The organism is Mesorhizobium sp. U510 (assembly GCF_059180695.1).
In genome coordinates this window covers 3,636,669-3,691,741 of sequence record NZ_CP180532.1, presented here as the reverse complement: position 1 = coordinate 3,691,741, position 55,073 = coordinate 3,636,669, and the positions used below count along the sequence as shown (strand labels likewise).

The 55,073-nt window shown below is 63.1% G+C and carries 59 protein-coding genes (2 of these 59 cut by a window edge); 37 read left to right on the top strand and 22 right to left on the bottom strand.

Translation table 11 applies throughout. The features are described 5' to 3' along the window. A protein-coding gene (locus tag ACLGL5_RS19265; RefSeq protein WP_069091804.1) for an LTA synthase family protein crosses the window boundary here: on the top strand, positions 1-155 show its 3' end. Its footprint begins 1,774 nt before the window's first position; 155 of the gene's 1,929 nt are visible here — the last part of the coding sequence; the start codon falls outside the window, past its left edge; its stop codon occupies positions 153-155. Positions 156-200: 45 nt separating this feature from the next. Here the strand turns inward: ACLGL5_RS19265 and ACLGL5_RS19260 are convergent, their stop codons facing one another. Further along, entirely contained in the window at positions 201-1,847 is a 1,647-nt protein-coding gene (locus tag ACLGL5_RS19260) for a pilus assembly protein (RefSeq protein WP_069091803.1), read from the bottom strand. Between the two features lie 464 nt (positions 1,848-2,311). On the opposite strand from ACLGL5_RS19260, the gene rpsF reads away from it, so the two are divergent. The 17 genes from rpsF to ACLGL5_RS19175 all read left to right on the top strand — a co-directional run bounded on the left by rpsF (position 2,312) and on the right by ACLGL5_RS19175 (position 17,132). Continuing rightward, complete coding sequence (gene rpsF, locus ACLGL5_RS19255; RefSeq protein WP_010915168.1) at positions 2,312-2,812, top strand: 30S ribosomal protein S6; 501 nt, start codon at positions 2,312-2,314, stop codon at positions 2,810-2,812. Continuing rightward, a complete protein-coding gene (rpsR, locus tag ACLGL5_RS19250; protein ID WP_069091802.1) occupies positions 2,812-3,060 on the top strand; it encodes a 30S ribosomal protein S18 in 249 nt (82 codons plus the stop codon). Before rpsF ends, rpsR begins: the two co-directional genes overlap by 1 nt. 217 nt (positions 3,061-3,277) lie before the next feature. Next, positions 3,278-3,862 (top strand): 50S ribosomal protein L9, encoded by a 585-nt coding sequence (gene rplI, locus ACLGL5_RS19245; protein ID WP_010915167.1) that lies wholly within the window; start codon positions 3,278-3,280, stop codon positions 3,860-3,862. A gap of 175 nt (positions 3,863-4,037) precedes the next feature. Beyond that, positions 4,038-5,330 (top strand): cyclopropane fatty acid synthase, encoded by a 1,293-nt coding sequence (locus tag ACLGL5_RS19240; RefSeq protein WP_038645716.1) that lies wholly within the window; start codon positions 4,038-4,040, stop codon positions 5,328-5,330. A gap of 80 nt (positions 5,331-5,410) precedes the next feature. Further along, positions 5,411-5,734, top strand: coding sequence for a YnfA family protein (locus tag ACLGL5_RS19235; RefSeq protein ID WP_038645713.1), 324 nt, complete (start codon positions 5,411-5,413; stop codon positions 5,732-5,734). A gap of 1 nt (position 5,735) precedes the next feature. Further along, positions 5,736-6,707, top strand: a complete 972-nt coding sequence (locus ACLGL5_RS19230) for a small ribosomal subunit Rsm22 family protein (RefSeq protein WP_069091801.1) — start codon at positions 5,736-5,738, stop codon at positions 6,705-6,707. Positions 6,708-6,849: 142 nt separating this feature from the next. Then, positions 6,850-7,563: a DUF1428 domain-containing protein gene (locus tag ACLGL5_RS19225; RefSeq protein ID WP_069091800.1), complete on the top strand. Its 714-nt coding sequence runs from the start codon at positions 6,850-6,852 to the stop codon at positions 7,561-7,563. 28 nt (positions 7,564-7,591) lie between these two features. Next, a complete protein-coding gene (locus ACLGL5_RS19220) occupies positions 7,592-7,957 on the top strand; it encodes a YciI family protein (protein ID WP_069093371.1) in 366 nt (121 codons plus the stop codon). Then, positions 7,954-9,183, top strand: coding sequence for an RNA polymerase sigma factor (locus tag ACLGL5_RS19215; protein ID WP_069091799.1), 1,230 nt, complete (start codon positions 7,954-7,956; stop codon positions 9,181-9,183). The genes ACLGL5_RS19220 and ACLGL5_RS19215 overlap by 4 nt, the downstream gene beginning before the upstream one ends. 218 nt (positions 9,184-9,401) lie before the next feature. Beyond that, positions 9,402-10,892: a replicative DNA helicase gene (locus tag ACLGL5_RS19210; RefSeq protein WP_019857258.1), complete on the top strand. Its 1,491-nt coding sequence runs from the start codon at positions 9,402-9,404 to the stop codon at positions 10,890-10,892. A 20-nt stretch (positions 10,893-10,912) separates the two neighbouring features. After that, positions 10,913-11,518 (top strand): hypothetical protein, encoded by a 606-nt coding sequence (locus ACLGL5_RS19205; RefSeq protein ID WP_141700920.1) that lies wholly within the window; start codon positions 10,913-10,915, stop codon positions 11,516-11,518. Further along, on the top strand, positions 11,518-12,921 hold the full coding sequence (radA, locus tag ACLGL5_RS19200; RefSeq protein WP_019857257.1) for a DNA repair protein RadA: 1,404 nt from the start codon (positions 11,518-11,520) through the stop codon (positions 12,919-12,921). Before ACLGL5_RS19205 ends, radA begins: the two co-directional genes overlap by 1 nt. A 47-nt stretch (positions 12,922-12,968) precedes the next feature. Further along, a complete protein-coding gene (locus ACLGL5_RS19195) occupies positions 12,969-13,637 on the top strand; it encodes a CvpA family protein (RefSeq protein ID WP_019857256.1) in 669 nt (222 codons plus the stop codon). A 103-nt stretch (positions 13,638-13,740) separates the two neighbouring features. Then, complete coding sequence (gene purF / locus ACLGL5_RS19190) at positions 13,741-15,210, top strand: amidophosphoribosyltransferase (RefSeq protein ID WP_019857255.1); 1,470 nt, start codon at positions 13,741-13,743, stop codon at positions 15,208-15,210. 24 nt (positions 15,211-15,234) lie between these two features. Next, the gene (locus ACLGL5_RS19185; RefSeq protein ID WP_069091797.1) at positions 15,235-15,975 is read left to right on the top strand and encodes an SDR family NAD(P)-dependent oxidoreductase; all 741 of its coding nucleotides are present in this window, start codon (positions 15,235-15,237) and stop codon (positions 15,973-15,975) included. A gap of 124 nt (positions 15,976-16,099) precedes the next feature. Further along, on the top strand, positions 16,100-16,741 hold the full coding sequence (locus ACLGL5_RS19180) for a hypothetical protein (RefSeq protein WP_069091796.1): 642 nt from the start codon (positions 16,100-16,102) through the stop codon (positions 16,739-16,741). Between the two features lie 172 nt (positions 16,742-16,913). Next, the gene (locus ACLGL5_RS19175) at positions 16,914-17,132 is read left to right on the top strand and encodes a hypothetical protein (protein ID WP_015318519.1); all 219 of its coding nucleotides are present in this window, start codon (positions 16,914-16,916) and stop codon (positions 17,130-17,132) included. Positions 17,133-17,182: 50 nt separating this feature from the next. Here ACLGL5_RS19175 and ACLGL5_RS19170 read toward each other — a convergent pair whose 3' ends face one another. Continuing rightward, positions 17,183-17,689 (bottom strand): OsmC family protein, encoded by a 507-nt coding sequence (locus ACLGL5_RS19170; protein WP_027046675.1) that lies wholly within the window; start codon positions 17,687-17,689, stop codon positions 17,183-17,185. A gap of 147 nt (positions 17,690-17,836) precedes the next feature. On the opposite strand from ACLGL5_RS19170, the gene ACLGL5_RS19165 reads away from it, so the two are divergent. From ACLGL5_RS19165 to ACLGL5_RS19155, 3 genes are all read left to right on the top strand, one after another. After that, entirely contained in the window at positions 17,837-19,708 is a 1,872-nt protein-coding gene (locus ACLGL5_RS19165; RefSeq protein WP_494372743.1) for a WG repeat-containing protein, read from the top strand. 210 nt (positions 19,709-19,918) lie between these two features. Then, positions 19,919-20,806 (top strand): DMT family transporter, encoded by an 888-nt coding sequence (locus ACLGL5_RS19160; RefSeq protein ID WP_069091795.1) that lies wholly within the window; start codon positions 19,919-19,921, stop codon positions 20,804-20,806. Between the two features lie 60 nt (positions 20,807-20,866). After that, complete coding sequence (locus ACLGL5_RS19155) at positions 20,867-21,775, top strand: DMT family transporter (protein WP_069091794.1); 909 nt, start codon at positions 20,867-20,869, stop codon at positions 21,773-21,775. Positions 21,776-21,992: 217 nt separating this feature from the next. Here ACLGL5_RS19155 and ACLGL5_RS19150 read toward each other — a convergent pair whose 3' ends face one another. Beyond that, entirely contained in the window at positions 21,993-22,856 is an 864-nt protein-coding gene (locus ACLGL5_RS19150) for a LysR substrate-binding domain-containing protein (protein ID WP_069091793.1), read from the bottom strand. Between the two features lie 114 nt (positions 22,857-22,970). Between ACLGL5_RS19150 and ACLGL5_RS19145 the strand changes: the two genes are divergently transcribed. Then, on the top strand, positions 22,971-23,378 hold the full coding sequence (locus tag ACLGL5_RS19145; protein WP_019857248.1) for a tautomerase family protein: 408 nt from the start codon (positions 22,971-22,973) through the stop codon (positions 23,376-23,378). A gap of 138 nt (positions 23,379-23,516) precedes the next feature. After that, the gene (locus ACLGL5_RS19140) at positions 23,517-25,739 is read left to right on the top strand and encodes an AMP-binding protein (RefSeq protein WP_069091792.1); all 2,223 of its coding nucleotides are present in this window, start codon (positions 23,517-23,519) and stop codon (positions 25,737-25,739) included. A 27-nt stretch (positions 25,740-25,766) separates the two neighbouring features. On the opposite strand, the gene ACLGL5_RS19135 is transcribed toward ACLGL5_RS19140, so the two are convergent. Both ACLGL5_RS19135 and ACLGL5_RS19130 read right to left on the bottom strand, forming a co-directional pair. After that, entirely contained in the window at positions 25,767-26,585 is an 819-nt protein-coding gene (locus ACLGL5_RS19135) for a CDP-alcohol phosphatidyltransferase family protein (RefSeq protein WP_019857246.1), read from the bottom strand. A gap of 3 nt (positions 26,586-26,588) precedes the next feature. Further along, positions 26,589-27,287: a phosphatidylserine decarboxylase gene (locus ACLGL5_RS19130; RefSeq protein WP_038645692.1), complete on the bottom strand. Its 699-nt coding sequence runs from the start codon at positions 27,285-27,287 to the stop codon at positions 26,589-26,591. 329 nt (positions 27,288-27,616) lie between these two features. Between ACLGL5_RS19130 and ACLGL5_RS19125 the strand changes: the two genes are divergently transcribed. Next, the gene (locus ACLGL5_RS19125) at positions 27,617-28,483 is read left to right on the top strand and encodes an SMP-30/gluconolactonase/LRE family protein (protein ID WP_069091791.1); all 867 of its coding nucleotides are present in this window, start codon (positions 27,617-27,619) and stop codon (positions 28,481-28,483) included. On the opposite strand, the gene ACLGL5_RS19120 is transcribed toward ACLGL5_RS19125, so the two are convergent. The 4 genes from ACLGL5_RS19120 to ACLGL5_RS19105 form a co-directional block, all read right to left on the bottom strand. Beyond that, entirely contained in the window at positions 28,480-28,827 is a 348-nt protein-coding gene (locus ACLGL5_RS19120; RefSeq protein ID WP_019857242.1) for an antibiotic biosynthesis monooxygenase family protein, read from the bottom strand. The two genes, ACLGL5_RS19125 and ACLGL5_RS19120, sit on opposite strands and share 4 nt — an antisense overlap. A gap of 87 nt (positions 28,828-28,914) precedes the next feature. Beyond that, the gene (locus tag ACLGL5_RS19115) at positions 28,915-30,798 is read right to left on the bottom strand and encodes an ABCB family ABC transporter ATP-binding protein/permease (RefSeq protein ID WP_019857240.1); all 1,884 of its coding nucleotides are present in this window, start codon (positions 30,796-30,798) and stop codon (positions 28,915-28,917) included. A 25-nt stretch (positions 30,799-30,823) separates the two neighbouring features. Further along, positions 30,824-31,171, bottom strand: coding sequence for an ArsR/SmtB family transcription factor (locus ACLGL5_RS19110; protein ID WP_069091790.1), 348 nt, complete (start codon positions 31,169-31,171; stop codon positions 30,824-30,826). Positions 31,172-31,238: 67 nt separating this feature from the next. Next, on the bottom strand, positions 31,239-32,171 hold the full coding sequence (locus ACLGL5_RS19105; RefSeq protein WP_069091789.1) for a LysR family transcriptional regulator: 933 nt from the start codon (positions 32,169-32,171) through the stop codon (positions 31,239-31,241). A gap of 93 nt (positions 32,172-32,264) precedes the next feature. Here ACLGL5_RS19105 and ACLGL5_RS19100 point away from each other — a divergent pair, with 93 nt between their 5' ends. Further along, complete coding sequence (locus ACLGL5_RS19100; RefSeq protein WP_038645681.1) at positions 32,265-33,062, top strand: NAD(P)H-dependent oxidoreductase; 798 nt, start codon at positions 32,265-32,267, stop codon at positions 33,060-33,062. Positions 33,063-33,075: 13 nt separating this feature from the next. Here ACLGL5_RS19100 and ACLGL5_RS19095 read toward each other — a convergent pair whose 3' ends face one another. Further along, positions 33,076-34,551: a LysM peptidoglycan-binding domain-containing protein gene (locus ACLGL5_RS19095; protein ID WP_069091788.1), complete on the bottom strand. Its 1,476-nt coding sequence runs from the start codon at positions 34,549-34,551 to the stop codon at positions 33,076-33,078. A 142-nt stretch (positions 34,552-34,693) separates the two neighbouring features. Here ACLGL5_RS19095 and ACLGL5_RS19090 point away from each other — a divergent pair, with 142 nt between their 5' ends. Next, on the top strand, positions 34,694-35,305 hold the full coding sequence (locus tag ACLGL5_RS19090; protein WP_069091787.1) for an LOG family protein: 612 nt from the start codon (positions 34,694-34,696) through the stop codon (positions 35,303-35,305). Between the two features lie 42 nt (positions 35,306-35,347). On the opposite strand, the gene ACLGL5_RS19085 is transcribed toward ACLGL5_RS19090, so the two are convergent. Beyond that, positions 35,348-36,238 carry a LysR substrate-binding domain-containing protein gene (locus ACLGL5_RS19085; RefSeq protein ID WP_069091786.1) on the bottom strand — a complete coding sequence of 297 codons (891 nt, stop codon included), beginning with the start codon at positions 36,236-36,238 and terminating at the stop codon, positions 35,348-35,350. A gap of 108 nt (positions 36,239-36,346) precedes the next feature. Between ACLGL5_RS19085 and ACLGL5_RS19080 the strand changes: the two genes are divergently transcribed. Then, complete coding sequence (locus ACLGL5_RS19080) at positions 36,347-36,637, top strand: muconolactone Delta-isomerase family protein (RefSeq protein ID WP_069091785.1); 291 nt, start codon at positions 36,347-36,349, stop codon at positions 36,635-36,637. A gap of 174 nt (positions 36,638-36,811) precedes the next feature. Continuing rightward, on the top strand, positions 36,812-37,807 hold the full coding sequence (locus ACLGL5_RS19075) for a transporter (protein ID WP_494372742.1): 996 nt from the start codon (positions 36,812-36,814) through the stop codon (positions 37,805-37,807). On the opposite strand, the gene rarD is transcribed toward ACLGL5_RS19075, so the two are convergent. From rarD to cysS, 8 genes are all read right to left on the bottom strand, one after another. Next, the gene (gene rarD / locus ACLGL5_RS19070) at positions 37,785-38,717 is read right to left on the bottom strand and encodes an EamA family transporter RarD (protein WP_069091783.1); all 933 of its coding nucleotides are present in this window, start codon (positions 38,715-38,717) and stop codon (positions 37,785-37,787) included. The two genes, ACLGL5_RS19075 and rarD, sit on opposite strands and share 23 nt — an antisense overlap. 83 nt (positions 38,718-38,800) lie before the next feature. Beyond that, entirely contained in the window at positions 38,801-40,423 is a 1,623-nt protein-coding gene (gene cimA, locus ACLGL5_RS19065; RefSeq protein WP_171903275.1) for a citramalate synthase, read from the bottom strand. Further along, entirely contained in the window at positions 40,420-41,370 is a 951-nt protein-coding gene (gene pip / locus ACLGL5_RS19060) for a prolyl aminopeptidase (RefSeq protein WP_019857228.1), read from the bottom strand. The genes cimA and pip overlap by 4 nt, the downstream gene beginning before the upstream one ends. Next, entirely contained in the window at positions 41,367-41,843 is a 477-nt protein-coding gene (locus ACLGL5_RS19055) for a GFA family protein (protein ID WP_027046669.1), read from the bottom strand. Before ACLGL5_RS19055 ends, pip begins: the two co-directional genes overlap by 4 nt. Next, positions 41,840-42,331, bottom strand: coding sequence for a GFA family protein (locus ACLGL5_RS19050; protein WP_019857226.1), 492 nt, complete (start codon positions 42,329-42,331; stop codon positions 41,840-41,842). The genes ACLGL5_RS19055 and ACLGL5_RS19050 overlap by 4 nt, the downstream gene beginning before the upstream one ends. Positions 42,332-42,334: 3 nt before the next feature. Beyond that, on the bottom strand, positions 42,335-42,721 hold the full coding sequence (locus ACLGL5_RS19045) for a VOC family protein (protein WP_038645668.1): 387 nt from the start codon (positions 42,719-42,721) through the stop codon (positions 42,335-42,337). Then, on the bottom strand, positions 42,718-43,125 hold the full coding sequence (locus tag ACLGL5_RS19040) for an endonuclease domain-containing protein (RefSeq protein ID WP_038645666.1): 408 nt from the start codon (positions 43,123-43,125) through the stop codon (positions 42,718-42,720). Before ACLGL5_RS19040 ends, ACLGL5_RS19045 begins: the two co-directional genes overlap by 4 nt. Positions 43,126-43,405: 280 nt before the next feature. Beyond that, positions 43,406-44,839 carry a cysteine--tRNA ligase gene (cysS, locus tag ACLGL5_RS19035; RefSeq protein WP_069091781.1) on the bottom strand — a complete coding sequence of 478 codons (1,434 nt, stop codon included), beginning with the start codon at positions 44,837-44,839 and terminating at the stop codon, positions 43,406-43,408. Positions 44,840-45,256: 417 nt separating this feature from the next. On the opposite strand from cysS, the gene ACLGL5_RS19030 reads away from it, so the two are divergent. Then, positions 45,257-45,412 carry a hypothetical protein gene (locus ACLGL5_RS19030; RefSeq protein ID WP_019857222.1) on the top strand — a complete coding sequence of 52 codons (156 nt, stop codon included), beginning with the start codon at positions 45,257-45,259 and terminating at the stop codon, positions 45,410-45,412. A 71-nt stretch (positions 45,413-45,483) separates the two neighbouring features. On the opposite strand, the gene ACLGL5_RS19025 is transcribed toward ACLGL5_RS19030, so the two are convergent. Continuing rightward, complete coding sequence (locus tag ACLGL5_RS19025) at positions 45,484-46,245, bottom strand: SOS response-associated peptidase (protein WP_069091780.1); 762 nt, start codon at positions 46,243-46,245, stop codon at positions 45,484-45,486. Between the two features lie 126 nt (positions 46,246-46,371). Here ACLGL5_RS19025 and ACLGL5_RS19020 point away from each other — a divergent pair, with 126 nt between their 5' ends. From ACLGL5_RS19020 to ACLGL5_RS19005, 4 genes are all read left to right on the top strand, one after another. Next, complete coding sequence (locus ACLGL5_RS19020; protein ID WP_019857220.1) at positions 46,372-46,797, top strand: NUDIX hydrolase; 426 nt, start codon at positions 46,372-46,374, stop codon at positions 46,795-46,797. Between the two features lie 72 nt (positions 46,798-46,869). Beyond that, the gene (locus ACLGL5_RS19015) at positions 46,870-47,247 is read left to right on the top strand and encodes a TIGR02301 family protein (protein WP_019857219.1); all 378 of its coding nucleotides are present in this window, start codon (positions 46,870-46,872) and stop codon (positions 47,245-47,247) included. A 350-nt stretch (positions 47,248-47,597) separates the two neighbouring features. Next, positions 47,598-47,855, top strand: coding sequence for a hypothetical protein (locus tag ACLGL5_RS19010; RefSeq protein WP_008874920.1), 258 nt, complete (start codon positions 47,598-47,600; stop codon positions 47,853-47,855). Between the two features lie 71 nt (positions 47,856-47,926). Next, a complete protein-coding gene (locus tag ACLGL5_RS19005; RefSeq protein WP_069091779.1) occupies positions 47,927-48,718 on the top strand; it encodes a hypothetical protein in 792 nt (263 codons plus the stop codon). 34 nt (positions 48,719-48,752) lie between these two features. Here ACLGL5_RS19005 and ACLGL5_RS19000 read toward each other — a convergent pair whose 3' ends face one another. Next, positions 48,753-50,084, bottom strand: coding sequence for a dihydroorotase (locus ACLGL5_RS19000; RefSeq protein WP_027046667.1), 1,332 nt, complete (start codon positions 50,082-50,084; stop codon positions 48,753-48,755). A gap of 75 nt (positions 50,085-50,159) precedes the next feature. Here ACLGL5_RS19000 and ygfZ point away from each other — a divergent pair, with 75 nt between their 5' ends. The 3 genes from ygfZ (at position 50,160) to ACLGL5_RS18985 (ending at position 53,862) form a co-directional block, all read left to right on the top strand. Then, on the top strand, positions 50,160-51,020 hold the full coding sequence (ygfZ, locus tag ACLGL5_RS18995; protein ID WP_069091778.1) for a CAF17-like 4Fe-4S cluster assembly/insertion protein YgfZ: 861 nt from the start codon (positions 50,160-50,162) through the stop codon (positions 51,018-51,020). Beyond that, the gene (locus ACLGL5_RS18990; RefSeq protein ID WP_069091777.1) at positions 51,020-51,655 is read left to right on the top strand and encodes a YfbR-like 5'-deoxynucleotidase; all 636 of its coding nucleotides are present in this window, start codon (positions 51,020-51,022) and stop codon (positions 51,653-51,655) included. Before ygfZ ends, ACLGL5_RS18990 begins: the two co-directional genes overlap by 1 nt. A 65-nt stretch (positions 51,656-51,720) precedes the next feature. Beyond that, complete coding sequence (locus ACLGL5_RS18985; RefSeq protein WP_069093369.1) at positions 51,721-53,862, top strand: putative bifunctional diguanylate cyclase/phosphodiesterase; 2,142 nt, start codon at positions 51,721-51,723, stop codon at positions 53,860-53,862. A 16-nt stretch (positions 53,863-53,878) separates the two neighbouring features. Here ACLGL5_RS18985 and ACLGL5_RS18980 read toward each other — a convergent pair whose 3' ends face one another. Beyond that, positions 53,879-54,769, bottom strand: a complete 891-nt coding sequence (locus ACLGL5_RS18980; protein ID WP_069091776.1) for a fatty acid desaturase family protein — start codon at positions 54,767-54,769, stop codon at positions 53,879-53,881. Between the two features lie 113 nt (positions 54,770-54,882). Between ACLGL5_RS18980 and ACLGL5_RS18975 the strand changes: the two genes are divergently transcribed. After that, positions 54,883-55,073 carry the 5' end (the start) of a LysR substrate-binding domain-containing protein gene (locus ACLGL5_RS18975; protein ID WP_069093368.1) on the top strand. Its footprint extends 727 nt past the window's final position, so the window shows 191 of its 918 coding nt (coding positions 1-191); the start codon lies at positions 54,883-54,885; its stop codon lies off the right edge, out of view.

The window sequence follows — 55,073 nt, the reverse complement described above, 5'->3', positions numbered from 1 at the left end:
GCGAGGCCACGCCCGACTGGTCGCGCCAGAAGGAGATCGACCCGGCGATCCGCGATTTCCGGCTCATCCAGTACGACATGATGTTCGGCAAGCGCCACGCGGCGCCCGACTTCTTCCCCGAGACGGTCGACAAGGGTGTCGCCCACACGAGTTGATCAGCCGACCCATCGGGTTCAGCCTGGACCTGGCGGAGCGAACACTCAATTCGTCAGTTGCAGCCTTGAGAACTTGTTGGCGATCTGCTGGAAAACGTCCGGCAGCTTGGCCGGGTCGTTGACGGCATAGTAGCCGCTCGGGTCCGAGGCACACGCACTGTAAAGCGCGCGGTTGGCGGCAGTGTCGGATTGCAGCACCATGGTGTAGATTTGCACGCCCTCGTTCTTCAATTGCGTGCAGACGCTTTTGGTCCAGCCGTCGACATTGCGCGCCGCGGCGGCCTGGTCGTCCGATCCGAAACGGCCACCCGCCAGATAACCATAGGATGTGTAATCGGACTTCGTCGGCTGTTCGCTGGCGCCATAGACGACGTTCTCGCCGTCGGTGAGCAACAGCACGATCTTGCTGATGCCGCTTGTCTTCCACGGCGCTGCATCGGTGTAGGGCGCGGCGGGCGACAGCACCCGCATGCCCCACGACAGGCCTTCGGAGACATTGGTTCCCGAACCGTTCCACTCGGTCATCTCGCTTGCTGCCTTGCGCAGCTTGTCGAAATCGTCGGTCAGGGGGACGATGGGTGTCGGGCAAGCGCGGTTCGGGCCGACGGTGATGGCGGAACCCGTCTCGGTGATGAGCTCCTTGGTCGGCGCAACGTATTTGGCCACCTTTTCCTTGGCACCCTTGTCGCCCGGTGGCACAGGGTCGGCCAGACTGCTGAGATCGATACCGAGACGGTTGCCTTTCAGTTTGGCGACCTTGGTGTTGTCGCTGACGTCGTCGAGATAGGAATTGTTGTAGTATTTGGCCGCATTGCCATAGGAGCTAGATGGCTTTTGGGCACCTTCCGGATCGTCCGGCGCAAAATACGGAACGAACAGCGTGTCGGGCTTGTCCGGGTCGGGTGGGGTATCGGAAATGTTATAAGCGCCCGGGCGCGCCTCGACACAGCCCTTCCATCCGGTGCCGTTCCATCCGGCCGCGGTCCATCCGGTGTCCTTGAGTTGCTTGAAAAGCGCCATATGATTGGGACGCTTGCCGTCGATGACGGGGAAATTGACGCCGTTGGTGGAAGACTTGCCGTCCATGTCGATCCAGGACGGGTCGAATTCATCGCCATTGACGTTGACGGCCGTGACGAACGGAACCAGGGAGGCGCGAATCTGGCGCGTCGGCGATTTTGTCGCCTCGAGTGTGTCCAGCAGGGACTTCGTTGCCGTCCTCAACGCCGTCATGCGGGCACCGGCCATCGAGCCGGTATTGTCCAGCACCAGCACGACTTCGAGCTGATTGTTCGATTCGACCGCCGAGGCATCGACGGCGATGTGTCTGTTCCGGCCGAACAGGAAACCGAAGTTCAAATTGACGTCGGCCGACGCAACCGCCTTGGTCTTGATGAAGTTGACGCCCCTGTCGACGGTCAGCGTCGCCTGCGCGTTGGCGAGTTCGCCATGCCCGGCGATGTTGGCCTGAAAATAGCGATCGAAGGCATCGGTGCGGCTAATGTCGAGGTCGCCGAGATGCGAGGAGGCAAGATTTGCGGCGTCGAGCGCGTTCTGCAGGTTGCTCTTGGCCCGCATGACGGTGGACACGTCGACCGCGAAGGCCACGGCCGACAGGATGGCCGGCAGCCCGAGCCCCATCAGCAGCGCGAAATTGCCGCTCTTCGAGCGCCCGAACCTGTTGAGAAGCATCCTTACCCCCGAAAATGCTTACCGCTTGATCTGCGCGGATCGCCCGGGTTTTTGCGCCTTCCATGATGAATCGACCGTTGACGGCGAGGGCGCAACCTGCACAACCTGACATTGTGGTTAAGGGCCGGTTGCCGGAAATCACCAGGCCATTCCGGCGCTGCCGCCTGATTTTCCGGCGCCCTGCGACATCGGGATCGCCGCCTGCCCTTGCCTTATCAGTGGATTGCTGTATAGACGCCGCCAATCTGCCGGTCCCAGCTGGGGGCTGAACGGAGGGCCGGAGGTTTTATCAAAGCCTTCGTGTGAAGCCAGAAGGGCTTCCGCCTCCCGTGTCTCCGCTCTCGACCGTCTCGTCATGCTCCTTTCTTCCCTGCCCCTTTAACCGGGACAAGCGGGTCAGAGAAGTTGCAGAGGCTTTTGCCGCCGGGAACCGGGAGAGAAACGAAGAAAGGCACGAAGACATAATGGCTCTTTACGAACATGTGTTTCTTGCCCGGCAGGACCTCTCGCAGCAGCAGGTCGATGCGCTTGTCGAACAGTACAAGGGCGTCATCTCCGCGAATGGCGGGTCCGTCGGCCGGGTCGAGAACTGGGGATTGAAGTCCCTCACCTACCGGGTCAACAAGAACCGGAAGGCCTACTACACGCTCATGGACCTCAATTGCCCGCCGGCAGCGCTCAACGAAATGGAGCGCCAGATGGGTCTGTCCGAGGACGTCCTGCGTTTCCTGACCATCAAGGTCGAGGCGCATGAGGAAGGTCCGTCGGCCATGATGCAGAAGCGCGAAGAGCGCTCCGAGCGCGGCAGCTTCGGCGACCGCGACCGTGGCGATCGTGGCCCGCGTTCGTTCGGCGACCGTGATCGCGGCGACCGTGGCGATCGTCCGCCGCGTTCGTTCGGCGACGCCGGTGGCGATCGTGGTCCGCGCCGTCCGCGCGAAGGCTTTGAAGGGGGTGCAGAATAATGATCGACATCAACCAGATCCCGACCCGGCGCCCGTTCCATCGTCGCCGCAAGACCTGCCCGTTCTCCGGCGCCAACGCGCCCAAGATCGACTACAAGGACGTGCGTCTGCTGCAGCGCTACATTTCCGAGCGCGGCAAGATCGTGCCGTCGCGCATCACCGCCGTCAGCCAGAAGAAGCAGCGTGAACTCGCCAAGGCGATCAAGCGCGCCCGTTTCCTCGGCCTGCTGCCCTACGTGGTCCGCTAATTCTCCCGAACGGGCGGTTCGCCGCCCGTTCCTCTCACCGGCCATGACGGGCATGACCGGTTCAGCCATCAAATCCCGAGTTGAGGTCAAGGCCTCTAACTGCCGCGACAGGCAGGACAGCGACACCGGCGCTCAAGGCGCTCAAGCTTCCTGACCTGTTCCCAGAGAATTCGGCGCCTGCCTTCATGGACGGACGCCAACCAAAAGGAACAAAACCATGGAAGTCATTCTTCTCGAACGCGTTTCCCGCCTCGGCCAGATGGGCGATACCGTCAAGGTCAAGGACGGCTTTGCCCGTAATTTCCTGCTGCCGCAAGGCAAGGCGCTGCGCGCCAACGAAGCCAACAAGAAGAAGTTCGAGGGCCAGCGCGCCCAGCTCGAGGCCCGCAATCTCGAGCGCAAGTCGGAAGCCAGCCAGGTCGCCGAAAAGCTCGACGGCAAGAGCTTCATCGCCGTGCGCTCCGCCGGTGAAACCGGCCAGCTCTACGGTTCGGTGTCGACGCGCGACATCGCCGAGCTGCTGACGGCGGAAGGTTTTTCGGTCAACCGCAACCAGATCCTGCTCAACCAGCCGATCAAGACCATCGGTCTCACCAATGTGGCGATCGCGCTGCATCCGGAAGTCGAAGTCACCGTCACGCTCAACATCGCCCGCACGGCCGACGAAGCCGAGCGCCAGGCCAAGGGCGAGACGCTGACCACCGCCGAAGCCATCTATGGCGACGACATCAACGACAATGCGCGGCCGGAAAACTTCTTCGATCCGAATGCCGAATTCGACGGCGGCGAAGACAACGCCTGATCGCGTACGGCAAGCGAGGGAGCAGCGCTCCGATCACTTTGTCTTAATCCAGCCGTTCTGGACCAATGCCCGGGCCTCTCGCCCGGGCATTTTTGTGCCAAAAGGAACTTTCCGAACCCCCATATATTGTTGCAGAATTAAGGCAGCCAGTCTGACCGTGAGGGGACATTTGGTTATGAACATTCTGCTGAAGCGCGTTCTCGACCGCCTGGTGCGCACGGGCAATCTCAAGGTAACCGGGCCAAAAGGCTTGACAGTCATCTTCGGCGACGGCACCGGCGAGCCGGTGCACATGCACATCAAGACCCGGCATGCCGAACGCGCCATCACCTTCGATCCGATGCTGGCGGTGCCTGAATCCTACATGGACGGCGAGCTCGACATTCTCGAAGGCGGCGTGCTCGGACTGATGCGCATCGCCTTCCAGAACATGGGCAGCGGCGGCATCGACGCGACCTGGTCGAAGGCCATCGAAGGCCTGCGCCACGCCTTCCGCCGCCTGCAGCAGATCAACACTGCCTCGCGCTCGCGCCGCAACGTGCAGCGTCACTACGATCTGTCGGGCGATCTCTACCGGCTCTTCCTCGACGAGGACATGCAGTATTCCTGCGCCTATTTCGAACAGCCAGATATGACGCTGGACGAAGCGCAGGCCGCCAAGAAGCGCCATATCGCCGCCAAGCTCAGGCTGAAGGCCGGCCAGACCGTGCTCGACATCGGCTCCGGCTGGGGCGGGCTCGGCCTCTATCTGGCCAAGGCGTTCGACGTCGACGTCCAGGGCGTGACGCTGTCGACCGAACAGCATGGCGTGGCCACCGATCGGGCGCATGCGCAAGGCCTGGAAAGCCACGTCCATTTCGAGCTGAAGGATTATCGCGAACTCAACGAACGCTTCGACCGCATCGTTTCGGTCGGCATGTTCGAACATGTCGGCGTCAACCACTTCCGCACCTTCTTCGACAAGGCGTCGACGCTGCTGAAGCCCGATGGCGTCATGCTGCTGCACACGATCGGCCGCTCCGGCGTGCCGTGGGCAACCAGCGCCTTCATCCGCAAGTATATTTTCCCGGGCGGCTACATACCCGCCATGTCGGAAGTGCTGCCGGCGATCGAGAAGTCCGGCCTCGTGGTTACCGACGTGGAGATTCTGCGGCTGCACTATGCCGACACGCTGAAGCACTGGGGCCAGCGCTTCGCCGCCAACCGCGACAAAGCCAAGGCCATCTACGACGAACGCTTCTGCCGCATGTGGGAATTCTATCTGGCCGCTTCGGAAGCCGCCTTCCGCTGGCAGGACCTGGTCATCTTCCAGTTCCAGATCGCCAAGAAGAACGACACGCTGCCGATGACCCGCGACTACATGGCCAAATGCGAAAAGGCCTTGGAGATGCGTGACTTGGGCCGCCGCGAGGCGGCTCCCGTCGAGAAGCCAGTCAAGCCCGCCCGCCGCCGCAAGGTGGCGGAGTAGACACGCCGTTCGCCATTGGCGCTTGCCATTCCCGGCCCATGCCCTGAAAAAGGCGTCGTGATCGTCGCGAGGCCTTTTTCATGACTTATCTCCTCTATGCCGCTGCGGCGCTCGCCGAGATCGCCGGCTGTTTTTCGGTATGGGCCTGGTGGCGGCTGGAAAGATCGCCCTTGTGGCTGGCTCCAGGCTTCGTCTCGCTGCTTTTGTTCGCCTGGCTTCTGGCGCTAGTCGACACCAATGCGGCGGGCCGCGCCTATGCCGCTTATGGCGGCATCTACATCGCCGCCTCGCTGGCTTGGCTGTGGCTGGTGGAAGGCGTGCGGCCCGACCGCTGGGATCTTGCTGGCGCCGCACTGTGCATAGCCGGCGCGTCGCTCATCGTGCTCGCTCCGCGAGGAGCATAGCGTGGAACTGCCGGCCCCTCTTCGACAAGCCGTCGATCGCATCCTGGAAAAAATCCCGCTGCCTGAGCTGAAGCAAGCGGCGAAAACCCTGTCGGACCGCTACCGCGCTGAACTGCGCGACGGCCGCCTGCACATGGCGCAGGACATGGCGGTCAAAGCCTATCTGGCGACGCGGCTGCCGGCGACCTATGCCGCGGTCCGCGCCAGTCTCGACGCACTGAACGCGACCCGGCCGGACTTCGAGCCGAAAGCCCTGCTCGATGTCGGCGCCGGTCCTGGTACGGTGCTTTGGGCCACCAACGATCTCTGGCCCGATCTCGAACAGGCTGTGCTGTTGGAAGCGAGTGCCGCGGTGCGCAAGGTCGGCGAGATGCTTGCCGCCGATGCCATCACAACCCGAACCATCTGGCGTGCCGGCGACGTCACGATAGACCTTGCCGATCTTCGGCCGGCGGACCTCGTCACTTGCGCCTATGTGCTGGACGAGATCGTGCCGGCATCGTTGCCCAAAATGGTCGACCGGCTGTGGCAGCTGACGACAGACACGCTGCTGATCGTCGAACCGGGCACGCCGGCGGGCTGGCAGCGCATCCTGGCGGTGCGTGCGCAGTTGATCGCCGCCGGGGCGCATCTGCTGGCGCCTTGTCCGCACGAGGCGCCCTGCCCGCTTACCCCACCCGACTGGTGCCACTTTTCCCGTCGCGTCGCCCGCTCGCGCCTGCACCGGCTGGCCAAGGACGCCGATGTTCCGTGGGAAGATGAGAAATTCATCTTTGTCGCCGCGTCGCGCCTGCCGGCCGCCTCGCACGCCGCGCGGGTCATCGCACCGCCGAAATCCGGTTCCGGCAAGGTTCTGCTCAAGCTTTGCCAGGAAGACGGCACGGCCACGGAGCAACTGTTCACCAAGCGTGACGGCGCCGACTTCAAGCTGGCCCGGCGGCTCGACTGGGGCGACAGACTGGTGTCCGAATAGAGCGCCACGGCACTCAGACAGCGCCGCCCAAGAAAAATTTCGCAGCCATGTCGAATCCGGGCTGGGCCGTTCGACCATTGGCGTTCTCGGAGCTTCCGGGAAGCCAAAGCGTCAAGCAGCATCAGCCAACAGGAGAAAGACAGTGAACTATATCGCAGGATTTGTCGCCGCCGTGCCCGCCGCCAGCAAGGAAGCCTATCGCAGGCATGTCACCGAGGCGGCATCGGTGCTGAAGGAATTCGGCATGACCCGGATGGTTGAAGCCTGGGGTGACGACGTGCGCGGCGGCAAGACCACCGACTTCAGGCGCGCCGTGAAGGCAACGCCGGACGAGGTCGTCATCTTTTCGTGGCACGAATATCCCGACAAGGCAGCGGCGGACGCCGCCTACCACACGATGATGAGCGATCCGCGTCTGGCGAAGATCGTCGCAACGATGCCCTTCGACGGCCAGCGCATGATGATAGGCGGCTTCGCATCGATCATCGACGAGGGCGCTTCCGGCAAGCCCGGGTATATTGATGGCTCTCTGGTGCCAGTTCCCATCGCCAACAAGGCCGCCTACCTTGCCGTGGCGTCAAAGCATGCCGCCGTGATCAGGGAATTCGGCGCCACCCGCATCGTCGAAGCCTGGGGCGACGACATCTCCGACGGCGAGGTCACCGACTACAGGACAGCGGTGAAGGCGACGGACGGGGAAGCCATCGTCTATTCCTGGGTGGAATGGCCGTCGAAGCAGGTTCGTGACGAAGGCTGGAAGAAGGTGATTGCCGATCCGCGCATGTATGCCGACATCATGCCCTACGACAACCATCGAAGGGTCCATGGCGGCTTCGCGCCGATCCTCGAGGCCTGACATCGCAAATCAAGACCAGGAAACCATCATGCGCTATGCCTGTCTCATCTACTATCACCCCCAGACACTGTTCGGCGGAAGTCCGCAGGCCAATGCGGCGCTTGCCGAGTGCGCCCGATATGACGAGGTGCTCAAGGCCAGCGGCCATTTCGTCGCCGCCGAAGCCCTGGTGCTGCCTGAAGAGGCGATGACCCTTCAGGTCCGCGACGGCAAGATGTCGGCGGTCGACGGCCCGTTCATGGAGACCAAGGAGGTGCTGGGCGGGATCATCGTCATCGAGGCCCGCGACCTCAACGAGGCCGTGCGGGTGGCAAGCGGACATCCATTGGCCACGATCGGCCACATCGAAGTCCGGCCGGTCGTCGACTTCAGCCAACCCCGGCCGGTGCTGTGAGCGTCGCCGGCACGCATGCTTGCCTGGAGACGGTGTATCGCACCGAGGCGCGGCGCGTGCTGGCGACCTTGATCCGCCTGCTCGGCGGGTTCGACGCGGCGGAAGAGGCCCTGCATGAGGCCTTTGCCGCCGCCGCCGAGCAATGGCCGCGCCAAGGCCTGCCGGCCAATCCCTATTCCTGGCTGGTCTCAGCCGGCCGCTTTAGAACCATCGATTGCTGGCGCCGGGAAGCGCGGCTGGCCGGCACTTTGCCGGAACTGTTGGCCTTGAGCGAACAGACAGCGGAACCGATCACGCCTGAAGACATAGCGGACGATGAACTGCGGCTCATCTTCGTCTGCTGCCATGCGGCGCTGGCGCCGGACGCACGCATTGCCTTGACCCTGCGCGAGGTGGGCGGCTTGACCACCGAAGAGATCGCCCGTGCCTATCTGACGCCGGCGCCGACCATCGCCCAGCGTATCGTTCGGGCCAAGGCAAAGATCCGCGACGAGGCCATCCCCTACGAAGTCCCCGACCGAAACCAGTTGCCGGCGCGCCTCGAAAGTGCGTTGCAGGTGATCTACCTGATCTTCAACGAGGGTTACGCGGCAACCCAGGGACCAAGCCTGACGCGGGCCGATCTGTGCGCCGAGGCGATCCGCCTCGGCCGGCTGGTGGTGGATTTGCTCGACCAGCCCGAAACACATGGGCTGCTGGCGTTGATGTTGCTGCATGAGGCAAGGCGTGCGACGCGGGTCGATGCGAATGGCGACCTCGTCCTGCTCGAAGATCAGGACCGGTCGCTATGGGACCGCGGGCTGATCGGCGAAGCCAACGGCCTCATTGGGCGGGCGCTCGCTTCGCGACAGGTTGGACCCTACATCCTCCAGGCGGCCATTGCCTCCATCCACGCGGAAGCGGCGAGTACGGCGGACACCGACTGGACCCAGATCGTTGCACTTTATGATGTGCTGGGGCGCGTCGCCCCCTCCCCGGTGGTGACGCTGAACCGTGCCGCGGCCATTGGCATGCGCGACGGGCCACAAGCCGGTCTGGGGGCAATCGAAGACGTGATGGCACAAGGCAGCCTCGACGGCTACCATCTCGCGCATGCGGCGCGGGCCGATATGCAGCGGCGGCTTGGCCTGACCGAGGCAGCAAGAGCCTCTTATCTGCGGGCACTCGAACTCGCCCGCCAACCGGCTGAACAGCGATTTATCATGTCGCGACTTGGGCAGCTTTAGTCTGCGATTGTGGTTGGACAAGCATTGGAATTTTCTTGTTTTGTTCTTTCTGCGCCGGTATCGTTGACGCTCGATTCGTCAATCGAATTTCGTACCCTGCGCGCACACATTTTTTTCGACGCTGTGAATCGTGTGCACAAGCAGGATAAGTCAAAGTTTGTTTAGGCCTCATCAATCGCCTCTGCTAGCGACTGATCGGGTTTGAAATCGGGGATATCATGGCAGAGGCAGCGCGGAAATTCGGCGTGGCGGAGCAACCGCTCTATCGCGAGGCACCGAACAATATCGAGGCCGAGCAGGCGCTGCTCGGCGCTATCCTCGTCAACAACGATGCCTTCTACCGCGTCTCCGACTTCCTGAAGCCAGGCCATTTCTACGAACCCCTGCATCGCAGGATTTTTGAGATCGCGGCCGAGCTCATCCGCATGGGCAAGGTGGCGACGCCGATCACCCTGAAGACTTTCCTGCCGGCCGACGAGAAGGTCGGCGACATGACGGTGGCACAATATATCGTGCGCCTGGCGGTCGAAGCCGTCACCGTCGTCAACGCCACAGACTACGGCCGCGCCATCTATGATTTGGCGACGCGCCGCGCGCTGATCACGGTCGGCGAGGACATGGTCAACATCGCCTATGACGCGCCGGTCGACATGTCGCCCTCCGAGCAGATCGAGGACGCCGAGCGCCGCCTGTTCGAACTGGCCGAAACCGGCCGCTACGATGGCGGCTTCGAGAGCTTCACCGACGCGGTCAAAACCGCCGTGGACATGGCCAATGCCGCCTATATGCGCGACGGCCATCTGTCGGGTCTTGCCACCGGCATGCGCGATCTCGACCGCCGCATGGGCGGCCTGCAATCGTCCGATTTGATCGTGCTTGCCGGCCGCCCGGGCATGGGCAAGACGTCGCTCGCCACCAACATCGCCTTCAACATCGCCGAGGCCTATGTGCCGGCGCAGCAGGCGGACGGCTCGTTCAAGGCGGCCAATGGCGGCGTGGTCGGCTTCTTTTCGCTCGAAATGTCGTCGGAGCAGCTGGCGACCCGTATCATTTCCGAGCAGACGGAAATCTCGTCGTCGAAAATCCGCCGCGGCGAAATCAGCGAAATGGACTTCGAAAAGCTGGTCGCCTGTTCCCAGACCATGCAGAAGATCCCGCTTTTCATCGACCAGACCGGTGGTATTTCGATTGCGCAGCTGTCGGCCCGCGCGCGTCGCCTGAAGCGGCAGCGAGGCCTCGACCTGATCGTCATCGACTATATCCAGCTGATGCAGGGTTCATCCGCCAGGGCCTCGCAGAACCGCGTGCAGGAAATCACCGAGATCACCACCGGCCTGAAGGCGCTGGCCAAGGAACTCGCCGTGCCGATCATCGCCCTGTCGCAGCTGTCGCGTCAGGTCGAAAGCCGTGAGGACAAACGTCCACAGCTCTCCGACTTGCGTGAATCCGGCTCGATCGAGCAGGACGCCGACGTCGTGATGTTCGTCTATCGCGAGGAGTATTACCTCAAGAACCGCGAGCCGAAGCTTGGCACCGAGGAATACGTCAAGTGGGAAAACGAGATGAACGAGATGCGCGGCAAGGCCGAGGTGATCGTCGCCAAGCAGCGCCACGGCCCGACAGGCTCGGTAACGCTCGCCTTCCACGGCGAATTCACCCGCTTCTCCGATCTGGCGGAAGAGCATCATATTGCGGAGAGGTTTGAATAGCTTGGTCGCGGAGCAACCGATTGGACTTTAGCGATATTTATCAGAGAATGAAGTTTGAAGCGTACGAAATCTCCGAGGACGAACGCACTCAACTGGCTAATTATTTGAAATCTGCCCAGTCAATTTCTAGCCCGAAATCGCACGCCGGTTTGCTGGTGTTTTGCTATTCGAGCGAACCGACGTCCGAGAACATCGAATTGGTGCGGAAATTCCTTGCCAAAAATGTCGACGACTACACAAGAAGCGCGGCAGTGACTGGTCTCTATCGAATATGGAAGCTTGGAAGGGCCGCCGACATCGATGATCTTCTGAGCTTTTTGGCTCTTTCGCTGCAAGAATCCCGGCACGATACGTCCGTGTCTGCGATCGGATGTTCATTCCTTCTGATGCAACGGCTCAAGGAACGCCGCCTTTCGACCGCACTTATGAAATTACTTGAGACGCTCCACGAGGAAGTCAGACGAGAGAACAACTTCGCCGTCAATTTATTCACCTATGCGTGTTGGTCGGCATATGACAATTGGGCCCAAAGCAACGGTCAGCGCCGCATCCATTTCGATATGATCGAAGAGGCGTTGCCGATCTATTGGGATCGCCAGAAATATCTTTTGGAATCGATAAACTGATGGCCAAATCGCGCGTCCAGTTCATCTGCCAGAATTGCGGATCGGTGCATCAGCGCTGGGCCGGCAAATGCGATGCCTGCGGCGAATGGAACACGCTGGTCGAGGAAGGAACCTCCGGCGGCATCGGCTCGGGGCCTGCCAATACGCGCAACGCCCGCAAGGGCCGCGCCGTGGTGCTGACCACGCTTTCCGGCGACATCGAGGACGCGCCGCGCATCATCTCGGGCATCGGCGAACTCGACCGTGCCACCGGCGGCGGCTTCGTGCGCGGCTCCGCACTTCTGGTCGGCGGCGATCCCGGCATCGGCAAGTCGACGCTGCTCACCCAGGCTGCTGCCGCGCTGGCGTCGCGAGGCCATCGCATCGTCTATGTCTCGGGCGAAGAAGCCGTCGCGCAGATCAGGCTGAGGGCGCAGCGGCTCGGCGTCGCCGACACACCGGTCGAGCTGGCGGCGGAGACCAATGTCGAGGACATTCTTGCCACGATCGCCGACGGCAAGCGGCCGGATCTGGTCATTCTCGATTCCATCCAGACGCTGTGGACCGACCTTGCCGATTCGGCGCCGGGTACGGTCACCCAGGTGCGCGCCTCCGCCCAGGCGATGATCCGCTATGCGAAATCCACGGGTGCCGCGATCGTGCTGGTCGGCCATGTCACCAAGGAAGGCCAGATCGCCGGCCCGCGCGTGGTCGAGCACATGGTCGACGGCGTGCTCTATTTCGAGGGCGAAGGCGGCCACCATTACCGCATCCTGCGCACGGTGAAGAACCGCTTCGGACCGACCGACGAAATCGGCGTCTTCGAAATGTCGGACAAGGGTTTGCGCGAAGTCTCCAACCCGTCGGAGCTGTTTCTCGGCGAGCGGCATGCCAAGTCTCCGGGTGCCGCCGTTTTCGCCGGTATGGAAGGCACGAGGCCGGTTCTGGTCGAGATCCAGGCGCTGGTAGCGCAATCCTCGCTCGGCACGCCGCGCCGGGCAGTGGTCGGCTGGGACGGCGCTCGACTGTCGATGGTGCTGGCGGTGCTGGAGGCGCATTGCGGCGTTCGCTTCGGCCAGCACGACGTCTATCTCAACGTCGCCGGCGGCTATCGCATCAGCGAGCCGGCGGCCGATCTCGCGGTCGCAGCCGCACTGGTTTCCTCGCTCACCGGTCTTGCCCTTCCCGCCGATTGCGTCTATTTCGGCGAAATCAGCCTGTCGGGTGCTGTGAGGCCGGTCGCGCATGCGCAGCAGCGCCTCAAGGAAGCCGAAAAGCTGGGTTTTGGTAGCGCGGTTCTGCCCTTGGGCAGCGAGGAACTTGCCGGAGGGATCGGGGCCGGTGCTTTCCAGCCCACCGAGCTTGCCGACCTCGTGGCACGCATAGCCGGCTCACGTCGAAGCCGCGTGGACGACGAAGAATGACGCGGCTCGCCGAGCCGTGAAAAAGAGATCGGAGTGGGGCGAAAGACATGCCGATTACGCTGCTTGACGGAATCCTGGTCGGCTTCACCCTGGTCTCGGCGATGCTCGCCATGGTTCGCGGCTTTTCGCGCGAGGTCCTGTCGGTCGTCTCATGGGCGGCAGCGGCGGCGGCGGCTTTCTTCTTCTACAAGCCCGTCCTGCCCTATCTGAAGCCCTACATCGAGAATGAGAAGATCGCCATGGCGGCCTCCGCCGGCGTCGTCTTCGTCGTCGCGCTGATTGTCGTCTCCGTCATCACCATGAAGCTCGCCGACTGGATCATCGATTCGCGGATAGGCGCACTCGACCGCACGCTCGGTTTCCTCTATGGCGCCGCGCGCGGCATCCTGGTCGTCGCGGTGGCGCTTTTGTTCTTCAACTGGCTGGCCGGCGCCAAGGCCCCGGCCTGGGTGACCGACGCCAAATCACGGCCATTGCTGGAATCGATCGGCGCCAAGATCGAGAACCTGCTGCCCGCCGACACCGAAAACGCAATCCTCAAGAAGCTCAGCCCGAAAGCGGGTGGCGAGACTCCAGCCGCCCCGGATGCGCCAGCGGCGGATGTGCCGGCAACAGGTGACGATGCAAATGCGCCGGCCCCGGACGACAATGACGCTGGCCCCGCGGACAACACAGCCAAGCCAGCACCGGCCGCACCAGCAGCACCGGCAAACTGACCCCCGAAAGGGCGCCCGAGCAGACGATGGTGTGAACGACTTTACGGCGCGCGTTGCTTTCGACGCGAACCCGCATTATATGGCGATTTTAGCGGAGCTTAAGATGGCAGACGCAGACGACGTGCTTTCCGCCGAGGCCGACGACCATTTCCACGACGAATGCGGTGTCTTCGGCATTTTCGGCCGGCAGGACGCAGCGGCAATCGTCACACTCGGCCTGCATGCGCTGCAGCATCGGGGCCAGGAAGCGGCAGGCATCGTTTCCTATGACGGCAGCCAGTTCCATGTCGAACGCCATGTCGGCCTGATCGGCGACACTTTCACCAAGCAGCGCGTCATTGACAGCCTGCAAGGCAACCGCGCCATCGGCCATACGCGCTACGCCACGACAGGCGGCGCCGGCATGCGCAACATCCAGCCCTTCTTCGCCGAGTTGGCCGATGGCGGCTTCGCCGTCGCCCACAATGGTAATTTGACCAACGCCATGACGGTGCAGCGCGCGCTGCAGAAGCAGGGCGCGATCTTCTCCTCGACCTCCGACACCGAGACGCTTCTGCATCTGGTTGCGACCAGCAAGGAACGCGACCTCAACTCGCGCTTCATCGACGCCGTGCGGCAGGTTGAAGGCGCCTTCTCGCTGGTGGCGATGACGGCCAAGAAGATGATCGGCTGCCGCGATCCGCTCGGCATCCGCCCGCTGGTGCTGGGCGACCTCGACGGTGCCTGGATCCTCGCTTCCGAGACCTGCGCGCTCGATATTATCGGTGCGCGCTTCGTGCGCGACCTGAAGCCCGGTGAGATGGTCGTCGTCACCTCCAAGGGCATTGAAAGCCTGTTCCCGTTCGAGCCGCAGAAAACGCGCTTCTGCATCTTCGAATATGTTTATTTCGCCCGGCCGGATTCTTCGGTCGAGGGCCGCAACGTCTACGAGGTGCGCAAGCGCATCGGCGCAGAGCTGGCACAGGAAAACCCCGTCGAGGCCGACATCGTCGTGCCGGTGCCGGATTCGGGCACGCCCGCTGCGATCGGCTTCAGCCAGGCGGCCGGCATTCCCTTCGAGCTCGGCATCATCCGCAACCACTATGTCGGCCGTACCTTCATCCAGCCCGGCGATTCGATCCGCCACATGGGCGTCAAGCTGAAGCACAACGCCAACCGCCGTATGATCGAGGGCAAGCGTGTCGTGCTGGTCGACGATTCGATCGTGCGCGGCACCACCAGCCAGAAGATCGTGCAGATGGTGCGCGATGCCGGCGCCCGGGAAGTGCATATGCGCATTGCTTCGCCGCCGACCAGCGCCTCCTGCTTCTACGGCGTCGACACGCCGGAGAAATCGAAGCTCCTGGCTTCGCGCATGTCGGTGGAAGAGATGGCCGAATTCATCCGTGTCGATTCGCTGGGCTTCCTCTCCATCAACGGCCTCTACCGCGCGGTCGGCGAGGCCAGCCGCAACGATGAGCAACCGCAGTTCTGCGACGCCTGCTTCACCGGCCAGTATCCGACCCGCCTGCTCGACTTCGAAGGCCACGACAATGTGCGCACGCTGTCGCTGCTGGCGAACAGTGGGGCGTAGGCCAGACCTTACGGAAATTCTCGCATGACCCTCGACCTTACCGGCCGCGTCGCGGTCGTCACCGGCGCCTCGCGCGGCATCGGCTATTTCATCGCCAAGGAATTAGCCGCCGCCGGGGCTCATGTCATCGCGGTCGCGCGCACGGTCGGCGGGCTGGAGGAACTCGACGACCAGATCAAGGCGGCCGGCGGCCAGGCGACGCTGGTGCCGCTCGATCTCGCCGACATGGCCGGCATCGACCGGCTGGGCGGCGCCATCCATGAACGCTGGGGCAAGCTCGACATCCTCGTTGCCAATGCCGGTGTGCTCGGCGTCATCTCGCCGATCGGCCATGTCGAGGCCAAGACCTTCGAAAAGGTGATGACCATCAACGTCACCTCGACCTGGCGGCTGATCCGCTCGGTCGACCCGCTGCTCAGGCTTTCGGATGCCGGCCGGGCCATCATCCTGTCGTCCAACGCGGCGCATTCGGCACGCGCTTTCTGGGCACCTTACGCGGCTTCGAAGGCGGCGGTCGAGACCATGATGCGCTCCTGGGCGAATGAGACGCAAAGCCTGCCGCTGCGCGTCAATGCCGCCGACCCAGGCGCCACCCGCACCGCGATGCGGGCCCAGGCCGTGCCAGGCGAGGATCCGGAGACGCTGCCGCACCCTTCCGAGATCGCCAAGCGTATCGTGCCGTTGGCCAGCCCGGAGCTGAAAGAGACCGGGCTGATCTTCCAGGCCAAGCACAATCGCTTCGTCGCCTACAGGCAGCCCGAATAAATTCACACCTAGGTTTTGACGGCTCCCGGAACCGCTGCCCGCATTTGGGTGGCCTATGTCAGGGATTAAAAGAGCCTCCGGCTACGTTCTTCGAACGTAGGACATTCGAAACCGGAGGATCGATATGCGCAGACTTCTTTTCGTTGCCGCCACCGCCTTTGCAGCCGCTCTCGGCGCGACATCAGGTGTGGCCGTCTCACAAGATGCCAAGATGAGTTTCTTCGTCACCAGTGTCGGCTCCGGCAAGGGCGCCGATCTCGGCGGCCTGAAGGGAGCCGACGCGCATTGCGCTTCGCTGGCCGAAGCAGCCGGCGTCACCGGCAAGAGCTGGCATGCCTATCTCTCAACAAGCGCCGAGGATGCCCGCGACCGCATCGGCAAAGGCCCTTGGTTCAACGCCAAGGGTGAGAAAATCGCCGACGATGTCGCCTCGCTGCACGGCGACGCCAACGGCATCACCAAGCAGACGGCGCTGAATGAAAAGGGCGAAGTGGTGAATGGCCGCGGCGACACACCGAACCGGCATGACATGCTGACAGGGTCGAAACCCGACGGCACCAGGATTGCCGACCAGACCTGCGGCGACTGGACGATGAGCGGCGCCGAAGGGGCGGCAATGATGGGTCATCATGACCGCACCGGGCTCGACGATTCGGCGGCGGCAAAGTCTTGGAATTCCTCGCATGCCTCAGGCGGCGGCTGCAGCCAGGAAGCACTGAAGGGCACTGGTGGCGACGGGTTGTTTTACTGCTTTGCAACCAACTGAGCAGCGTAGGTCGCAAACCCTACCCAGAGACCCGCCACATCATCACGCGGCTGTGATCTGAGGGGGAAAAGCTGCGCGGCGGTCATGCTTTCGTCATTTCCCCGGAGTTGTTAGGATCGTAGCGACTCCCACAACAGCGAGAGCCCAAACTGGGCAGAACAAGGAAACTCCCATGGCTACGACCGCAGCATTGGTCTGGTATCTGGTAATCGCCGGTCCACAGGGCGGCATGGTGGTGCTGCCCAGCACCTTCGACAAGCGCGAACAGTGCACCGCAGCCATCACCGAATATCAGAAGCAGCCGACCCCCGCTGGCTGGTCCGTGCAGTGCGTGCCGAGCGCCTCGCCCTTCACCGATGAGGGCGATGCCGAGGAACCGGCCGCGCAGTAAGCATCCGTCGCAACAAGGCCCGCAGCCGTTGGCTGCGGGCCTTGTTGTTTTCAGTGCCGGGCACTCACCGTCAATTCCGGCTTCTGGCTGATGGTCTGGAACACCACGCAATAGCGTTCGGTCAGCTTCAGCAGTGAATCAATGCGCTCCTGCGGTTCATCCGTGCCGAGAGCGAAATTGAGCCGGATGGCACGAAAACCGACCGGTGCATCCTTGGCGACACCAAGGGTGCCGCGAAAATCGAGATCGCCTTCGGCTTCCACCGTTGCGGCGCCGAGCTTGAACTCGAGCGCCGTCGCCACTGCCTTCAACGTCACCCCGGCGCAAGCCACGAGTGCTTCCAAGAGCATGTCGCCGGAGCAGAGCTCGAGGCCTGAGCCGCCGGTTGCCGGATGCAGACCAGCGACAGCGATCGCCCTGCCCGTCTCCACCTTGCAGGCCACCGACTGGTCGTCGATAGAGCCCTTCGCTCTCAGCGTGATCAGCGCCTGCGAGGCATCCTCGCGATAGGCCTGCTTCAGCGGCGCCTGCATCGCCTTAAGTTCGGTGGCGTCCATTTCGTTGCCTCTTTCGTCTGTTTGCTTAGCGTCGTGATCGAGACAGTTCCGGCAGATCTGCAGAATAGGATTTCTGCCACAACCCGAAGCTATGGTTGTCGCGTTCGGTCGGTTTGAGGGAGCTCGGCATTGGTTGGGAAATGTCTGATGCACGCGCTGGCGATGGGGTTTGGCGCCCTGGTGGTCTTTGCCCCGACCGACCAAGCGGCCTCATTCGTCCTCATGTCCTGTTCACCCGGCCAGTTTGCAGGAAAGCCGGCAGAGCCAAATGGCTTGACGGTCGCCTGTGGTGGCAGTTTCAACCTGTGCGGCTACGTTGACCAGTCAAAAAATCAGGTCATCCCATGGCGGTTCGAAGTCGCACTGCCTTTTTCCGACGGATTCGCCGGCGTCAGAATCAACGGAAAGTTTGGCTTCATCGACCGTGCGGGCAAGCTCGTGGTTCCCGCCAAATTCGACGTGGTTGCGGGCTTCACAAAAGGCCTTGCCGAGGTCGTGCTTGATGGCAAGGCGGGCGTCATAGATCGCTCGGGCAACTTCGTCGTCGAACCCAACTATGCGCGCGCGATGCCGTTCGGAGAAGATACGGTTCTTGTCAGCGAAGGTGCCTGGCAGGCGGCTGGTTTCAATGGCTGCGAAAGCCTGAGGGACGCTAAACGGACTTTGCAGCTCGACTTTGTCAAAAACCCCTCGCCGCAATATCGCCTCTGGCACGTTCGGACCCGATCCCTGAGTTCGGAAATCTACAGACTTCGATACTTCGACGACCCGGACCATCTGTTGCTTTGGGCCAGCACCGAAGACAACAATTTGGGCGAGTTCGGGCTCCTGCGATCGGATGGAACCTGGCAAATCACTCCCCGACATGAGGACGTGTCCCCACTCACCGATGGGTTCGCCACCGTGTGCAATCTAAAGCCGACCCCGTCCGATCCGTCGAAGCGGAAGGTATGCGGCGCGGTAAACTCCAAAGGAGATCTCGTCGTGCCGATCAAGTTCGATGGCACCTTCTATCGGCGAAATGGCCTCAAGCTGGTTCGAAACGATGACAAAAAGGGAATCGTCGACATAAGCGGCCAACTCCTTGGCAGCCGTTATTTCGACGACGCCAGATTGGCTGAGAAAGGCGATGTCAGTATAGTTCGCATCGGCGATCAATGGGTTGGGCTCGACCGGCGCGGCCAGATTGTCGCGAACCCGGAAGACGGAGAAATCCTTTCCCAATGCCCTTCCGGCATCAAGGTGGAAAAACGGTCAGGCAAGTTTCGCTTCGTCGATGCGAATGGCAAGCCCACCGAATCCTATCTGTTTGAGCAGGCTTTTCTCAAGCTGGACTGCGACCGGCCAACCCCGGTCACCCTCAACGGCCAGTGGGGATTTGTCGACACAGGCGGCCATTCGCTGATGTCGAAGCCAAGCTTTGACAACGTCTACAATTTTCAGGACGGATATGCCGCTGTCGAGGAAGGTGGAAAGTGGGGCGTGATCGATGCCAAGGGCAGATACTCGGCAGCTCCGCAGTTTGACAATCTCCGGCCCGATGATGATGGCGTTTTCGCAATAGACGTCGATGGTCGGAAGTCATGGGTCAATGCTCAGGGACAGCAGGTACCCGAACCGACCCGCAAGAAGGATCGAGCAGCGGTACTTGCCTGCGGCGAGGATGGCGGTCACTTCTTCAGCACCGACACCATCGGCCAAACATTGTGGGGACTTGCCGCAGCCGACGGGACCGTTTTCGTTCCGCCAAAATATCGGGCGCTGCGGTGCTACGCGAACGGTCTTGCCTGGGTCGCTGACGACATGCGTCGGATGTGGTGCCAGATCGATACCCAAGGCGTCATCCGCAATCCGGCTGAATGCAGCCCAAATTTCAACGGCAGAATCATCTTTGACGCCAGTTTTGAGAAATTTTCCGATGATCGATACGAGAGCAGCGTGCTTTGGGAGCGCGCGCTTCTCGACTATGGCCGCGGGGTTCGCAAGGCACCGCCCAAGATTGTTGGCTCAGGGTTTTAAGTGACTTGTCAGCCGCTGCTGCAAGACCATGGCGGATGCGTCAGGCCGGCTCGCACTCATAAGGACGGTCGCGGTGGCCCCTGCGCCAATGCAAGCTCAGGGCTGGCGTAGCGCGGTGTCGGCTTTCACCCGTATAGCTGGGAGCCGAGGCATGATTTCGCAGAGTCCTCAAGCCATCCCTGTCGCTTCCCGCACCTTTGGTCCGCGCCTATGGCCGATGTCGCCATTCTCGAAACACGCGAAAGGGTTCTCGCTGGCATCCTGCTGACCGGTGCCGCCTATCTCTTGTTTTCGACGCAGGACGCCTCGATCAAGCTGCTGGTCACGGGAATGACCGTCTGGCAGATCATGTTCTTCCGCAGCATCACCATTCTCGGCGCCTGCGCGGCAATAGGCGGGCGGCAGCTGTTTGCCGACACGGTGCGCTCGCCAATCGTGCGGCCCATGCTGGTGCGCAGCGCGTTCACGCTTGCCGCCTGGCTCTGCTACTACAACGCCGCGCGCAGCCTGCAGCTCGCCGAGCTGACCACCGTCTACTACGCAGCGCCGATCATCGTCACCGTGTTTTCGGTGTTCCTGCTCGGCGAAAAGGTGCCGATGTTGCGCTGGCTGGCGGTTTTGATCGGTTTTGCCGGCGTCTTCGTCGCTTGCGACCCGACCCATCTCGGCCTGTCCGTGCCGGTGCTGCTGGTGCTTGCGGCCGCCCTTTTGTGGGCCATCGCCATCGTGCTCCTGCGCAAAACCGCGCTTGCCGAACGCTCGATGATCCAGCTTCTCCTCAATAACTTCTATTTCCTTTTGTTTTCGGCGGTGCCGGCGCTGTTGTGGTGGCATACGCCTGGTCTGGCCCAGCTGTTGCTTCTCGCCAGCGTCGGCGCGCTTGGTGGCCTGGCGCAATATCTCCTATTCGAAGGCATGAAGCGCACGCCGGCATCGATCCTCGCGCCACTCGAATACAGCTCGCTGTTGTGGGCGTTCGCGCTCGGCTTCGCGATCTGGGGCGACGTGCCGCGCCGCGAAGTGTTCCTGGGTGCCGCCCTGATCATCGCCGCCGGGCTGCTGATCGTCGGCGGCGAGCATTTCCGCAAGCGGCTGTGATGTGTATGGCGCTCACTGCTGACTCTGCGATGTCAGCACCGGACGGAGTAGGTTGCCGGCATGACTGACGCTGCAGCCGCCAAACCCGAAGCCACCGAACGCACGCTTGGCATCATATTGGTGTCGTCATCGGCGGCGGTGTTCGGCCTGACCGGTGTCTTGACCAAGTCGATCCACGCCGATCCGCTGACCACCACCTGCTGGCGCGGCTTTGTCGGCTCGATCCTGATCAGCCTCTATGTGCTGTGGCGCCGCCATCGCTCGGGTAACCGCGGCACGCTGCGGCTTGGCTGGCGCGGCTGGCTTCTGGCGGTGGAAGGCGCGCTGGCCAGTATCGCCTTCATCTCGGCGTTCAAATTCACCTACGTCGCCAATGTCGCGGTCATCTACGCCACGTCGCCCTTCATTGCCGCCCTGCTGGCCTGGGTGCTGGTGCGCGAGCCTTTCCGCCTGCAGACGATGCTCGCGGCGGCCGTGTCGCTGTGCGGCGTAGGCATCATGGTCTGGTCGGGCTTCGGCACCGGCCATCTGTTCGGCGACGGGCTGGCGCTGCTGATGACGGCCGGCAGCGCGCTCTACATGATCATGGTGCGCGCCTTCCGCGACACGCCGGTGGTGTGGGCCGGCGCGGTTTCAGCCTTCCTGCTGTTCATATTCGGCTGGTTCGTCACCGATCCCCTGGCGGTTTCGGCGAGGGACGCGGTTCTGCTCGTCACCTTCGGCGCGTCCTTCGCATTGTCGTCGATCCTGTGGACGGAAGGCGCGCGGCTCATCCCGGCGCCCGAATCCGGCCTGCTCGGCTCGGCGGAAGTGCCGTTCGCGATCCTGTTTGCCTTTCTGTTCCTAGCCGAGATACCGCCTGTCGCCAGCATGGTCGGCGGCGCCATCGTGCTCTGCGCGGTGTTCGCCCATGCAGGCCGCGACTGGCTGGCAGCCCGCTCGCAGCGGGCAGCGTCAAATATTTCTTAAAAAAGTGACTCAGTCACGGAACCATCATCGGACTCAGACATTGTTGGTGTGACGGGCCACCCCCCGAGTCCCCCCAAACCCCTCGGCCCGTCCTACTCCCAAGCCGACCGCAAGGTCGGCTTTTTCTTTCTAAATAGGCCCGACCGCAAGGTCGGCTATTTCTTTGCCAAGGAGCCCGACCGCAGGTCGGGGTTTCTTGCGATAGGCTGGCGCCAAATCAGCCGAGCGGCTGGGACAGGGCCAGGTTGCCGCTGAGCAGCGCCGCCAGATCGCCCGCGGAAGCATCAGCACCGGCACGCAGCCGGATCGCGAATTCCGCCATCGGAACCGGCGGCAGGCCCAACTCGCGCGGCGCTTCGACAATGCCGGAATGGGCAAAGCGCGGGGTTCGCAAGGTCAGCGCAACGCCGGCATTCACCGCAGTGCGCAGTCCGGCCAGGCTGGCGCTGCCGGCGGCGATGCGGTAGCGGCGGTCGGCAGCATCGAGCGCCGCCAGTGCGGCCTCGCGAAACCCGCAATAGGGATCGAGCAGCGCCAGTGGCAATTCTTCCTGCCGCGAGGCCAGCCCTTTCCCTGAACACAGCCACATCATCGGCTCACGCAGGACGCCGACCTCGTCCGGCGCGGCCGCCTGGCGCATGACAATCGCCAGATCGAGGCTGCCGGCCTGCAGTGCCTGCGCCAGTTCGGCGGAGCGGCCAACCCGCAATTCGATCCTGACGCGCGGATGGCTGGTGGCGAAGGCACGCAAAAGGTCCGGCAGGCCGCTGTCGGCGAAATCCTGTGTCGTGCCGATGGCGACACGCCCGGCAGCCCGCGCGCCCTTCAGCGCCAGCCACGCCTCACGGTGGGCGGCAAGAATGCGCCTGGCGTGGCCGACGAGGTCCTCGCCGGCCGGCGTCAGGCCGCGCCCCCTGCCTTGCGGCGCCAGCAGCGGCTCGCCGACGATCTCCTCCAGCCGCTGCATCTGGGCGGTCACGGCCGAAGGCGAACGGCCGACGCTGATGGCCGCCCGCGCCAGCGAACCGCTGTCGACAAAAGCGAGGAAGGTTTTGAGCAGATCCGGATCGAGCGCTTCCATAGTTCGATAATATCGAATCTTTATTTCAAAACAATTCGATTTTTTTGACTAAATGACAGTGACATGATCTCTCCAACGGCGGTCAGATGCCGCCAGAAACCAAGGAGATGAAAAATGCCCATCATCAATATCAGCGTCACCGGCAAGCCAGATGCCGCTTTGTCCGCCAGCATCGCCAGGGAAATAACCGAGATCACCGCCACGCAATTGCGCAAGGATCCGACGATCACCGCCGTTGCCGTATCCTATATCGATCCGCAGCACTGGTTCGCCGGCGGCAAATCATTGGCCGAGCATGGCACCAACACGTTCTGGCTGGATATCAAGGTGGTCGACGGCACCAACACCAAACTCGAGCTGGAAGCCTATCTCAAGGCTCTCTTCGATGCCTTCGGTCGCCTGCTGGGCGGCGTGCACGAGGAAAGCTATGCCTTCGTGCATGAAGTGCCGGCAGCCGCCTATGGCTATGGCGGCAAGACGCAGGAGTTCCGCTTCATCAGCGGGCGGTTGAAGGCGGCGTAGGGGTCGTTCCTTCTCCCTCCGGAGGGAGAAGGAACACCGTCTCTTCCCACATTGACCTAGCGCCCACTTGCGCTAGGCTCTGCGCCGACGCGGCCGCGTAAGAGCCGCGATGACAAAAATCGTTGGGAGAGAAGCGGCATGATCCTGACACTGGCGCTGCTTGCGGGTCTCGTTCTGGCCTGGCTGCTGATCGGCGTGGTGGAAAAATTCCGCCTCGGCCTGCGTTTCAGCCAGGCGATGCTCTACGTGCCTTTCAAGCTCGCCTACCGGATCAGCGACAACCGCATCAGGATCGCGCGCAAGGCGCAGGCTCCTGTCATCTACGTCATCTCGCACCAGTCGCGCTTCGAACCGGCGCTGATGCTGTCGCTGCTGCCGGATGACACGCTGCACATTCTGGACGAGGTCTCGGCGCGCTCGCCGTGGCTAGAACCCTGGCGTGAGGTTGGCCGCACGATCGCCTTCAATGCCGAACATCTTTTCGTCAGCCGCCGGCTGGTGCGTGTGCTGAAGGGCAAGGGCCGGCTCGCCGTCTATCTGTCGGATTCGGTCGAGCCTGACGTCAAGACGTTTCGGCTGTTTCGCGCCGTCACTCGCATTGCCATGCAGGCCGACGCCCGCATCGTGCCGATCTTTGTCGCCGGCGCACGGAGCCTGCCGGTTTCTCTGACTCCGGCGGCCAAGGCCCCGCGGCACTGGTTTCCGCAGCTCGCGATGAGCGTGCTGGAGCCGATGACCATCGCCGAACTGGTGGCGCGCAATCCGGACCAGGCCTCGAACACCAATACGCTGTTCGACCGCGTCGCAGAGGCCCGGCTTTTCGGCAACGACCTCGACCGCGGCCTGTTCCTGGCCATGCGCGATGCCGCGGCCAGGGTCGGCGCCTCGCATCCGATCATCGAGGACGTCATCTCGGGCGCGCTGAGCTACCGCAAGATGTTCATCGGCGCCCGCGTGCTGGGCAGGCGCTTCGAGGCGGTGACGGCGCCAGGCGAGGCGGTGGGAATAATGCTGCCCAACGCCAATGGCGTCGTGCTGTCATTCGTCGGTCTTCTCTCGGCGGGCCGGGTGGCGGCGATGATCAACTACACCGCCGGGCCGGCGAGCGTCACCGCCGCCGTGCGCACGGCCGTCATCCGCACCGTCATCTCCTCGCGCGCCTTCGTCGAGAAGGCCGATCTTGCCGATATCGTCGCCGCGGTCGAGAAGGGCGGCGCCAGGCTGCTGTGGCTGGAAGATGTTCGGGCCAGCGTCACCGCGCTGGACAAGCTTGCCGCCGCCTTGCTGTGGCGCTTGCCGCTGCAGAGGCAGGATGCGGCCAAGCCGGGCGTCATCCTGTTCACCTCGGGCTCGGAAGGTACGCCGAAGGCGGTTGTCCTGTCACAGAAGAACCTTCTTGCCAATGCCATGCAGGCCGAGGCGCGCATCACCATCTCGCCGGCCGATATTCTGCTCAACGTGCTGCCGGTGTTCCATTCCTTCGGCCTGACGGGCGGCACCATCCTGCCGCTGGTCACCGGCGTAAAACTGTTCCTCTACCCCTCGCCGCTCCACTACAAGATCATCCCCGAGATCGCCCGCAAGGTGAAGCCGACGATCATGTTCGGCACCGACACCTTCCTCGCCAACTATGCGCGCACCGCCAAGGATGGCGACTTCTCCAGCCTGCGCTTCGTCGTCGCCGGCGCCGAGGCGGTGAAGCCGGAAACCCGCCGCGTCTATCGCGAGCGCTTCCAGGCCGAGATCATCGAAGGTTTCGGGCTGACCGAGGCGGCACCCGTGGTCGCGGTCAACACCGCCATCCACGGCCGCGATGGTACGGTCGGCCGGCTGTTGCCGGCCATGCGCATGAAGCTGGAGCCGGTCGAGGGCATCTCGGATGCCGGCCAGTTGTGGCTCGACGGACCCAATCTGATGATGGGCTACATGACCTCGGACCGCCCCGGCGAGCTACAGCCGCTGAGCGGCTGGCATGACACCGGCGACATCGTCGCCGTCGACCGCGAAGGCTTCATCACCATTCGCGGCCGCGCCAAGCGCTTCGCCAAGATCGCCGGCGAGATGGTGTCGCTGGGCGCGGTCGAGATGCTGGTGCAGTCGCTGTGGCCGGAAGAACGCCATGCGGCGGTGGCGGTGCCCGACAAGAGGCGCGGCGAGCGCATCGTGCTGGTCACCACCGCCGACGATGCCAATCCCGACGAGCTGCGCCAGTTCGGCAAGAAAGCCGGGGCCGCCGAACTCATGGTGCCCAACGACATCGTCAAGGTGGAGGAAATCCCGGTGCTGGGCTCCGGCAAGACCGATTATGTCTCGACCAGAAAGCTGGCGATCGACAGGCTGGGGCGGGGCATTGCGGCCTGAGTCAGATCAAGGACTTCGGCGAACCTTCTAACCTATGTCCGAAGGCGGCACCTTCTCGCCTTCGAGCTTGGCGCGCTTGGAATAGGCGCGCACGGAAAACGGCAGGAAGATCAGATAACCCGCGACCGATGCGGTCAGCGTGTACCAGGGATAGGTCATCAGCAAGAGAATGTAGAGCACGACGGCCAGAATGACCGGCAGCACCCTGTCGCCCGGGATCTTGATGCTCTTGCCGGAATAGACCGGTAGCCGGCTGACCAGCAGGAAAGCGACCAGGACGGTGAAACCGGTGGCGACGAAGGCGACCGGCCGGCTTGGCTCCAGCCCGAGCCTCAGGAAAAACAGATAGAGCGGGAGCATCACCAGCACCGCGCCCGCCGGCGCCGGCACGCCGACGAAATATTCCGACTGCCACAGCGGACGCTCGGCCTTCTCGTCGTCGAGCACGTTGAAGCGCGCGAGCCTGAGCCCGCAGGCGATGGCGAACAGAAGGGCGGCGATCCACCCGGGCGAGCCGGCGCGGTCGAGCAGAAAGGCATAAAGCACCAAGGCCGGCGCGACTCCGAAATTGACGATGTCGGCGAGCGAATCCATCTGCGCGCCGAATTTGGAGGTCGCCTTCAGCATCCGCGCCAGGCGGCCGTCGATGCCATCGAGAAAGGCGGCCAGCAGCACCATCACAACCGCCGTCTCGAAGCGGTCCTCGAAGGCAAAACGGATGCCGGACAGGCCGGCGCAGATGGCCAGAACGGTGACCAGATTGGGCAGCACCATGCGCATCGGGATCTCGCGGATGCGCGGACCGCCGCTGGCATGGGCCTCGAACTTCTTGAACGGCGCGCCCAAGGCTCAGGAAATCCTGACCAGCGGGGTGCCGGCGACGCCGCCGAATTCGGCGAGCACGGTTTCACCGCCGACGGCCGTCTGGCCAACGGCGACGCGTGGCGTCGCGGTCAAAGGCAGGAACACGTCGACACGCGAGCCGAAGCGGATCAGGCCGAAACGCTCGCCAGTGCCGATCGAGCCGCCGGCCTCGGCCCAGCAGACGATGCGGCGCGCCACCAGGCCGGCGATCTGGACGGCCGCCACCGTGCCGTTGGGGCTATCGATGACCAGGCCGTTGCGTTCGTTCTCGGTGCTGGCCTTGTCGAGTTCGGCGTTGAGGAATTTTCCCGGCCGATGCTCGATCTTGGCGATGCGGCCGCGCACGGGCGAGCGGTTCACATGGCAGGAAAAGACGTTCATGAACACCGAGATGCGGGTCATCTCGACATTGCCGAGGCCAAGCTCGCGCGGCGGCACGGCCGGCCCTACAGCCGAGATAATGCCATCGGCGGGGCTCACGACCAAGCGGTCATCGACCGGCGTGACGCGTTCGGGATCGCGGAAGAAATAGACGCACCAGGCGGTCAGGATCAGGCCGATCCAGAACAGGACCGAGGAGAAATAGCCAAGGAAAAGTGTGCCCGCGCCAAAGGCCGCGATGAAGGGATAGCCCTCGCGATGGATCGGTACGAACGCGTTCTTGACCGTATCGACAAGGCTCATCGGGCTGGGCCGGGCTCCGTTTCAGGTCGGGCCTCAATAGCTGAAAGCCCCCTTCGCCGCAACGCAACAATCGGCGACGCCGCATTCGTTGCGGCTGGCGGGCGTGACGATGGGCTACAGTACCTGCAAAATGCTGGCGGCGCGGTCAACACCCGCCGGCGCCGATACCGATGACAACGAACAAGCCACCGTGATGCGGTGCCAGCGCCCTATCGGCAACTTTTCCTAAACGAAATAACAAAGCGGCTGTCGGAAAGAAGCCTCCTCGCCCGTCCTTGGTGAGACATCCAAGGCTTCAGCCATGATGACGCGCAACAAGGAGTTCCGTAATGCGGATACAATCGGTCACCCCGGCGCGTCTCGTTAGTGCTGGCCTCGCCTTCGGGGAATCGCCGCGCTGGCATGACGGACGCCTGTGGGTCTGCAACTGGGGCACCGGCGAGATCATAGCGATTGATGCCGACGGCAATCGCGAAATCATACTCACTGTGCCGGCCGTCCTGCCCTATTCCATCGACTGGCTGCCGGATGGGCGGCTGCTGGTCGTCTCAGGCCGGGAAGGCTTGCTGCTGCGACAGGAGGTCGATGGCAGGCTCGTCACCCATGCCGATCTGCGCGGCCTGTCGAAAAGCCCGTGGAACGAGATCGTCGTCGATGGGCGCGGCAACATCTATGTCAATGGCGGCGGGCCGGCGCCGGCTGCCGGTGAGTATTTCGGCCCGGGCACCATCGTGCTGATCATGCCGGACGGCGCGGTCCGGCAAGTGGCTGACAACATCGCCTTTGCCAACGGCATGGCGGTGACGCCGGACAACAAGACGTTGATCCTTGCCGAATCCCATGGCAACCGGCTGACCGCCTTCGATATCGCCGCCGACGGCAGCCTGTCCAACCGGCGCGTGTGGGCCGACCTCGACGGCTATCCCGACGGCATCTGCCTCGATGCCGAAGGCGCGGTCTGGTACGCGGATGTTCCCAACAAGCGCTGCGTACGGGTGCGTGAAGGCGGCGAGGTGCTGCAGACCGTCACCGTCGATCGCGGCTGCTTTGCCTGCATGCTGGGCGGCGCGGACAGGAGGACGCTGTTCATCGTCGCCGCCGAGTGGCGCGGCTTCGAGCACATGGTCAGCGACGCCCGCACCGGCCAGGTGCTGAGCTTGGAGGCGCCGGCACCTGGCGTGGGCTGGCCGGGCTAGAGCCCGGGAATCCGCTGATAGTTGGCGATGTCGGCCCGCACGCCGAGGCGCGCGATCGTCTCCTGCGGACTGAAGGCGATGCGCTCATGCGCGGCCTTGACGATCGGAACGACCTTGTCGACGGCCGCCTGGCTTTCCCATTCGACGATCGTCACCAGGTTGAATTCGCCTGGCCCCGAAAATTGCTCGAGCAGGAAATCCTGCACGAACCCCTGCTGCTGGCGCAGCAATTCATGCGTCGTCTTGACCTTGACGAGGATCTCCTCGCGGGCGGCGGCCGGGACGACGAACTTGTCCACCCTGAACACGCTGCCGCCGTTAACGTTCTGATTCATGCCGTTCATTTCGATTGTTCCGTTCCTGGATGATGGCGTTTTCGGGCTCCAGGAACGGCGTACAATCTCAACTTAAGTCGAGGTCAAGCGAAAAAATCAATTGACCTCCGACGTCCGCCGGCGAACGACAACACCGAGCTCGTCGCCCTCGCGGGCAAGGCGCAGGCGCTCCTCGGCTTCCGTCGCCTCGCGCTGGCGGTCCCACATCGAGGCATAGAGGCCGTGCTTGCGCATCAGCTCGACATGGGTGCCGCGTTCGGCGATCTGGCCGTCCTTGAGCACGATGATCTCATCGGCGGAAATCACCGTCGACAGGCGGTGGGCAATGACAATGGTGGTGCGGCCCTTGCTGACGAGATCGAGCGCGGCCTGGATCTCCTGCTCGGTGTGGCTGTCCAACGCCGAAGTCGCTTCGTCGAGCATCAGGATCGGCGGCGCCTTCAGGATGGTGCGGGCGATCGCCACGCGCTGCTTTTCGCCGCCGGAAAGCTTCAGCCCGCGTTCGCCGACCATCGATTTGTAGCCGTCTGGCAGCTTTTCGATGAACGGCCCGATCTGGGCGAGTTCGGCGGCCTTGCGCACTTCCTCCTCGCTCGCGCCGACGCGGCCGTAGCGGATGTTGTAGGCGATGGTGTCGTTGAACAGCACCGTGTCCTGCGGCACCATGCCGAGCACCGCGCGCAGGCTGTCCTGGGTGACATCCCGGATGTCCTGGCCGTCGATCAGCACCTGGCCGGCCTGCACGTCGTAGAAACGGAACAGCAGTCGCGAGATGGTCGACTTGCCGGCGCCCGAAGGCCCGACAATGGCGACCGTCTTGCCGGCCGGCACCTCGAAGGAAACACCCTTCAGGATCTTGCGGTTCGGATCATAGGAAAAATGCACGTCGCGGAACTCGACCTTGCCCGCGCCGACGGTGAGCGGCTTGGCGTCCGGCTTGTCGACGATCTCCTGCGGCACGTCGAGCAGGTCGAACATGTGCTCGATATCGGTAAGGCCCTGGCGAATTTCACGGTAGATGAAGCCGATGAAGTTGAGCGGCACGGAAAGCTGCACCAGCATGGCGTTGATGAAGACGAAATCGCCGACGGTTTGCGTATGGGCCTGCACCTCCAGCGCCGACATGCACATGACGACGACCGTGCCGAGGCCGAAGATGACGCCCTGGCCAAAATTCAGCCAGCCGAGCGAGGTCCAGGTCTTGGTGGCGGCGACCTCGTAGCGCGCCATCGAACGGTCGAAGCGGTCGGCTTCCATGCGCTCATTGGTGAAGTACTTGACCGTCTCGAAATTGAGCAGAGAGTCGATCGCCTTGGTGTTGGCGTCGGTGTCGCTGTCATTCATGTCGCGGCGAATCGAGATGCGCCAGTCGCTGGCCTTGACCGTGAACCAGACGTAGAGCCAGACGGTGATTGCCACGACGGCCACATATTTCCAGCCATAGGTGAAACCGAATATGCCTGCGGTCAGCGCGAATTCGAGGATGGTCGGCGCGGTGTTGAGCATGATGAAGCGCACGATCGTCTCGATGCCCTTGGTGCCGCGCTCGATGATGCGCGACAGACCGCCGGTGCGGCGCTCCAGATGGAAGCGAAGCGACAGCTGGTGCATGTGAACGAAGGTGCGGAACGCAAGCTGGCGCACCGCATGCTGGCCGACGCGGGCAAACAGCGCGTCGCGCAACTGGTTGAAGCCAAGCTGAACCAGCCTCAGCACATTGTAGGCGACGACCAGCATCACCGGGGCAAGCATGAAAGATGGCAGCGGCGGCGGCGTCTTGAAGCCGCCCGCCAGCGCATCGGTTGCCCATTTGAAGAAATAGGGACCGGCGACCAGCGTTAGCTTGGCGACGACCAGCAGCAGCGTCGCCCAAGTCACGCGCGCCCTGAGATCGGCGCGCTCGGCTGGCCACATATAGGGCCACAAATTGCGCAATGTCGTCAGCGTTGAGGTGTCGGCGGAGACGGTTTTTTCGACCACTTTTCTTGCCTTTTGGGTGAGAGGGTCAGCGGCCGGAGCAGCAGGAATTGACGAGGGCGTTCAACGATGCCGATACATCGGCAAGGGCTGCGCGATCAACGGCATAGCGCGAGCGCTGACGGTCGGGCTCGAAGCGGACCAGACCGGCCTCGACCAGAATTTTCAGATGCTGGGACACGGTGGACTGCGCCAGATCGAAACGGTCGACGACCTCGCGGCAGCAGCAGGAATTGCTGGCCGAGAGATGTTTCAGTATCTCGATCCGGGCCGGATGCGACAACGCCGAAAATCGCGCCGCGACGGCGTGGCTATCCGAGCCGCGGTTGGGTAGAGCGCCGGCAGCGCGGTCTGTTTCAAGGGCGGATTCGGTCATCGTTCATCGGCGATAAACGATGGACGGCACCGCCGCAAGCTACTCTTCCGGGCAGATCGGACGGCAGCTAATGCTCCGGGAGGGATTTCTCGATCCCTGGAATAGCGGCAATCTGTTCAACCAGAAACTCAACCAGCAAGCGGACCCTTGCGACGCCTGCGCGCTCCGGGACGATCAACATGTTCAACGGAACGGACGGCAGCGAATAATCCGCCAGTATCGTCTCGAGCAAGCCCGCAGCCAGAAGATCGTCCACAAGCCATCGATGCGCCGGCGCGATCCCCCGAGCGGCGATCATGGCCTGCCGCGCGGCAAGTCCATGATCGATCCGCAGCCGCCCGGCGAAAGGCACCGTGTGGCGTTCGACGCCGGCGCCTTGCAAAACAAGCGTTTCGCTGCCCGCCACGTTCGACATCCGGATGCCCTCATGGCGGGACAGATCCGAAGGGACGGTCGGTCTTCCCCGCGCCGCCAGATAGTCAGGAGAGGCCACGAGCAGACGCCGCGACTGGCCGAGGGTCCTCAGCTTCAACGAACTGTCCGTGAGCGGCCCCAGCCGAAGTGCGATATCGACACCCTCGCGGACGAGGTCCACCCGTTCATCGGTGAGGCTGAGGTCCACTCCGATGTCGGGATGACGGTCCTGAAAAGCGAAGATCAGGCGGCTGACGTGCAAGACACCGAAAGCCGCCGTACAGCTTATCCGGATCGTGCCGGCGGGCGCGCCGCGCGTGCCCCGGGCCTCATCGCTGGCCTGTTCGACGAGGCGCAGGATCTGAGCGCTATTGGCATAATAGCGGCTGCCTTCGGCGGTCATCGTGACCCGCCGGGTCGTTCGGCTGAGCAAAGGCACGCCGACCGCTTCTTCGAGCTCCCGAACGTGCCGCGTGATCGTTGACTGCCCGACACCAAGCTCCCGCGCGACGGCCGACAGGCTGCCACGCTCGGCGACGCGAACGAAGCTGCGCATGCGCTCGAATGTAATGTCTGATTTATCCATTATTCGGCACAATGTTATGCATTACCTGCATATAGTGGATCATATCACCGTTGGCTACGTTTGCGTCAGTTTCCTCAATACCGGATCTGACCCATGAAAGTTCTGCTTGTCTTCGCCCATCCTGAATCACGCTCGCTGAGCGGCGCCCTTCGTGATGTCGCTATCAGGGAACTCGAGGCTCAAGGGCATGAGGTTCGCGTATCGGACCTGTACGCCGAAGGCTGGAAATCCGAAATCGATCGCGCCGACTTCCCGTCGCTGGAACCCGATGCGCGGCTCATCCCGGTCGTGGCTTCCAAGAAGGGTTTCGAGGCCAACACGCTAACCGCAGATGTAAAGGCGGAGATCGAGAAGCTGCTGTGGGCCGACACCTTGATCCTGCAGTTCCCGCTCTGGTGGTTCGCCATGCCGGCAATCCTCAAGGGTTGGGTCGACCGTGTGTTCGCCTATGGATTCGCCTATGGCGTTGGTGAGCATAGCGATCGGCGCTGGGGCGATCGCTATGGCGAGGGCACCCTTGTCGGGAAACGCGCCATGTTGATCGTGACCGCAGGAGGCTGGGAGGAGCACTACACGCCACGCGGGATCAACGGCCCCATCGACGATCTGCTGTTCCCGATCAATCACGGGATCCTCTACTACCCCGGATACGACGTACTTCCGCCGTTCGTCGTCTACCAGGTCGATCGTCTCGACGAGACCGGCTTCGAACCCGTGGCTGAACGGCTGCGTGAGAGGATGCGGACGCTGGCGACGACGGCGCCCATCCCATACCGTCGGCAAAATGGCGGAGATTATCTCATTCCGAGCATGAATCTCCGCCCTGAACTGGGCGATCCCGGGGCAAACGGTTTCGCGCTTCACTCCAACCAAGCAGGCGATGTCAGCTGATCGATGCGGGCTCCTACTGCTTCTTAGTCGGCGCCGTCGTCGCCTGCTCGCCCATTGCCTTGAGGTCGGCGGCTTCGCCTTCCTTGGACTTTTCCGGGACCTTGAACACCTGGCCGGGCCAGATGTGGTCGGGATCCCTGATCTGGTCCTGGTTGGCGAGATAGATGGTGGAATAGCGCACGCCGTGGCCGTAGACGCGTCGCGAAATCCGCCACAGCGTGTCGTTGCGGCGGATAATCACGGCGCCGTCGGCATGTTCGAGCTTGGGCGCTACGGCCTCCGGCACGTCGCTTGGCGGCGTGGTGGCAGCGACAACGGCCGGAGCCTCCGCAGCGGGCGCTGCCGGTGCGGCAGGTGCTTCGGCGGCTGCCGGTGCGGCTGGCTTGGTCTCAGCTGGCTTGGCATCCGCCGGCTTGGTCCCGGCAGGCGCCACGGCGGCAACCGCTTCGCCCGGCTCGCGCTCGAACGGCACCGCGGCGCGGGCCACGACCTTTACGCCGTCGGCATCGAGGCCGTCGACATGGATGGTGTAGCTGCCGACTGGAATGTCGCGCGTCGCTTCGATGAGGAAATGACCGTCCGGCGATGTCAGCGCGTCACCGAGCAGGATGTCGTTGGCATAGGCGCGCACCTTGCGGCCCGGATCGGCGAGACCGGCGACGAAGATCTTGTTGCCGTCGATCTCGACCGCCTCGACGACGATCTTGGGTCCGGCCACGGCGGCGGGCGGTGTCGCCGGCGCGGCGGGCGCCGGAGCGGCAGTTGCGGGCGCTTGAGCGGCCGGAGCTGGCGCCGGTGCAGCCGGAGCGGCAGCCTGGTCGCCGGTGGCAGGTGCTGCCGGTTTGGTCTCGGGCGCGGGAACCGTCAGCAGTTCGGCCGGCTTGCCCGGCTCCTCGACCATGGCCAGCACCTGGCCGGCGGCATTCTTGGGAACCGAAACGACAGCGGTCTGCACCGAGACGGTTACGACCGTGCCGACGGTCGAATGCAGGGTAATCGTATAGTCGCCAGGCTTCAGCGGATCGTCGAGCACGATGACAAAGGCGCCATCGGGACCCGCCATAGTCGAGCCAAGCACCGTCGTGCCGCTCAGGATCTCGACCTTTGAATTGGGCGCTGCATTGCCGGCAATGACGATCGAGCCATTGCCCTCGACGCGCACGACATCGAAAGTCGGCGCGGTCGGGCCGGCCGCTGCGGGTGCGGCCGGTGCAGGCGCTGCCGGAGCTGTAGCCTCTGTCGCGGGCGCGGCTGCAGCAGTCGCCTGAGGCGCCGCGGCGGGAGCGGCCGGCACAGCCGGCGCCGGCAGTCGCCCTTCCGTGCCGGTATCAGCCGGTTTCGGCGCCTCGGGCGGCGTCGAGGCCGCGACCTTCGCCGGCGGCGTTGGATGAAGATACGGGTCGAGTGCGCCCGATATGTAGGCAGTTCCCGCGGCCGCGACGGTCCCACCCGCCGCGAACAGGAACGCCTTCAATGGATTAATTGCCATATTTCCCTACCCCTTAGCCACCTAATGCCGGTCTAGCGTGTTTTGCCAATGCCGACAAGAAAAACGGGCAGTCAAGAAAAAGCTCGGCTTGTCAACCCTTAGGGCTTGACCACGCTTTCAGACCCAATCACCAATCATCAGCATGAACACGATTCGATCCGTCTGCGTCTATTGCGGCTCGTCTCCGGGCCGCAATGAAATCTATGCCAAGGCCGGGCACCTGCTTGGACGCTCGATTGCCAAAGCGGGCCTGCGGCTGATCTATGGCGGCGGCACCAAAGGCATTATGGGCGCCGTCGCAGAAGGCGCGCTCAAGGCCGGCGGCAAGGTGACCGGCATCATTCCCCGCTTCCTGATCAACAGAGAAGCAACCGAAACCGCGCTCGACCGGCTCGACGAGTTGCTGGTCACCGACAACATGCACGAGCGCAAGCATAAGATGTTCGAGAAATCCGACGCCTTTGTGGCGCTGCCTGGCGGCATCGGCACAGTCGAGGAAATCGTCGAGATCATGACCTGGGCGCAACTCGGCCATCACCGCAAGCCGATCGTCTTCGCCAATGTCAACGGATTCTGGGATCCGATGACGGCGTTGCTTGAACACATGACGGCAGAGGGCTTCATCCACACCGCGCAACGGGTCAAACCGCTGGTCGTCAACGATCCGGAGGCCATCGTCGCCGCCATCATGGTGGCAGGCTCCTCCGTCGACGCCCCGACCGAGGGTGTGCAGTCGGTGATAGACAAGATGTAGGGAATGGGCAGTGGGGAATAGGGCCTGCCTACTGCCTACTGCCTACTGCCTACTGCCTACTGCCTTCCGCAAATCCCCAATCACCGGGCGCTCATCCTGCCGGCGCCAGGCGAGGTAAATCGCCACGCTGCGCTTGAACCAGGGAAGGTCGCGGAAGACTATTCCCGGCGGCGCGGCGCTTCGCAGGCTTTCCTGCACCGTCGCCAGGCCCAGTCCGGCGCTGACCAGGCCGAGCGAGGTCAAGGGATCGGCGGTCTCATAGGCGATGTCGGGCACGAAGCCGGCCTCGATGCAAGCGGCCAGGAACTGGCCGCGGTTGGTGTCGGCGGGCTGGCGCACCACCGTGATCCACGGGCGTCCGTCGAGATGATGCGGGCCGATGTCGGCGACATCCGTAAGCGCATCGCCCTCGGGTATCGCCAGCACCAGCGGCTCGCGGCGGATCAGCATCGAGTCAATTTCAGGATAGTCGGCCGGCGGCGGTGAATAGACCAGGCCGAGATCGAGCGTGCGCTGGCGCAGCCCTTCCAGTTGCGCGGCAGAGCGCAGGCTCATCAGGCTGAGATGCAATTGCGGCCGCTCGCGGCGGAATTGCCTGAGCATGTCGGCGACCAGCCCGGCATGCACTGCGCCCTCGACATAGCCGATGGCGAGACGGCCGACCGCGCCGCTGGCAAGGCTGCGGCCGAACTCCTCCACGCGCCGCGCATTGGCAATCAGAGCGCGGGCCTCGGCGAGGAAGGCTCGGCCCTCGGCGTTGAGATGAACCCGCTGCTTTGCCCGTTCGAACAGAGTGACGCCCAGTTGCTCCTCGAGCTGCATGATCCGCCGGCTGAGTGGCGATTGCGAGATGTGCAGGATCTCGGCGGCGCGACCGACATTGCCGGTTTCGGCGACGGTGATGAAGTAGCGGAGCTGGCGCAGGTCGAACACTTTTTCTCCGACGATTTAGTCCTTTCAGGTCTGAACTCTATCCTAATCAGTCTTGGACAGTCTGACCAGCCGCAGGGATAGTCGGCCACCCAACCAAAGGAGACCCACATGCAGTTCTTCGCCCTTCTCACCCGCAACACCGCAAAGTTCAGTGACGCTGACTTTGCACCGCTTCTGCCCGGCGAAGCCGAACAGCGCCGCACGCTCTACGCCGAAGGGGCCGTGCGCCAGGTCTGGAACCGTGGCGACATCCCCGGCGGCGGCATGATGTTCGAGGCGGCCGACGACACCGAAGTGCGCGGCTACCTCGCCACCTTGCCGCTGATCAAGGCCGGCATGATGGACGTCACCGCGATCGTGCCCCTCAACCCCTATCCCGGGTTTGGGCCGAAGCGCTGAGTTACCCCCAATCGCAATGCGGTGGCGGTGAAGGTGCCGCCACCGCGCTTCCCTGCTCGACACACTGTGATCGACTGTCAAGAAACTGTCACACGAAACCGGCTTCCCGCATGCTAAGACCTTGCAGTGAGCCGGTTGCGCGGTTCGTTGCTTGGACCATCTGGAGAAGCGACAGTGAACATCGCCCTCCCCACCGAAGGCACCGACCTTTCGCCCTATTTGCCCGATGAGCACGGGCTGTTCTTCATCTACCATTTCACCGCTGAAGGCGTGCGCACCAAGGATCCCGCGCAAGCCCACTGGACCTGGCGCAGCTACCAGATCACCGACCTCCACGCGCGCCAGAAGATCGGCGCCGAGCAGGCCCTGCCGGCCCCGGCGCGTGACGCATTCCTCGCCCCCAGCCATGGCTGCCACATCGATTATGAGGATGGTTGGCTCTATGGCGATCTGCCGGACCTCAAGCACGATTTCTCGGAGGCGCGCGGGCTCGTCCATTTCCGCTTCGCTTTCAACGACACGATGCTGATCGGCGCCCGCAAACAGCCGCTGGAGTCGGTCGACGCCATCCGCAAGGCGGTGGAGAATGGATCGCGGAAATTCCGCTCGCCGTCGGACCTGATCGAGGCGGTCATGGGCCAGTCGCTCGATGGCATGTCGGGTGAACTCGGCAAGCTTGGCGATGCGCTTGACGGCATAGAGGACCGCGTCGTGCGCGATGCATGGCACAATGAACGCCAGGCGCTGGTCGAGGCGCGCCGGCAACTGGTGGTGATCCACCGGCAGATGGCGACGCTCACCAACCTGTTCCGGCATCTCGACCATTCGCATCGCGACGAGCTGCCTGATCTGATCAAAGATATGGCGGCCAAACTCTCGCACCGGGCACTCACCCTCTATAATGACGGCGAGCAGTTGCAGGCACGCACGAGGTTGTTGCAGGACGAACTGATGGCGAAACTGACCATGCAGTCGAACCAGCTTCTCTACGTTCTCTCCGTCATGACGGCGGTGCTGTTGCCGATGACCATCATCTCGGGCCTGTTCGGCATGAATGTCGGCGGTTTGCCCCTGGTTGACACGCCGATGGGTTTCTGGGTGGTGACCGCGGTCTCGCTGCTGATCGCCGGCGTGACCTATCTCTTCGTCAGGCGGCTCGGACAGATGTAGCCGCCGCCCGTCGCGCGGTGACCAGCATCGACCAGGAATACATCGCCAGCGCCGTCCAGATCAGGGCAAAGGCTATGGCTTGTGCCGTGCCGAACGGCTCGTCGAAGATCAGAACCGCGATCAGGAAAACCATGGTCGGCGCGATGTATTGCATGATGCCGATGGTGGAGAGGCGCAAAAGCTTGGCGCCGAACGCAAACAAAAGCAGCGGCACCGACGTGACCGGACCGCAGCCGATCAGCAGCGCCGTGTCGGTGCCGGTGCTCGACACGATGTGGTCCTGGCCGGTCGCGATCAGGTAGACGATGTAGCCAAGAGCCGGCACGGACAGCAAAAGCACTTCAAGCAGAAAGCCCTGGCTTGGGCCGATCGGCAGCGTCTTGCGGAAGAAGCCGTAGGCGGCGAAGGAAAAGGCCAGCGCCAGCGACACCCAGGGCAGCTTGCCGCCCTCGATTGTCAGCACCGTGACGGCAACCGTCGCCAACGCGACCGCCGCGATCTGCAACCGGTCGAGCTTTTCGCCCAGCAGCACGGCTCCGACCACGACCACCACCAGCGGGTTGATGTAATAGCCAAGCGCGGTCTCGACGGTGCGATCGACGGCGATCGCCCAGACATAGATGCCCCAGTTGACCGAGATCAGCGCCGCCGTCAGCGCCGCCATGGCGATGGTGCGAGGCGAACGAATGGCCGCCTTGAAGTCCGCCGTGCGGCCGGCCCAGACCAGGACCGCCGCGGCGATCGGCACGGACCAGACGATGCGGTGGGCGATCACCTCGGCAAGAGGCAGATGCGCCACCCCTTTCATGTAGAAAGGCAGCACACCCCACAAGAGATAGGCGCCCAGCGCCAGCAGGAAGCCGCGACGGGCCTTTGACTCTGCGTCCAGGGCAATTGCTTCAGTGACCATGGCCCAACCCTATGGCCCAGTAACCTTGGCAAGACCATCACAAAGTTCTGATGGATCAATGGACTTCCGCTGATGGTTCAACCTTATTCGGCAGCAACAAGTCCGGCCATCTCGCGGTTCTTCATCAGCTTGTAGATGATCGAATCCATCAGCGCCTGGAAAGAGGCGTCGATGATGTTTTCGGAAACCCCGACGGTCCACCAGCGCGCGCCGGTGCCATCATGCGATTCGATCAGGACACGGGTGATGGCCTCGGTGCCGCCATTGAGGATACGCACCTTGAAGTCGGCGAGTTCGAGGTCGACGATCTCGCTCTGATATTTGCCGAGATCCTTGCGCAGCGCGATGTCGAGCGCGTTGACCGGACCATGGCCTTCCGCCACCGACATCTTCTCCTCGCCGTCGACCTCGACCTTCACGATCGCCTCGGAGACCGTCTTCAGCTGGCCATTGGCGTCGAAGCGGCGCTCGACCATGCAGCGGAATGAGGTGACATTGAAGAACTCCGGCAGGCCGTGCAGCATCTTGCGCGCCAGGAGCTCGAAGGATGCGTCGGCGCCCTCATAGGCGTAGCCCTCGGCCTCACGCTCCTTGACGACTGATATCAGCGCGTCGAGCCGGTGATCGTCCCTGGGCACCTCGATGCCGCGCCGCTTCAGCTCGGCGAGGAAATTGGCCTTGCCGCCCTGGTCGGAGACCATGACGCGGCGGCGGTTGCCGACGGATTCGGGCGGCACATGCTCATAGGTCGCCGGTTCTTTGGCCAGGGCGGAGGCATGGATGCCGGCCTTGGTGGCGAAAGCCGAGGCGCCGACATAGGGCGCCTGGGCTTCCGGCGCGCGGTTCAGCAATTCATCGAATGCACGCGACAGACGCGAAATCCCGGTCAGCGCTTCGGCCGAAATGCCTGATACAAAGCGATCCGCGAAGGCCGGCTTCAGCGCCAGCGTCGGCACGATCGAGATCAGATTGGCGTTGCCGCAGCGCTCGCCTATGCCATTCAGCGTGCCCTGGATCTGGCGCACACCGGCCTCGACCGCGGCCAGCGAATTGGCGACCGCCTGGCCCGTGTCGTCATGGGCGTGGATGCCCAGATGATCACCGGGAATGCCTGATGCGATGACCTTGGCGACGATGGTACGCACTTCCGAAGGCTGCGTGCCGCCATTGGTGTCGCACAACACCACCCAGCGTGCGCCGGCATCGTAGGCCGTCCTGGCGCAGGCCAGCGCATAGTCCGGATTGGCCTTGAAGCCGTCGAAGAAGTGCTCGCAATCGACCATCGCCTCCTTGCCCGAAGCCACAGCGGTTTCGACCGAAGTCTTGATCGACTCCAAATTCTCCTCGTTGGTGCAGCCGAGCGCTACGCGGACATGATAGTCCCAGCTCTTGGCGACGAAGCAGATGGCGTCGGATTTCGATTGCACAAGCGCTGCAAGGCCGGGGTCGTTGGATGCCGACACCCCTGCCCGCTTGGTCATGCCGAAGGCAACGAATTTGGCGCTTGCCGTGCGTTTCTGCTGAAAGAACGCCGTGTCGGTCGGATTGGCGCCAGGATAGCCGCCCTCGACATAGTCCATGCCGAAATCGTCGAGCAGTTTTGCAATCGCGATCTTGTCCTCGACGGAAAAGTCGATGCCCGGCGTCTGCTGGCCATCGCGCAATGTGGTGTCGAAGAGATAGAGACGCTCGCGGGTCATGGTCATTTGCCTGCAAATTTGTCCGTCGCGCGGATCAGCCGATCGAGGATGCCAGGCTCCGAATAGGCATGGCCGGCGCCCTCGATCAGGTGGAAGTCGGCCTTCGGCCAGACCTTGTGCAGCGCCCAGGCATAACGCGCCGGACACGGCATGTCGTAACGGCCATGGACGATGGTGCCGGGGATATCCTTGAGCTTCCAGGCATCGCGCAGCAGCTGCCCCTCGTCGAGCCAGCCGGCATGGACGAAATAATGGTTCTCGATGCGGGCGAAGGCGATGGCATAGTCGTCCTCGCCAAACTTGTCGCTGGTTTCCGGCTCGGGCAGCAGCGTGATGGTTTCGCCTTCCCACAGGCTCCACGCGCGGGCTGCTTCCAGCTGCGCCTTGCGGTCCGAGCCGACCAGCCGCTTGCGGTAGGCGGCCATCATGTCGCCGCGCTCAGCCTCGGGGATCGGCGCCACGAAACGCTCCCACTTGTCGGGAAACATCTCGGAGACGCCGAACTGATAGTACCATTCGAGCTCGGCGCGGGTCAGCGTGTAAATGCCGCGCACCACGAGTTCGCTGACACGATCGGGATGCGTCTCGGCATAGGCGAGCGCCAGCGTCGAGCCCCAGGAGCCGCCGAACACCAGCCATGTGTCGAAGCCGGCCATTTCGCGCAGTCGCTCGATGTCGGCGACGAGATGCCATGTGGTGTTGGCCTCCAGCGAGGCGTTCGGCGTCGACTTTCCGCAGCCGCGCTGATCGAACAGGATGACGTCGTAGAGTTTTGGGTCGAACAGCCGCCGGTGTTTGGGCGAGATGGTGCCGCCAGGTCCGCCATGCAGGAACACGGCCGGTTTGGCGCCCTTGGTGCCGGAACGCTCCCAATAGACCTCATGGCCATCGCCGACATCGAGCATGCCGCTGTCGAACGGTTCGATCTCCGGGTAGAGGGTGCGCAAGCTCATAGTTTCAGGCCCTGTTGCGGCCAGTTGGCCGTTTCGTGATCGGGATGCTGGAAGGAGATGATCTGCTCCTGCCTTGCGTAAAAGTCGGGATCGTCATGAACCGGCGCCTCGAAGATTTTTTCCACCCAGGGCAGCCGGGACGCGTAATTGACCTGAATTTGCGGCGCCAGGTCCGAGCGGTCGTCGAAGGCGCCGATGGCGATCTCCAGCCCGCCGGGCTGGCGGTAGGTCAGCGGCGTGCCGCAACGGGCGCAGAAGCCGCGATCGATGTTGACCGAAGACTGGAAATAGCTCGGTTCCTCATGGGTCCATTCGATACCGTCCCTGGGCGCCGTCACCAGCGCGCCGAAGAACGAGCCGAACTGTTTCTGGCACATGCGGCAATGGCAGATGGACGGGCGCCCAAGCGCCCCCTTGACGCGGAAGCGCACGGCGCCGCACTGGCAACCGCCGGTTCGGACAGTCTCGGTCATGGTCTTTCCTCCGGCGGCCATTGGTCGGTGTCGTGATCGGGATGCTGATAGGACACAAGCTCGGCGAGATAGGGAGCCGAACCCATGTCCGCCATCGTATCCTCGCCCGGCAGTTGCGGGATCGAATCCACATAAGGCAGTTTTGCCTCGGTGCCCCACTGGATGGTCGGCGCGATGTCAGCCGGATCGTCGAAGGCGGCGATCGCCAGCGCCATGCCGTCGGGCGCCTCGAAGGTCAGCGGCGTGCCGCATTCGGCGCAGAAGCCGCGCCAGGCAGCATTGGAGGAACGAAAGCGCTTGGGCTCGCCGCGCGTCCAGTCAACCCTGGCGCCGCGCACCGAGACCAACGGCAGGTAGAAATTGCCGCTCGCCTTCTGGCACATGCGGCAGTGGCAGATCGAGGCGTCGCCAAGCGTGCCTTCGACGCGGAAGCGCACCGCGCCGCATTGGCAGCCGCCTGTGTAGACCGGCCGGTTGTCAAGGCTCATGGCTCACTCCGGCTCATGGCAGACGGCCTCGACATTGTTGCCGTCGGGGTCGAAGACGAAGGCGCCATAATAGTTCGGATGATAGTGCGGGCGCAGGCCCGGCGCGCCATTGTCCTTGCCGCCGGCTGCCAGGGCCGCGGCATGGAAGGCATCGACCTCGGCGCGACTGCGCGCGGTGAAGGCAACGTGTTGATGGGCCTTTTGACCACCCTTGCCTTCCTGCAGCCAGAACACGGGCCGATCACGGCCATAGCCACCGACCTTGGCACCGCCGGTGTATTCCAGCGGCACCATATAGAGCAGCGAAGCGCCAAGCGGCGCCATCGCCTTGTCGAAGAAAGCCTTCGAAGCCTCGAAGTCGGCAACATCGATGCCGAGATGGTCGATCATGGAAATGCCTCCCTTGCTGGCTCACGTGCTGGCACTTCGGCACCGGCCAAACCGGCCTCGATCACGATGTGCTGGCAGACATTGTCGATATCGCGAATGACGTCGTCGTTCCAGAAACGCAGGATGGTCCAGCCGCTGGCCTTCAGATAGACGCTTCGCGCCTCGTCGTACTGGAGATGTTCCGCGTCAGCATGCTGGCTGCCATCGACCTCGACAATGAGGCGATGAGCCGAACACGCAAAGTCCACGATATAGGGCCCAATCGGCACTTGCCGCCGAAAGCTCATCTCCATCAGCCGGTGAGCACGTAACTCGTTCCAGAGTTTCAACTCTGCATCGGTCATGACGCGACGCATGGATTTGGCGTTTCTTCGCTGACGGGATGGAACGAGGTCGTGCCCCATCAAACACTCCTTCGCCGGCAACTAGCGAAATCGGCCACGAGGGCTGATCTCCCCCCTTGCGGGGGAGATGCCCGGCAGGGCAGAGGGGGGTGCTGTCCCGCCGGCCTGTCAGCTTGCGACCGCTGCCTTCTCAAGAAGTGATTGGAATAAGGGGGGACAAACGGAAACCTTGGCGTTCCTTCACACCCCCCTCTGTCCTGCCGGACATCTCCCCCGCAAGGGGGGAGATCGGCTGTCACCGGCGCCTCCGCCAAACTTGCAAAGGTGCTTGGCGCTACCCTCACCGCTTGACCTCCCAAGTCGTCACACGTTCGCCGGTGGCCGGATCCTTGCCGTCCTTCAACTGTACACCCTGCGCCAAAAGCTCGTCGCGGATGCGGTCGGCTTCGGCCCAGTTCTTGGCGGCGATGAGAGCGAGGCGATTGGCGATTGCCTTGGCAATCTTGTCCTCGTCGACCTTTGCCGAGGCGACATCGAAGCCGAGGAACAGCAGTGACGCCTTCAGAGCGGCGGCGGCTTCGTTGCCTTCCGCGGCCTCGCTGGCCAACTGCGTCAGCACCTGGAAGGCGGCATAGGTGGCGAGATCGTCCGACAAGGCACTGATGACCTCCACCGGCAACTGCCCGGCCGCAGGCGCCAGATCCGCGGCGCGTTTCCATTTGCGTAGCGTGTTCTCCGCCTCCTCCAGCTTGCGCACGGAGAAGTCGATCGGCTCGCGGTAGTGCGTCATCAGCATCGCCAGCCGCAGCACCTCGCCCGACCAGCTGCGGCCGCCGAAGGTCTCCGTCTCCAGCAGTTCGTGGATCGAGTAGAAATTGCCGAGGCTCTTCGACATCTTCTGCCCCTCGACCTGCAGGAAGCCGTTGTGCATCCAGACATTGGCCATGACTGACGTGCCGTGGGCGCAGCGCGACTGGGCGATTTCGTTCTCATGATGCGGGAAGATGAGATCGAGGCCGCCGCCATGGATGTCGAACACCTCGCCGAGATAAGCCGCCGACATCGCCGAGCATTCGATGTGCCAGCCGGGCCGACCCCTGCCCCATGGGCTCTGCCAGCCCGGCTCTTCCGGTGAGGACAGCTTCCACAGCACGAAATCGCCGGGGTTCTTCTTGTGCGCATCGACGGCGACGCGGGCGCCGGCCTGCTGTTCGTCGAGATTGCGCTTCGACAGTTGGCCGTAGTCCGGCATCGACGCCGTGTCGAACAGAACTTCACCTGCCGCGACATAGGCATGGCCGCGTTTGATCAGGCTTTGAATCAAGGTGATCATGTCGGCCTTGCCATCGGCGCGGGGCTCGACGAATTCGGTGGCGCGCGGTTCGACCGTTGGCTCCAGGCAGCCAAGCGTGGCGACATCCCTGTGGAACTGGTCGGCGGTCTTTTCGGTCACCCGCCGGATGGCTTCGTTGAGCGACAGCTTTCCGGCCGATATCTCGCTGCCGAAATCGCGCAGTGCACGCGCGTTGATCTTGTCGTCGACGTCGGTGATGTTGCGCACATAGGTGACATGCGCCTCGCCATAGAGATAGCGCAGCAGGCGAAACAGCACGTCGAAGACGATGACCGGCCTGGCATTGCCGATATGGGCGAAGTCGTAGACGGTCGGGCCGCAGACATACATGCGCACGTTGAGCGCATCGATCGGAACGAAATTCTCTTTCGTTCGCGTCAGCGTGTTGTAGAGGCGCAGGCCCTGCGATGCGTCGGACATTCCATGCCTTCCCGGTTCAGAACTTTTTATCTGGATGGAGCCAGTCCCGCGCCGAGGCGCAAATCAGACTCCAGCCTGCTGGCCGGGGCGTTTGTCCAATCTGGGGAAAGATGAGGCGAAAACGTCCGGACCAGCGCGAGGCTAGCCAATAATGCAAATGCCACAAATGGCGAAAGACGTTTTCATGGGCGGCTTTATCGCCTTGGTCAGTGTTGCCGTCAAGCCGCTGCTTCCAAGAAAAACGCCGTAAAGATTGGCAAACGCGTCGCCCGATCACGCGGAATCAGGCAGTGAAACATTTTATTAAACATGTCGGCACAGTCATGAAACATTCGCCGGCTAGATCACCAAACGTCACGATTTGGTCGGATTCAACGGTCAAACGCGAACACGAAAACGTTACCTGGGAAGAGAAACATGCCTCGAAGCAAGCAGGAAGCCAACCGCGCCAAGCAACCGGCGCTGGCCAGCCACTATCGCGCCATCGGCCCGGCCGCGATCGTCGCCGCCCTTCTTCATACCGCGAAGAAAAAGAAGCCGGCGCCGAAGATCGTATCACCCCGCGCTGCCTGAAGGAGTGTGCGGCCGGCGCCAAAGGCGCCGGGCATGAGGCGCTCACATACGCCTCGAAATAGCGGTATCCCTTAGAACAACGTCATCTGACTGTCGTCCGCGCCAGGCTTCTGGCGCCTGGTCTTCTCGGGCTCCGGCCCGACCTCGCCCCTCTGCTGAATCTCCGGGCCGGTGTTGGCGACCTTGTTGACGAGGTCGGAGACAGGGATAGCCTCGAAGAAATCGGGCTGCGCCGGCCGCAGCAGGTCGGCAACATCGCGCGGCTCCAACGTGCGGCAATCCAGCCAGCGGGCGAAATCCCCGGGATCGATCACCACCGGCATCCGGTCGTGGATATGAGCGATGTCGGCATTGGCATTGACCGTCAGGATGGCGCCGGTGTCCATTTCCGAGCCCCCAGGCTCGGCATAGGTCTCGATCAGGCCGGCAAAGGCGACCAGGCCGCCATGCCTGGGCCGGATCCAGTAGGGTTGCCCCTTCTTGCCCCCGCTCTGCCGCCATTCGTAGAAGCCAGACGCCGGCACCAGCGCGCGGCGATGACGCATGGCGGCCTTGAACGAGGCCTTTTCGATTGCGCCTTCCGAGCGCGCGTTGAACAGCAGCGGAAACTCCCTTGTGTCCTTGACCCAGGTGGGAATGAGGCCCCAGCGCACCAGCATCGGTTGCCGATCCGGCAAATTGGAGCCCGGTGCACGCGGCGCGCCGGCGGTCGCCATCAGCACGGGTTGCGTCGGCGCGATGTTGTAGCGCGCCGGGAAATCCTCCAGCTCGGCCAGGCCGAGAAAGGCGGCGGTGTGATTCGGTGTGGCGGCCAAGGCAAAACGTCCGCACATGATCGATTGCTCCTGCCTTCGAATGGTTCCAGAAAGTGGCGATGGAACAGCCGCACTGCAACCGCTAAAGCTGTCCGGCGCTGACCCGTCCACAGCGGGCTGCGGCGGTCGAACGGTTGGGAAGCCATGAGCGATACACGAAAGATACTGCCGGCGGTCTCGGTAGCCGTGGTGCGTGGCGACACCGTGCTCTTGGTCAAGCGGGCGCGGCAACCTTCGCAGGGTCTCTATGCCTTTCCCGGCGGCAAGGCCGAGGCCGGCGAGACGCTGGAGGATGCCGCCAAGCGCGAGTTGCACGAAGAGACCGGTTTGCGTGCCACCGGTTTTCGCCCGCTTCGGGTAATTCATATCGACGGCAGGGACGATTCTCACCCGGTCGATTACCGCCTCACGGTCTTCGGCGCCGCCTATGCCGGCGGCGAGGCCGTGGCGAGCGACGATGCCGAGACAGCAGCCTTCTACACACTCCGCGAGATGGCGGCGCTGCCGCTTGCCGGCTCGGTGTTCGCGGTGGCGGAAGATCTGCTTGGCCGACTTGCTGGTTCCCCCTGAAAGCCGCTGAATTCCCCAACCGCCGGGCCGGAAACGCCTTGCAGGCGACAAATTGTTTGGTCACATAGACTTATGAGCCGTGCTCGTTTTCTTGTCGCTTTATGCCTTGCCGTCAGTACGGCCGTGGCCGTGCGGCCGGCGTTCAGCGTCGAGTCGCCGTTCGAGCCGGGGCTGATGCGGTTGGCGGAGGTGCTGGGGTCGCTGCATTTCCTGCGCAATCTGTGCGGCGAGAAGGGCGACCAGTGGCGTGGCGAAATGGAAAAACTGCTCGAATCGGAAAATCCGGATCCGGAGCGTCGCGCCCGCTTCATCGCCAGCTTCAATCGCGGCTATCGTTCCTTCGGCGGCACCTATACGCAGTGCACCGCTTCAGCCACGGAAGCCATCAGCCGTTACATGAAGGAAGGCGAGACGCTGTCGCGCGATATCGCCTCGCGCTATGGCAATTAGGCGTCCATCAACAGATATCCGAGCCGTCGCCGGTCCTATCAGACAAATCTGGCTTGTAGCGGTCTGTGTCTTGGTGCAATCCTGATGTTGCACTTCTGCAACAGCGTTAATCAAACGTTACCGCAAGAATGCGAAATTAACTCAAACTGAAGGTTTTCACCCCGCAGGCAGGCCTAATCGGCTAAGTTTGATCCGGGTTGAAACGCAGCTTCGCCAAACACAGCCGTCTGCTGTAAAGACGATCAAAAAAATGTCGTATTTACAGATACTTACTTAGGGCTGCGTGTAAACGGAACAGATCAAGCCTGATCCGCACTGATGGATCGCAGCTTGAAAGGGTGGACATCGCTATGGAACATGGTGTCAACGACATCGATGCGCTGGTCAGGGAAGAAAAACGCCTGACGGCGGTGGAAAGCCACAGCGAAGCCTGGGCCGAGGGCCTTTCGGCCGGCATCGAGCCCGAGATCATTGCCGAGGCGGCGCTTGAGACCGCGTTCGGTGAAATGCTGCGCGCCAACGGCGAGACATCGGCCCTTGCCCTGCTCGACCGCATGCGTGAAAAGGTGATTGCTGGCGCCTTCGAACCCGAGCGGCTGCGGCACTGAACCGACATCCGGTTCTTTGACGATCGAGTGCCGTTTGGGCATCATGCCCGGGAGCCAAGGAGATACGGGCAGTGAATTTTCCGATGTCAGGCGGGCCGAAGGGCTTGGTCCTCTACATCCGTCTCGCCGCTTGCTGTGCCGCGATTGCCTTTGTGACGTGCCTGGCAAGCAGCCCGGCCTATGCGCTGAGCGAGATCCAACGCGAAGACCTTCCCTCACCTGTCACCCCGTCAGCGGATGATGACGTCTCGTCGCCCGGCGGCGCGATTCCCATGCCCGACCCGGTGGGAACGCCGCCTTCGACCGGCCAGCAGCCTGCCGCTCCGGACGCGGCAGAGCCCGACAGTCCAGCGGATGGCGGCAGCAACAGGCCGCGTGTCGATCCCGAGGCGCCCTTGCCTGAAGTCGTATACGACCTTGGCAAGCTGCCCGAGCCCGTGCGGCGCATGCATGATCTGATCATCGAGGCCTGCAAGAGCGGCGACATCGAAAAGCTCCGGCCCCTGATCGGCAAGGGCGACACCATGACCCAGCTGTCACTGGCCGACATCGACGGCGACGCCATTGCCTTCCTCAAAGGGCTGTCCGGCGACCCTGACGGCCAGGAGATCCTGGCCATACTGGAGGAAGTGCTCAGCGCCGGCTATGTCCATGTCGACGCCGGAACAGCGCAGGAACTCTATGTCTGGCCGTATTTCTTCGCGCTGCCGCTGGACAAGCTCGACGCCAAGCAGCGGGTCGAGCTGTTCAAGATCGTCACCGCCGGCGATTTCGACGACATGAAGCAGTTCGGCGCTTATATCTTCTATCGCGTCGGCATCACGCCTGCCGGGCAATGGACATTTTTCGTCGCCGGGGACTGAGCGGCTTGCTCCTGCTTGTAGGGGATAGGGAAGCTCAGACGACAAGGGCCTCGGAAAACTCCACCGCCCTGCCCTGGCCCGGTGTGACGATTTCGCCTTCCCACATAACGCGGCGGCCGCGAATGACGGTGCCGACCGGCCAGCCGGTGACTTCCTTGCCGTCATAGGGCGTCCAGCCCGCCTTGGAGCCGGCCTGCGCATTGGTGATGGTCTCGCGCCGCTTCATATCGACAACCGTGAAGTCGGCGTCGTAGCCGGCGGCGATGCGGCCTTTTCTGGCCATGCCGAAAATGCGCTGCGGGCCGTGGCTGGACAGGTCGACGAACCGCTGCAAGGTCAGCCGGCCCGCGTTGACGTGGTCGAGCATGATCGGCACCAGCGTCTGCACGCCGGTCATGCCCGAGGGCGAGGCTGGATAGGGTTTTGCCTTTTCGGCCAGCGTGTGCGGTGCGTGGTCGGAGCCGAGCACGTCGACGATGCCTTGCGCGATGCCGTGCCAGACGCCATCGCGGTGGCGGGAGTCACGCACGGGTGGGTTCATCTGGATCAGTGTGCCGAGCCTGAGATAGTCGTCGGCGCTGAGCGTCAGATGATGCGGCGTCGCCTCGCAGGTCGCGACGTCCTTGTGCTGTTCGAGGAACAAGATCTCTTCGGCGGTAGAGATGTGCAGGACATGGATGCGGGCGCGAACGTCGCGCGCGATGCGCACCAGCCGTTCGGTGCAACGCAAGGCGGCGGTCTCGTCGCGCCAGACCGGATGCGATGACGGGTCGCCCTCGATGCGTTCGCCAAGGCGCTCGCGCAGCCGGAACTCGTCCTCCGAATGAAAGGCGGCACGGCGGCGAGTGTTCCGCAGGATCGAGGCGACGCCTTCGTCGTCCTCGACCAGCAGGTCGCCGGTGGACGAACCCATGAAAACCTTTATTCCCGCGGCGCCCGGCAGCCGCTCGAGCTCGCCGACATCCCTGGCGTTGTCGCGGGTACCGCCGACCCAGAACGCGAAATCGCAATGCATACGGTGGCTGCCTCGCCGAACCTTGTCGGCCAGCGTTGCCTCGCTGGTGGTCAACGGGTTGGTGTTGGGCATCTCGAACACGGCGGTGACGCCGCCAAGCACCGCCGCCCGCGAGCCGGTTTCCAGATCTTCCTTGTGCTCCAGTCCCGGCTCGCGAAAATGCACCTGACTGTCGATGACGCCCGGCAGGATGTGCAGGCCGCGACAGTCGATCGTCTCGCCGGCCGAGGCCTGGCGGAGATCGCCTATTGCGGCGATGCGTCCGTTCTTCACGCCAACGTCACGTGCCCCCTCGCCATCATGGTTGACCACTGTGCCGCCTGTCAGGATGAGGTCGTAGGTCATGGCCATGCTCTCTTGCGGGGGGAGTGTCAGCGGCTTACGTAATGGCCAACCGTTTTGCAAGATCAGGCTTTTATCCTCCCCATGCCCTTTGCCCTGCTGAAAGACCGCGCGCTCATCTCCGTCTCCGGCCAGGATGCCGAGCACTTTCTGCAAAACATCCTGACCACCGATCTCGATACGCTCGGCGCCGGCGAAGCCAAGCCGGGCGCGCTGTTGACGCCGCAAGGCAAGATCCTGTTCGACTTCCTGATCTCGCGTGCCGGCGAAAACGCCTTCCGGCTGGAATGCCGAGCCGACATTGCAGATGATTTCGTGCGCCGGCTGATGCTCTACAAGCTTCGCGCCAAGGTCGAGATTGCCAAGTCGGAACAGTCGCTTGTCGCTGTTGCCTGGGGAAAAGAGTCAACCGCCTCAGAAAATGATTCAACCGCGTTTGCCGACAGGCGCTTTGCCAGGGAAAGCGTCACACGCACCTATGCCGGCATTGCGGATGCCGGCGACATCGCCGCATGGAAGGCCTTCCGCATCGCCCACGGCATCGCGGAGAGCGGTGCCGACTATGCGTTGAGCGACGCCTTCCCGCATGACGTGCTTCTCGACGAGACCGGCGGCGTCGGCTTCAGGAAGGGCTGCTATGTCGGCCAGGAAGTGGTCTCGCGCATGCAGCATCGCGGCACCGCCAGGCGACGTGTGCTGATCGTGCAGGCTGGGCTTGCCCTGCCCGCCTCCGGCACCGAACTCACGGTCGAGGGCCGGCCGGTCGGCACGCTCGGCTCGAGCGCCGGCGACATCGGGCTTGCCATTGCCCGCATCGACAGGGTCAAGGCGGCGCTGGACGCCGGCCAGCCGATCCTGGCCGGCGATGTTCCGGTGAAGCTCGCCATTCCCGCCTGGGCCACATTCAGTTTTCCGCAGGAAACCGTCAGCGCGGAGGAAGCCTGATGGCGGCGGACCGCACCGGTGCGCCGCCGCGCGCCTGGCAGCGCATGCTGTCCGGCCGCCGGCTCGACCTGCTCGACCCCTCGCCGCTCGACATCGAGATTTCCGACATTGCCCATGGGCTCGCCCGCGTCGCCCGCTGGAACGGCCAGACCAGCGGCGAGCATGCGTTTTCGGTCGCCCAGCATTCGCTGCTGGTCGAAGCCCTGTTCAATGATCTGGTGCCTCAGGCTTCTGCCACCGACCGGCTCGCCGCGCTGCTGCACGATGCGCCTGAATATGTCATCGGCGACATGATCTCGCCGTTCAAGTCGGTGATGGGCGGCAGCTACAAGGACTGCGAATTGCGCCTGCAGCGCGCCATCCATCAGCGCTTTTCGCTGCCTCCCGAACCGGCCGCGGCACTGCGCAGGGACATCAAACGCGCCGACCAGATCGCCGCCTATTTCGAGGCAACGCTGCTGGCCGGCTTCTCGACCGCCGAGGCGACCGAATTCTTCGGCCGTCCGCGCGGTTTCTCCGCCGAGCGCTTCGATTTCACACCACGCTCGGTGACCTGGGCGCAAGATGCCTTCCTGAGGCGGTTTTCGGCGCTTGAGAAGTCGCGGCATCCAGTTGCAACGTCGGCGGTAGGGTAGAGAACGCTAAATTAACCGGAAACGGCAACAGTGTGGTGTTCGATCACGCACCGCAGGCGCGCCTCATGCCCGTCGTGGACGTCAAGGATGGTTCGATCGTCCCGAAACGGGCGCCCGAAGGCGTGGAGCGCTCTCGCCGCATGGAAGACGAGCTGCGCGAACAGAACGAACGCTTTTCAGCCGCTGTCGAGAACATGTCGCACGGGCTGTGCATGTTCGATGCCGACGAACGCATGATCATCTGCAACGGCAACTACCTCAACATCTTCTGCCTCGACGCCAAGCTGGTACGACCAGGCATCCGCTTCATCGACATTCTGCGCCACAGCGTCGACATCGGCATCGCCTCGCAAAGCGCCGACGAGCTCTATGCCATCCGCAAACCCTACATCGACCAGGCGAAACCCTCGACCTACGAAGAGACGCTGTCGGACGGTCGCATCATAAACATCTCGCACCGCCCGCTGGCCGTGGGCGGTTGGGTCTCGATCTACGAGGACATCACCGAACAGCGGCGCGCCGAGCAGGACCTCAAGGAGCAGCATCGCCGTTTCGACGCGGCACTCGCCAACATGTCGCAAGGCCTGCTGATGTACGACGCCGACGGCAGGATGATCGTACGCAACCGGCGTTTTCTGGAGCTCTACAACGTCACCGCGGGGGACTTTCCGCTCGGGACGACGCATCGCGACGCGCTCGAAAAACTGCTGGAACTCAGCATCTACCAGAAGATCGACGTCGACAGCGAAGTCGCCAAGACCGAGGCCTGCCTGGCGGCGGCAAAAATGCACTCGGCCTATCGTTATCTAACCGACGGCAGGACGGTCCTGGTCACGCGCCAGCCGATGAGCGGCGGCGGCTGGGTGGTGACCTTCGACGACGTCACCGAACGTCGACGCACCGAAGAGCGCATGATCCATCTTGCGCATCACGACACGCTGACCGGACTGCCCAACCGCTCGATGTTTCGCGAGCGGCTCGACCAGGCGCTGGAGGATGCGGCGGCACCGCCGTTGGCGATCTTCTCGCTCGATCTCGACCGCTTCAAGGCGATCAACGACACCTGGGGACATCCCGCCGGCGACTGGCTCTTGAAAAGCGTCGCCGAAAGGCTGCAGCGTTGCCTGCGCAATGAGACTGACGTCGTCGCCCGCTTCGGCGGCGACGAGTTCGTCGTCATGCAGTTCAACTCAAGGGGCGTCGCCGATGCTGAAAAACTGGCGAAGCGCATCGCCGAGGCCATCGCAAAACCGTTTCGCGACAAGAGCCGGGATATGCACATCGGCATCAGCCTGGGTATCGCTGTTTTCCCTGAAGATGGCAGGGACGCCGACACGCTGCTGAAAAACGCCGATACGGCGCTCTATCGGGCCAAGAGCGAAGGGAGAAACCTCTATCGCTTCTTCGAGCCCGCGATGGACGCCATAGTGCAGGCCCGGCGGGCTCTCGAGGTCGACCTCGAGGCCGCACAGCCGCGTCAGGAGTTCGATCTCGATTTCCAGCCCATCATGAACATCGCCTCCGGCGAGATCATCGGCGCGGAGGCCTTGATGCGCTGGCATTCCCCGGCGCGCGGCACCGTCGCGCCGGACGCGTTCATTCCCGTCGCCGAAGAGACCGGCCTGATCGTGCCGCTCGGCGAATGGGCGCTGAGGAAGGCCTGCGCGGCGGCGGCCAGCTGGCCGCCCGGCTTGCGCATCGCGGTCAATGTCTCGGCCGTGCAGCTCAAAAGCGGCGGGTTTGCCCGCAGTGTCATCTCGGCCCTGGCCTTTTCAGGCGTGCCGGCCGGACAGCTGGAGCTGGAAATCACAGAAACCGTGTTGATGGACGAGAGCAAAACCGTGCTGAAGACGCTGCGCCAATTGCGCGATCTCGGCATCCGCATCGCGCTGGATGATTTCGGCACCGGCTATTCCTCGCTCGGTTATCTCAGGCGTTTCCCGGTCGACAAGATCAAGATCGACCGCTCCTTCATCCGCGACATGAGCAATCGCGACACGGCGGCGATCGTCCGCACCATTATCGGGCTCGGCAACGAGCTTGGCATTGTCGTCACCGCCGAGGGCGTCGAGACCGAGGCGCAACTCGACATGCTGCGCGACAATGGCTGTGAAGAGGCGCAAGGCTATCTGATCGGTATCCCCTCGAAGGCGGCGGACATCCAGCGTCTGTTGAAGGCGCGTGCGCTACGCAGCCAGACCGGCTGATAGCGTAGGCGCAAGGTCAGATCAGCGTTTCCACGTATTTCTCGTGGAAGCTGACATAGCCCGGCTCGACCACCTTCAGATGCCGCTCGATCAGCGCATGAAACTGCGGCAATTGATGAAACGGCACGCCGGGATAGGCGTGATGCTCGGCATGGAACGGCATGTTCCAGGCCAGCTTGCGCACCACCCAGTTGGTCAGCGTGGTTCGCGTATTCTCCAGCATGTTGGCCACGAACGGACAGCGGCCGTGCTCGGCGAGCAGATAGAGGCGCAGAAAGGGCTGACCCAACAGTGCGGGAATGATCCAGACATAAAGAAGTACGGAGAGCCGGAAATAAACGGCGAGCAGAAGGACGACGGCATAGAAGGCAATCATGGTGCGCGCTTCGGCCCGCACCTTGGGTCGGCCTTTCGGCGGCACATAGCTTTCCTGGCTGCCGCCAACCGCATTGGCGTGGAGCGTCTTGAGATGGCCCCACCACAGCGGGATGCCGGAAACATGCACGAGGTACTGCCGCAGCGTTTCCGGCTTGGGAAACGCCAGCTCCGGATCGTTTTCGGGGTCCTGCGTGAAGCGGTGATGGGCGAAATGGAAATAACGGAACCAGTCGGCCGGCAGCGCCAGCGCCAGGCTGCACACCCGCGCCACGGCATCGTTCAGCCACTGCGTGTCGAAGGCCGTGCGATGAACCGTCTCGTGCAGCAGCGTGAACAGGAAGACGATCAGGATGCCTTGCGGCAGCATCAGCAGCGGCCAGAATGGCACTTTCGCGGCGATCAGCGATCCAATGATCACTATCGCTCCCCAATGGGCGCCGAGCTGAACGAGACCCACAGCATTGGACTTGGCGGTCAGGCGACTACGCTCCTCCGGGGTAAGTGACGCGATGATGTCGCGATGGTCCATCGATTTCGATCCAGGCTGGCGATTTGATAAGACCCACTCTAGTTGGTGAAAAAGCTTTCCAAAAACGACGATTCCTGCGATTTGGATAAGTTCATCTTATCTATATGGCGATCATGGTCACATCTCCATCGCTCAAAGGACTTCAGGCCTTCGAGGCCGCGGCGCGTACGGGCAGTTTTGCTGCGGCGGCGGAAGAGCTTTCGGTCTCGGCGGCCGCCGTCAGCCAGCTTATCCGCACCGTCGAGGAACAGATGGGGCGCAAGCTGTTTCATCGGGTCAACCGCAAGGTTGTGCTCACCGAGGC

Excerpts from the sequence above, each read along its gene's own strand:
- ACLGL5_RS19155 (WP_069091794.1), top strand. The coding sequence starts at position 20,867 with ATGACTGACGCTGCAGCCGCCAAACCCGAAGCCACCGAACGCACGCTT.
- ACLGL5_RS19160 (WP_069091795.1), top strand. The coding sequence starts at position 19,919 with ATGGCCGATGTCGCCATTCTCGAAACACGCGAAAGGGTTCTCGCTGGC.
- ACLGL5_RS19090 (WP_069091787.1), top strand. The coding sequence starts at position 34,694 with ATGAACACGATTCGATCCGTCTGCGTCTATTGCGGCTCGTCTCCGGGC.
- ACLGL5_RS19010 (WP_008874920.1), top strand. The coding sequence starts at position 47,598 with ATGGAACATGGTGTCAACGACATCGATGCGCTGGTCAGGGAAGAAAAA.
- ACLGL5_RS19220 (WP_069093371.1), top strand. The coding sequence starts at position 7,592 with ATGCGCTATGCCTGTCTCATCTACTATCACCCCCAGACACTGTTCGGC.
- cysS (WP_069091781.1), bottom strand. The coding sequence starts at position 44,839 with ATGTCCGACGCATCGCAGGGCCTGCGCCTCTACAACACGCTGACGCGA.
- ACLGL5_RS19145 (WP_019857248.1), top strand. The coding sequence starts at position 22,971 with ATGCCCATCATCAATATCAGCGTCACCGGCAAGCCAGATGCCGCTTTG.
- ACLGL5_RS19175 (WP_015318519.1), top strand. The coding sequence starts at position 16,914 with ATGGCTACGACCGCAGCATTGGTCTGGTATCTGGTAATCGCCGGTCCA.
- ACLGL5_RS19150 (WP_069091793.1), bottom strand. The coding sequence starts at position 22,856 with ATGGAAGCGCTCGATCCGGATCTGCTCAAAACCTTCCTCGCTTTTGTC.
- ACLGL5_RS19195 (WP_019857256.1), top strand. The coding sequence starts at position 12,969 with ATGCCGATTACGCTGCTTGACGGAATCCTGGTCGGCTTCACCCTGGTC.
- ACLGL5_RS19030 (WP_019857222.1), top strand. The coding sequence starts at position 45,257 with ATGCCTCGAAGCAAGCAGGAAGCCAACCGCGCCAAGCAACCGGCGCTG.
- ACLGL5_RS19045 (WP_038645668.1), bottom strand. The coding sequence starts at position 42,721 with ATGATCGACCATCTCGGCATCGATGTTGCCGACTTCGAGGCTTCGAAG.
- ACLGL5_RS19110 (WP_069091790.1), bottom strand. The coding sequence starts at position 31,171 with ATGACCGAATCCGCCCTTGAAACAGACCGCGCTGCCGGCGCTCTACCC.
- ACLGL5_RS18980 (WP_069091776.1), bottom strand. The coding sequence starts at position 54,769 with ATGGACCATCGCGACATCATCGCGTCACTTACCCCGGAGGAGCGTAGT.
- ACLGL5_RS19130 (WP_038645692.1), bottom strand. The coding sequence starts at position 27,287 with ATGAGCCTTGTCGATACGGTCAAGAACGCGTTCGTACCGATCCATCGC.
- ACLGL5_RS19140 (WP_069091792.1), top strand. The coding sequence starts at position 23,517 with ATGATCCTGACACTGGCGCTGCTTGCGGGTCTCGTTCTGGCCTGGCTG.
- radA (WP_019857257.1), top strand. The coding sequence starts at position 11,518 with ATGGCCAAATCGCGCGTCCAGTTCATCTGCCAGAATTGCGGATCGGTG.
- ACLGL5_RS18985 (WP_069093369.1), top strand. The coding sequence starts at position 51,721 with ATGCCCGTCGTGGACGTCAAGGATGGTTCGATCGTCCCGAAACGGGCG.
- ygfZ (WP_069091778.1), top strand. The coding sequence starts at position 50,160 with ATGCCCTTTGCCCTGCTGAAAGACCGCGCGCTCATCTCCGTCTCCGGC.
- ACLGL5_RS19210 (WP_019857258.1), top strand. The coding sequence starts at position 9,402 with ATGGCAGAGGCAGCGCGGAAATTCGGCGTGGCGGAGCAACCGCTCTAT.
- ACLGL5_RS19185 (WP_069091797.1), top strand. The coding sequence starts at position 15,235 with ATGACCCTCGACCTTACCGGCCGCGTCGCGGTCGTCACCGGCGCCTCG.
- ACLGL5_RS19100 (WP_038645681.1), top strand. The coding sequence starts at position 32,265 with ATGAAAGTTCTGCTTGTCTTCGCCCATCCTGAATCACGCTCGCTGAGC.
- purF (WP_019857255.1), top strand. The coding sequence starts at position 13,741 with ATGGCAGACGCAGACGACGTGCTTTCCGCCGAGGCCGACGACCATTTC.
- ACLGL5_RS19105 (WP_069091789.1), bottom strand. The coding sequence starts at position 32,171 with ATGGATAAATCAGACATTACATTCGAGCGCATGCGCAGCTTCGTTCGC.
- ACLGL5_RS19015 (WP_019857219.1), top strand. The coding sequence starts at position 46,870 with ATGAGCCGTGCTCGTTTTCTTGTCGCTTTATGCCTTGCCGTCAGTACG.
- cimA (WP_171903275.1), bottom strand. The coding sequence starts at position 40,423 with ATGACCATGACCCGCGAGCGTCTCTATCTCTTCGACACCACATTGCGC.
- ACLGL5_RS19050 (WP_019857226.1), bottom strand. The coding sequence starts at position 42,331 with ATGAGCCTTGACAACCGGCCGGTCTACACAGGCGGCTGCCAATGCGGC.
- ACLGL5_RS19240 (WP_038645716.1), top strand. The coding sequence starts at position 4,038 with ATGAACATTCTGCTGAAGCGCGTTCTCGACCGCCTGGTGCGCACGGGC.
- ACLGL5_RS19260 (WP_069091803.1), bottom strand. The coding sequence starts at position 1,847 with ATGCTTCTCAACAGGTTCGGGCGCTCGAAGAGCGGCAATTTCGCGCTG.
- ACLGL5_RS18990 (WP_069091777.1), top strand. The coding sequence starts at position 51,020 with ATGGCGGCGGACCGCACCGGTGCGCCGCCGCGCGCCTGGCAGCGCATG.
- ACLGL5_RS19000 (WP_027046667.1), bottom strand. The coding sequence starts at position 50,084 with ATGGCCATGACCTACGACCTCATCCTGACAGGCGGCACAGTGGTCAAC.
- rplI (WP_010915167.1), top strand. The coding sequence starts at position 3,278 with ATGGAAGTCATTCTTCTCGAACGCGTTTCCCGCCTCGGCCAGATGGGC.
- ACLGL5_RS19235 (WP_038645713.1), top strand. The coding sequence starts at position 5,411 with ATGACTTATCTCCTCTATGCCGCTGCGGCGCTCGCCGAGATCGCCGGC.
- ACLGL5_RS19025 (WP_069091780.1), bottom strand. The coding sequence starts at position 46,245 with ATGTGCGGACGTTTTGCCTTGGCCGCCACACCGAATCACACCGCCGCC.
- ACLGL5_RS19040 (WP_038645666.1), bottom strand. The coding sequence starts at position 43,125 with ATGGGGCACGACCTCGTTCCATCCCGTCAGCGAAGAAACGCCAAATCC.
- ACLGL5_RS19095 (WP_069091788.1), bottom strand. The coding sequence starts at position 34,551 with ATGGCAATTAATCCATTGAAGGCGTTCCTGTTCGCGGCGGGTGGGACC.
- rpsR (WP_069091802.1), top strand. The coding sequence starts at position 2,812 with ATGATCGACATCAACCAGATCCCGACCCGGCGCCCGTTCCATCGTCGC.
- ACLGL5_RS19020 (WP_019857220.1), top strand. The coding sequence starts at position 46,372 with ATGAGCGATACACGAAAGATACTGCCGGCGGTCTCGGTAGCCGTGGTG.
- pip (WP_019857228.1), bottom strand. The coding sequence starts at position 41,370 with ATGAGCTTGCGCACCCTCTACCCGGAGATCGAACCGTTCGACAGCGGC.
- rarD (WP_069091783.1), bottom strand. The coding sequence starts at position 38,717 with ATGGTCACTGAAGCAATTGCCCTGGACGCAGAGTCAAAGGCCCGTCGC.
- rpsF (WP_010915168.1), top strand. The coding sequence starts at position 2,312 with ATGGCTCTTTACGAACATGTGTTTCTTGCCCGGCAGGACCTCTCGCAG.
- ACLGL5_RS19165 (WP_494372743.1), top strand. The coding sequence starts at position 17,837 with ATGCACGCGCTGGCGATGGGGTTTGGCGCCCTGGTGGTCTTTGCCCCG.
- ACLGL5_RS19055 (WP_027046669.1), bottom strand. The coding sequence starts at position 41,843 with ATGACCGAGACTGTCCGAACCGGCGGTTGCCAGTGCGGCGCCGTGCGC.
- ACLGL5_RS19080 (WP_069091785.1), top strand. The coding sequence starts at position 36,347 with ATGCAGTTCTTCGCCCTTCTCACCCGCAACACCGCAAAGTTCAGTGAC.
- ACLGL5_RS19180 (WP_069091796.1), top strand. The coding sequence starts at position 16,100 with ATGCGCAGACTTCTTTTCGTTGCCGCCACCGCCTTTGCAGCCGCTCTC.
- ACLGL5_RS19170 (WP_027046675.1), bottom strand. The coding sequence starts at position 17,689 with ATGGACGCCACCGAACTTAAGGCGATGCAGGCGCCGCTGAAGCAGGCC.
- ACLGL5_RS19125 (WP_069091791.1), top strand. The coding sequence starts at position 27,617 with ATGCGGATACAATCGGTCACCCCGGCGCGTCTCGTTAGTGCTGGCCTC.
- ACLGL5_RS19120 (WP_019857242.1), bottom strand. The coding sequence starts at position 28,827 with ATGAACGGCATGAATCAGAACGTTAACGGCGGCAGCGTGTTCAGGGTG.